At 70.2% G+C, this 41,914-nt stretch carries 41 protein-coding genes, 1 tRNA gene and 4 pseudogenes; 22 read left to right on the plus strand and 24 right to left on the minus strand.

Annotation, left to right across the window (positions count from 1 at the left end):
* Nucleotides 1-911 precede the first annotated feature (911 nt).
* Nucleotides 912-1,189: pseudogene (locus H7965_RS31165) on the minus strand (integrase core domain-containing protein); the annotation flags it as partial.
* 9 nt (nucleotides 1,190-1,198) lie between these two features.
* On the opposite strand from H7965_RS31165, the pseudogene H7965_RS22145 reads away from it, so the two are divergent.
* The 6 genes and pseudogenes from H7965_RS22145 to H7965_RS22170 all read left to right on the plus strand — a co-directional run.
* A pseudogene (locus H7965_RS22145) lies at nucleotides 1,199-1,369 on the plus strand (bifunctional ornithine acetyltransferase/N-acetylglutamate synthase); the annotation flags it as partial.
* 18 nt (nucleotides 1,370-1,387) lie between these two features.
* Complete coding sequence (locus H7965_RS22150) at nucleotides 1,388-2,548, plus strand: glycosyltransferase (protein ID WP_186772763.1); 1,161 nt, start codon at nucleotides 1,388-1,390, stop codon at nucleotides 2,546-2,548.
* A complete protein-coding gene (locus tag H7965_RS22155; RefSeq protein WP_186772764.1) occupies nucleotides 2,538-3,485 on the plus strand; it encodes a class I SAM-dependent methyltransferase in 948 nt (315 codons plus the stop codon). The genes H7965_RS22150 and H7965_RS22155 overlap by 11 nt, the downstream gene beginning before the upstream one ends.
* 80 nt (nucleotides 3,486-3,565) lie before the next feature.
* Nucleotides 3,566-4,546 (plus strand): bifunctional GNAT family N-acetyltransferase/(deoxy)nucleoside triphosphate pyrophosphohydrolase, encoded by a 981-nt coding sequence (locus H7965_RS22160; protein ID WP_186772765.1) that lies wholly within the window; start codon nucleotides 3,566-3,568, stop codon nucleotides 4,544-4,546.
* A 404-nt stretch (nucleotides 4,547-4,950) separates the two neighbouring features.
* Nucleotides 4,951-5,229, plus strand: a complete 279-nt coding sequence (locus H7965_RS22165) for a type II toxin-antitoxin system VapC family toxin (RefSeq protein ID WP_186772766.1) — start codon at nucleotides 4,951-4,953, stop codon at nucleotides 5,227-5,229.
* Nucleotides 5,226-6,011, plus strand: coding sequence for a competence/damage-inducible protein A (locus tag H7965_RS22170; RefSeq protein ID WP_186772767.1), 786 nt, complete (start codon nucleotides 5,226-5,228; stop codon nucleotides 6,009-6,011). Before H7965_RS22165 ends, H7965_RS22170 begins: the two co-directional genes overlap by 4 nt.
* 16 nt (nucleotides 6,012-6,027) lie before the next feature.
* Here H7965_RS22170 and H7965_RS22175 read toward each other — a convergent pair whose 3' ends face one another.
* Both H7965_RS22175 and argE read right to left on the minus strand, forming a co-directional pair.
* On the minus strand, nucleotides 6,028-7,041 hold the full coding sequence (locus H7965_RS22175; RefSeq protein WP_186772768.1) for a M14 family metallopeptidase: 1,014 nt from the start codon (nucleotides 7,039-7,041) through the stop codon (nucleotides 6,028-6,030).
* 2 nt (nucleotides 7,042-7,043) lie between these two features.
* On the minus strand, nucleotides 7,044-8,216 hold the full coding sequence (gene argE / locus H7965_RS22180) for an acetylornithine deacetylase (RefSeq protein WP_186772769.1): 1,173 nt from the start codon (nucleotides 8,214-8,216) through the stop codon (nucleotides 7,044-7,046).
* A 63-nt stretch (nucleotides 8,217-8,279) separates the two neighbouring features.
* Here argE and H7965_RS22185 point away from each other — a divergent pair, with 63 nt between their 5' ends.
* Entirely contained in the window at nucleotides 8,280-9,806 is a 1,527-nt protein-coding gene (locus H7965_RS22185; protein ID WP_186772770.1) for a M81 family metallopeptidase, read from the plus strand.
* A 23-nt stretch (nucleotides 9,807-9,829) separates the two neighbouring features.
* On the opposite strand, the gene H7965_RS22190 is transcribed toward H7965_RS22185, so the two are convergent.
* From H7965_RS22190 to H7965_RS22200, 3 genes are all read right to left on the minus strand, one after another.
* Nucleotides 9,830-10,648 carry an MBL fold metallo-hydrolase gene (locus tag H7965_RS22190; RefSeq protein ID WP_186772771.1) on the minus strand — a complete coding sequence of 273 codons (819 nt, stop codon included), beginning with the start codon at nucleotides 10,646-10,648 and terminating at the stop codon, nucleotides 9,830-9,832.
* A gap of 63 nt (nucleotides 10,649-10,711) precedes the next feature.
* The gene (locus tag H7965_RS22195; protein WP_186772772.1) at nucleotides 10,712-11,464 is read right to left on the minus strand and encodes a DsbA family protein; all 753 of its coding nucleotides are present in this window, start codon (nucleotides 11,462-11,464) and stop codon (nucleotides 10,712-10,714) included.
* Nucleotides 11,461-12,846, minus strand: a complete 1,386-nt coding sequence (locus H7965_RS22200; protein ID WP_186772773.1) for a M48 family metalloprotease — start codon at nucleotides 12,844-12,846, stop codon at nucleotides 11,461-11,463. The genes H7965_RS22195 and H7965_RS22200 overlap by 4 nt, the downstream gene beginning before the upstream one ends.
* Nucleotides 12,847-12,961: 115 nt before the next feature.
* Here H7965_RS22200 and H7965_RS22205 point away from each other — a divergent pair, with 115 nt between their 5' ends.
* Both H7965_RS22205 and H7965_RS22210 read left to right on the plus strand, forming a co-directional pair.
* Nucleotides 12,962-14,422 carry a gamma-glutamyltransferase gene (locus H7965_RS22205; protein WP_186772774.1) on the plus strand — a complete coding sequence of 487 codons (1,461 nt, stop codon included), beginning with the start codon at nucleotides 12,962-12,964 and terminating at the stop codon, nucleotides 14,420-14,422.
* Between the two features lie 25 nt (nucleotides 14,423-14,447).
* Complete coding sequence (locus H7965_RS22210; protein ID WP_186772775.1) at nucleotides 14,448-15,614, plus strand: pyridoxal phosphate-dependent aminotransferase; 1,167 nt, start codon at nucleotides 14,448-14,450, stop codon at nucleotides 15,612-15,614.
* Nucleotides 15,615-15,762: 148 nt separating this feature from the next.
* Here H7965_RS22210 and H7965_RS22215 read toward each other — a convergent pair whose 3' ends face one another.
* On the minus strand, nucleotides 15,763-16,116 hold the full coding sequence (locus H7965_RS22215; RefSeq protein ID WP_186772776.1) for an antibiotic biosynthesis monooxygenase family protein: 354 nt from the start codon (nucleotides 16,114-16,116) through the stop codon (nucleotides 15,763-15,765).
* A gap of 98 nt (nucleotides 16,117-16,214) precedes the next feature.
* On the opposite strand from H7965_RS22215, the gene H7965_RS22220 reads away from it, so the two are divergent.
* The 5 genes from H7965_RS22220 to H7965_RS22240 all read left to right on the plus strand — a co-directional run bounded on the left by H7965_RS22220 (nucleotide 16,215) and on the right by H7965_RS22240 (nucleotide 20,690).
* Nucleotides 16,215-16,922, plus strand: coding sequence for an ArsR/SmtB family transcription factor (locus H7965_RS22220; RefSeq protein WP_186772777.1), 708 nt, complete (start codon nucleotides 16,215-16,217; stop codon nucleotides 16,920-16,922).
* The gene (locus H7965_RS22225) at nucleotides 16,922-18,163 is read left to right on the plus strand and encodes an MFS transporter (RefSeq protein WP_186772778.1); all 1,242 of its coding nucleotides are present in this window, start codon (nucleotides 16,922-16,924) and stop codon (nucleotides 18,161-18,163) included. The genes H7965_RS22220 and H7965_RS22225 overlap by 1 nt, the downstream gene beginning before the upstream one ends.
* 110 nt (nucleotides 18,164-18,273) lie before the next feature.
* Nucleotides 18,274-18,486 carry a hypothetical protein gene (locus H7965_RS22230; RefSeq protein ID WP_186772779.1) on the plus strand — a complete coding sequence of 71 codons (213 nt, stop codon included), beginning with the start codon at nucleotides 18,274-18,276 and terminating at the stop codon, nucleotides 18,484-18,486.
* A 60-nt stretch (nucleotides 18,487-18,546) separates the two neighbouring features.
* Nucleotides 18,547-19,338: a trehalose-phosphatase gene (otsB, locus tag H7965_RS22235; protein ID WP_186772780.1), complete on the plus strand. Its 792-nt coding sequence runs from the start codon at nucleotides 18,547-18,549 to the stop codon at nucleotides 19,336-19,338.
* Complete coding sequence (locus H7965_RS22240) at nucleotides 19,335-20,690, plus strand: alpha,alpha-trehalose-phosphate synthase (UDP-forming) (protein WP_186772781.1); 1,356 nt, start codon at nucleotides 19,335-19,337, stop codon at nucleotides 20,688-20,690. The genes otsB and H7965_RS22240 overlap by 4 nt, the downstream gene beginning before the upstream one ends.
* A 108-nt stretch (nucleotides 20,691-20,798) precedes the next feature.
* Here the strand turns inward: H7965_RS22240 and H7965_RS22245 are convergent, their stop codons facing one another.
* Nucleotides 20,799-21,440 carry a glutathione S-transferase family protein gene (locus H7965_RS22245; RefSeq protein ID WP_186772782.1) on the minus strand — a complete coding sequence of 214 codons (642 nt, stop codon included), beginning with the start codon at nucleotides 21,438-21,440 and terminating at the stop codon, nucleotides 20,799-20,801.
* Entirely contained in the window at nucleotides 21,437-22,063 is a 627-nt protein-coding gene (locus tag H7965_RS22250) for a glutathione S-transferase family protein (RefSeq protein ID WP_186772783.1), read from the minus strand. Before H7965_RS22250 ends, H7965_RS22245 begins: the two co-directional genes overlap by 4 nt.
* A gap of 202 nt (nucleotides 22,064-22,265) precedes the next feature.
* Here H7965_RS22250 and H7965_RS22255 point away from each other — a divergent pair, with 202 nt between their 5' ends.
* The 3 genes from H7965_RS22255 (at nucleotide 22,266) to H7965_RS22265 (ending at nucleotide 23,896) form a co-directional block, all read left to right on the plus strand.
* Nucleotides 22,266-22,733, plus strand: a complete 468-nt coding sequence (locus H7965_RS22255) for a disulfide bond formation protein B (RefSeq protein WP_229682738.1) — start codon at nucleotides 22,266-22,268, stop codon at nucleotides 22,731-22,733.
* Entirely contained in the window at nucleotides 22,730-23,284 is a 555-nt protein-coding gene (locus H7965_RS22260; protein WP_186772785.1) for a demethoxyubiquinone hydroxylase family protein, read from the plus strand. The genes H7965_RS22255 and H7965_RS22260 overlap by 4 nt, the downstream gene beginning before the upstream one ends.
* Nucleotides 23,285-23,428: 144 nt before the next feature.
* Entirely contained in the window at nucleotides 23,429-23,896 is a 468-nt protein-coding gene (locus H7965_RS22265) for a YybH family protein (RefSeq protein WP_186772786.1), read from the plus strand.
* A 377-nt stretch (nucleotides 23,897-24,273) separates the two neighbouring features.
* On the opposite strand, the gene H7965_RS22270 is transcribed toward H7965_RS22265, so the two are convergent.
* Both H7965_RS22270 and H7965_RS22275 read right to left on the minus strand, forming a co-directional pair.
* Nucleotides 24,274-24,849, minus strand: a complete 576-nt coding sequence (locus H7965_RS22270; protein WP_186772787.1) for an HNH endonuclease — start codon at nucleotides 24,847-24,849, stop codon at nucleotides 24,274-24,276.
* A 141-nt stretch (nucleotides 24,850-24,990) separates the two neighbouring features.
* The gene (locus H7965_RS22275) at nucleotides 24,991-25,653 is read right to left on the minus strand and encodes an alpha/beta hydrolase (RefSeq protein ID WP_186772788.1); all 663 of its coding nucleotides are present in this window, start codon (nucleotides 25,651-25,653) and stop codon (nucleotides 24,991-24,993) included.
* Between the two features lie 43 nt (nucleotides 25,654-25,696).
* Between H7965_RS22275 and gluQRS the strand changes: the two genes are divergently transcribed.
* The gene (gene gluQRS, locus H7965_RS22280) at nucleotides 25,697-26,638 is read left to right on the plus strand and encodes a tRNA glutamyl-Q(34) synthetase GluQRS (RefSeq protein WP_186772789.1); all 942 of its coding nucleotides are present in this window, start codon (nucleotides 25,697-25,699) and stop codon (nucleotides 26,636-26,638) included.
* 8 nt (nucleotides 26,639-26,646) lie between these two features.
* On the opposite strand, the gene H7965_RS22285 is transcribed toward gluQRS, so the two are convergent.
* The 3 genes from H7965_RS22285 to H7965_RS22295 form a co-directional block, all read right to left on the minus strand.
* Nucleotides 26,647-27,255, minus strand: coding sequence for a cysteine hydrolase family protein (locus H7965_RS22285; protein WP_186772790.1), 609 nt, complete (start codon nucleotides 27,253-27,255; stop codon nucleotides 26,647-26,649).
* A 139-nt stretch (nucleotides 27,256-27,394) separates the two neighbouring features.
* Entirely contained in the window at nucleotides 27,395-29,437 is a 2,043-nt protein-coding gene (locus tag H7965_RS22290; RefSeq protein WP_186772802.1) for an NAD(+) synthase, read from the minus strand.
* Between the two features lie 578 nt (nucleotides 29,438-30,015).
* Nucleotides 30,016-31,074 (minus strand): alpha/beta hydrolase family protein, encoded by a 1,059-nt coding sequence (locus H7965_RS22295; protein ID WP_186772791.1) that lies wholly within the window; start codon nucleotides 31,072-31,074, stop codon nucleotides 30,016-30,018.
* 235 nt (nucleotides 31,075-31,309) lie between these two features.
* On the opposite strand from H7965_RS22295, the gene H7965_RS22300 reads away from it, so the two are divergent.
* Together H7965_RS22300 and H7965_RS22305 are read left to right on the plus strand one after the other, a co-directional pair.
* Nucleotides 31,310-31,864, plus strand: a complete 555-nt coding sequence (locus H7965_RS22300) for a fasciclin domain-containing protein (RefSeq protein ID WP_186772792.1) — start codon at nucleotides 31,310-31,312, stop codon at nucleotides 31,862-31,864.
* A gap of 1 nt (nucleotide 31,865) precedes the next feature.
* Nucleotides 31,866-32,285 carry a DoxX family protein gene (locus H7965_RS22305; RefSeq protein WP_186772793.1) on the plus strand — a complete coding sequence of 140 codons (420 nt, stop codon included), beginning with the start codon at nucleotides 31,866-31,868 and terminating at the stop codon, nucleotides 32,283-32,285.
* A 112-nt stretch (nucleotides 32,286-32,397) separates the two neighbouring features.
* On the opposite strand, the gene H7965_RS22310 is transcribed toward H7965_RS22305, so the two are convergent.
* The 4 genes from H7965_RS22310 to H7965_RS22325 all read right to left on the minus strand — a co-directional run bounded on the left by H7965_RS22310 (nucleotide 32,398) and on the right by H7965_RS22325 (nucleotide 36,973).
* The gene (locus H7965_RS22310) at nucleotides 32,398-34,029 is read right to left on the minus strand and encodes a peptide chain release factor 3 (protein WP_186772794.1); all 1,632 of its coding nucleotides are present in this window, start codon (nucleotides 34,027-34,029) and stop codon (nucleotides 32,398-32,400) included.
* 144 nt (nucleotides 34,030-34,173) lie between these two features.
* On the minus strand, nucleotides 34,174-34,692 hold the full coding sequence (locus H7965_RS22315; RefSeq protein ID WP_186772795.1) for a VOC family protein: 519 nt from the start codon (nucleotides 34,690-34,692) through the stop codon (nucleotides 34,174-34,176).
* 150 nt (nucleotides 34,693-34,842) lie between these two features.
* Nucleotides 34,843-35,724, minus strand: coding sequence for an RNA polymerase sigma factor RpoH (rpoH, locus tag H7965_RS22320; RefSeq protein ID WP_186772796.1), 882 nt, complete (start codon nucleotides 35,722-35,724; stop codon nucleotides 34,843-34,845).
* A 232-nt stretch (nucleotides 35,725-35,956) separates the two neighbouring features.
* Nucleotides 35,957-36,973, minus strand: a complete 1,017-nt coding sequence (locus tag H7965_RS22325; protein WP_186772797.1) for an RluA family pseudouridine synthase — start codon at nucleotides 36,971-36,973, stop codon at nucleotides 35,957-35,959.
* On the opposite strand from H7965_RS22325, the gene H7965_RS22330 reads away from it, so the two are divergent.
* On the plus strand, nucleotides 36,948-37,226 hold the full coding sequence (locus H7965_RS22330; RefSeq protein ID WP_229682739.1) for a DUF6476 family protein: 279 nt from the start codon (nucleotides 36,948-36,950) through the stop codon (nucleotides 37,224-37,226). The genes H7965_RS22325 and H7965_RS22330 overlap by 26 nt on opposite strands.
* A gap of 87 nt (nucleotides 37,227-37,313) precedes the next feature.
* Nucleotides 37,314-37,389: transfer RNA gene (locus H7965_RS22335), tRNA-Glu, on the plus strand.
* Between the two features lie 298 nt (nucleotides 37,390-37,687).
* Here the strand turns inward: H7965_RS22335 and H7965_RS22340 are convergent.
* From H7965_RS22340 to H7965_RS22365, 6 genes and pseudogenes are all read right to left on the minus strand, one after another.
* Nucleotides 37,688-38,092 (minus strand): annotated as a pseudogene (locus H7965_RS22340) (IS5 family transposase); the annotation flags it as partial.
* 485 nt (nucleotides 38,093-38,577) lie between these two features.
* On the minus strand, nucleotides 38,578-40,182 hold the full coding sequence (gene tnpC, locus H7965_RS22345) for an IS66 family transposase (protein WP_186772799.1): 1,605 nt from the start codon (nucleotides 40,180-40,182) through the stop codon (nucleotides 38,578-38,580).
* Nucleotides 40,183-40,195: 13 nt separating this feature from the next.
* Complete coding sequence (tnpB, locus tag H7965_RS22350) at nucleotides 40,196-40,552, minus strand: IS66 family insertion sequence element accessory protein TnpB (protein ID WP_186772800.1); 357 nt, start codon at nucleotides 40,550-40,552, stop codon at nucleotides 40,196-40,198.
* The gene (tnpA, locus tag H7965_RS22355; RefSeq protein WP_186772801.1) at nucleotides 40,549-40,956 is read right to left on the minus strand and encodes an IS66-like element accessory protein TnpA; all 408 of its coding nucleotides are present in this window, start codon (nucleotides 40,954-40,956) and stop codon (nucleotides 40,549-40,551) included. Before tnpA ends, tnpB begins: the two co-directional genes overlap by 4 nt.
* 227 nt (nucleotides 40,957-41,183) lie before the next feature.
* The gene (locus H7965_RS22360; RefSeq protein WP_186772805.1) at nucleotides 41,184-41,498 is read right to left on the minus strand and encodes a hypothetical protein; all 315 of its coding nucleotides are present in this window, start codon (nucleotides 41,496-41,498) and stop codon (nucleotides 41,184-41,186) included.
* 31 nt (nucleotides 41,499-41,529) lie between these two features.
* Nucleotides 41,530-41,646, minus strand: a pseudogene (locus tag H7965_RS22365) (transposase); the annotation flags it as partial.
* Nucleotides 41,647-41,914: the final 268 nt, after the last annotated feature.

A 41,914-nucleotide genomic window follows, 5' to 3' on the forward strand; every position in this document is an offset into this window, starting at 1 on the left:
CGCTGACCAGCGCCTTCAGCTCGGCCGGCGACAGCGCGTCAGGATCGGCGGGCGGGACCATGCGCCCGAGCGAATCAGACCAGCCGCCACCTGGGAAGGGCAAACTGCACCCTCGCCACAGGTTTTGCCCCTCTTACCCGCACCATAAGTAAGCCTCTGGTTTTCCAGAAAGATCTTTGGGGCCGTGGAAGACCCGGTCCTCTCCGCCTCGGGCTGCCCGAGGGCGCCCAGCGGACGTCCCTGAGCCGCTAGGCCATGCGGCCAAGCCGAAGACCTTGGCCGATGCTCTCGGCCTTAAGGGCCGAGATCCCAAAGTAGGCCGCTACAAGGACTAAACCGACAAGGCCTTGAAGCTATTCCACGGCACCGTGGGAAGAAACCGCTTGCCGAATTGAGAACGGTCAATCTCCGGAACTCGAAACGGCGGTTCGGCGCATGCCCACCGGCACGGACAAGACGCAAGCGCTTTCCAGCGTCACCTTGGCAAAGCACGTCAGCTTCATGCGCAGCCTGCCGGCGCTGGCATGCGGAATGGGACTTGCGGGCGGTAAGCCGGACCCCTTCGCCAATTTCCGCGACGGCCGCGTGAAGAGGACCAGGGTGCGAAAGCACTTTACGCCCGATGACCTCGACAGGCTGTTTGCCGGGATGGAGAAGCGTTGGCTCAAGGATACCTCCCTGACGGCGTCTGGATATCGCTCCTGGCGCCGTTCCACGGCCTGCGCCGTGAGGACGTCTGCCAGCTTCTCAAGTCCGACGTGCGCCAGACCGATGGGATTTGGCGCCTTCATATCACCACGCCTCCCGACAGCGACGACCTTGAGGACGCAGCGGAGATGAAACGGCTAAAGACCGAAAGCGCGGACTTGCATCCCGATACACCAACACATCCTCGATGCGGGCTTCCTGGCTTATGTCCCGTGTGACTGTTGGTTCGGCGTTGGTCCAGGCGCCACGACTTGTGTGGTTGGCGAGGCTGGGCTGCGTAGTGTTGCGGGCCAGGCCACGAAGGTGGGAGCGACCGCTTCCGGCGCTGGCGGCCTGAAGCGAGGGAGGCATGCGGGCGTATGGTGTTGTAGTGCCGATGCCAGCTTTCGATCACCACCTCGGCTTCACGCGGGCTGTAGAAGCTCTCTCCATCCAGCAGCACGTCACGCCGACGGGCCTTGAACGACTCAACATAGCTATCAGCACCTGAATGGCGAAGGAGGGCGGCGGCGTGCCTGGCTATGACAAGGCGCCGGTCGTAATCCATCTGAAGGGGCGCGAAGTGGGGATCATCATTGATGTCGGCCTCGGCAAGGCCTGCGTCTGGACCTGCGGTCTGACGCACGGCTACATCGACATCAATGGGTCGCATCGCAGTTAATAATATATACTACAATCTGTGATCGAATTTCTCCTCCCGGCACTGCTGCCGGCGCTGACCTTCACCGGCCTGGCGATCTGGCGCTGGCGGTGGCTCCGGCTGCCCGTGGTGCGGGCGGAGGGGCGCGTCACCCTCATCCTGCCGGTCACCGGGCCACAGCCCGGCCTGCCCGCACTGCTCGCCTGCCTTGGTGCCCAGACGCTGCTGCCGCGCCGGCTGGTGGTGGTGATCGAATCGGCGTCTGACCCGGCCTTGGCCCGAATCAACGCCCTGGCCCCCGGCTGCCCCTTCCCGGTGGAGGTGGTGCTGGCCGGCGGTGTCCCCTGGCGCGGCCAGAAGAACACCAACATCATTGCCGGCATTCGCAGGGTGGATGCCGAGGATGACGCGGTGCTGCTGCTGGATGCCGATATCCGGCCACAGCCCTGGTGGCTCTCCGCCGCCGCCTCCCCGGCCATCCTTGGCAGCCATGACGTGATCACCGGCTTCCGCTGGCAGTTGCTGGACGGGCGCGGGCTGGTGGGCCATCTGGTCGCCTGGATCGACCGGATGGGGGCGGTACTTATCCTGCCGCCGCGCTTCGGGGTGATCTGGGGCGGCACCATCGGGCTGTCGCGCAAGGCGCTGGCGGCGCTCGATCTGCCGCGGCTGCTGGACCGGGCATTGGTCGATGACCTCACTATCGGCCGGGCGGCGAAGCAGGCCGGCCTGAAGGTGCTGTCGCGCGGCGCCATCACCGTGCCGACGCCGAATGATGGCGACGCCTTGGCGCAGCTGCGCTTCATGCGCCGGCAGCTGCAGGTGGTGCGGGTCTGCCAGCCCCGGCTGTGGGTGGCGCTGCTGATGGTCTCGCATCTGGCGGTGCTCGGCTGGCTCTACACGCTGCTGCTGGTGCCGGCGCCGGCGTCGGTGCTGCTGCTGGCCCTGCTCTCGGCCTGCGGTCTGGTCCGGGCAGTGGCGCATGCCGGTGTCGCCGCCCGGGTCGGCGTGCCGGATGCGCCGGCTGGGCTCGCGGTGCAGCTGCTGATCGGCGCCATCCCGCCGCTGGCCGATGGGCTGCTGGCGGCGCTGTGCTGGACCATGCTGTGGACCCGTCGGGTGCGCTGGCGGCATGTCGAGTACCGGGTGGATGGGCCAGAGGCGGTGCGGGTCACCGCGCGCTTCCCGCATGCCGGCTGAGACTCCACCGCCCTGCCCGATCACCGGCGAGCCGGCGGCCGAGCTGCTGCAATCCATCCCGGCCAAGCTGCTGTACGACCTCTGGCGCCGCGGCGCGCGGGTGGATCCGGCGCCGCTGCGGCGCGACCAGGGACGGGTGAATCTCTGGCGCTCGCCCTGCGGCCTGGCCTTCTTCGACCCGCCGCTGCCGGGGGGCGAGGGCTTCTACCGCACATTCTACGACAAGGTCCGGGCGCATGAGACCGTCGCGGAGCAGGCGGCGACACGGGGCGACTTCCTGGCCGGCGCGGCGCAGGCTCAGCCCGGCGATGCGGTGCTGGATGTCGGCTGTGGCCATGGCGCCTTCGCCGCGCTGGTCCCCGGATGCCGCTACCAGGGGCTGGAGCCGCATGGCACCCTGCCGGTGGGCGGTCCGCCGATCCTGGCCGAAACCGTCACCGCCCATGCCGAACGCCACCCCGGCGCCTATGACCTGGCCTGTGCCTTCCAGGTGCTGGAGCATGTGGCGGCACCGCTGGCAATGGCCGAGGCCATGGTGCGCTGCCTGAAGCCCGGCGGGACGCTGGTGCTGGTGATGCCGATCTGGCCCTCGCCGCATACCGACTTCCCGAACAACCTGGTGAACCTGCCACCGCACCACCTCAGCTGGTGGAACGCGGGCGCCTGCCGCGCCCTGTGTGACCGTCTGGGGTTGGAGGAGGTGGAGATCCGCCCGCTCGGCACCTACCCGTCGCAGGCCTCGCTGCACTGGGCGCTGCGGCTGATGCCCTTCCGCACCGCGCCGGGCGCCTGGGTGAAGCCCTATTGGCGCTGGCATCTGGCGGGGGCGGCGGCGCTCTGGCTCGGGGTCTGGGCGGCGCGGGTGTTCGGCCTGCCGCGCGGCGCCAGGCCGGTGGATATCCTGCTGGTTGCGCGAAGGCGAGGGCGCCCCGCCTGACTGCGGCATCTTCATGCGCCGGCGCGTTGACATCCACCCGCGCGTGGCGATCCTGACCTGCCACCGCCCCCGAGGTTGCCTTGCCGCCTGATTTCACCCCGCTGCGCACCGCGCGCCTGATCCTGCGCCCGCTGGCCCTTGAGGATGCGGCGCCGCTGCACCGGCTGGTGAATGACTGGGAAGTGGCGAAGACCCTTGCCCGGGTGCCGTTTCCCTACCCGCGCGAACTCGCCGACGAATGGATCGCCTCGACCTGGGTGCAGATGGCGGAGGGCGAGGCCTGGCACCTGGCGATCGAGGCCGCGGGCACGCTGGTCGGCTGCGTCGGGCTGACGCTGGATCGCCCAGGGGGCGGCCAGCCGGGTGGACCGCCGGGCGGCAAGGGGGCGGAACTCGGCTATTGGGTGGGTCGGCCATCCTGGGGCCAGGGGCTGGCGCCGGAAGCGGCCGGGGCGCTCAGCCGCTGGGCGATCGAGTCGCTGGGGCTCTCGACCATCCATGCCAGCGCGCTGCGCGACAACCTCCGGTCGCAGGCGGTGCTGCGGCGGATCGGGCTGCAGCCGGCCGGCGAGGCGATGCAGCCCTTCCTGTCGCGCGGCGGGCCGATGCCGGTGCTGCTGTTCCGTGGCGGCAAGGCGGAGCTGCAGGCCGCGGTGCCGCCGAAGCCGGTGGTGCTGGTGGCGGCGGTCGCGCTGATCGACCCCGATGGTCGGATCCTGCTGGCGCAGCGCCCGCCGGGAAAGCCGATGGCCGGGCTGTGGGAGTTCCCCGGCGGCAAGGTCGACCCGGGCGAGACACCCGAACGCGCGCTGATCCGCGAGCTGAAGGAGGAGCTGGACATCGACGTGACCGAGGCCTGTCTCGGTCCCTTCACCTTCGCCTCCCACGCCTACGAAAAATTCCACCTGCTGATGCCGCTGTACCTGTGCCGCCGCTGGGGTGGTCAGGTGCGCGGGATGGAGGGGCAGACGCTGGCCTGGGTTCGGCCGCAGAAGCTGGCGGAGTACCCGATGCCGCCGGCGGATGTGCCGCTGGTGGCGATGCTCAGGGATTTTCTTTGAGCATTGCGACATGCTACCAGATATTGATGGCGTGGAGACCGGCATGCCCGGGTGCTTGTCCGTCGCTTCCCGAGACGACTGTCGAGCGGCTCAGGCGCCAGGCGGTGGCGCACGGTACGTCGCTGGAAGCGACCTGCGTGACCGCCTGGTCCGTGACGCGGAGAACGACCGCGCCGGCACCCTCGCCGAGATCGATGCTCTGCGGGCTGCCCAGCCGCCGCAGCCTCCCGATTCCACCGCCCTTGTCCGGGCAAGGCGCAATGGTGAGCGCGACGAGGATTGGTGGTTGTCGTCGACGCCAGCTGCGCGGTGAAATGGCTCGTCCCGGAGCCCGAATCCATGGCTGCCCGGCACCTCATTCTGGCCGATCTGCCGCTTGTGGCGCCGGATATCGGTCGCTCGAGGTGACCAGCGCGCTGCTGCGGAAGCAGCATCGCGGCGAAGGGGAAAACGGCATTGCATCGGCCGCGCTCGGGCATCGGGCCGCGTTGCGCGTGATCGTGGTGCCGAATGCAGCGCTCCTCCAGGAGGCGGCTGCCCTGTCGCAGCGAATGCGCCATGCGGTATATGATTGCCTGGTCCTGGCGCGGCGTCGGCAGTTGCGTGTCGCCACCTTCGACCACCGGCTTGCCGGTCTCGCCACCACCCTCGCCATCCCCCTCTGGCACCCCGAGGCACCATGACCGCAAGCCCCACAGCCTGCCTCCTCGTCATCGGCAACGAAGTCCTCTCGGGCCGCACCCGCGACGCTAACCTGCAGTATCTCGCCACCCGCCTCGGCGAGATCGGCATCCCGCTGCGCGAGGCGCGCGTCATCCCGGATGTGCCGGAGACCATCATCGCCACGGTCAATGAGTGCCGGGCGAAGTTCACCCATGTCTTCACCACCGGCGGCATCGGCCCGACGCATGACGACATCACCAGCGAATGCGTGGCGCGCGCCTTCGGCGTGCCATGGGAGGTGCATGAGGAAACCCGCGCCATCATGGCCGCCGACTACGCCCGCCGCAGCCCGCCCGTGGAGTTGAACGCCGCCCGGCTGCGCATGGCGACCCTGCCGCGTGGTGCCGTGCCGATCCGCTGCACGGAGACGACGGCGCCCGGCTTCTCCATGGCGAATGTCCATGTCATGGCCGGGGTGCCGCGCATCATGCGCTCGATGTTCGAGGCGCTGGCGCCGACACTCGAAGGCGGCGCGCCGATCCTGTCGCGCTCGGTGCATGCGGATTTCGTCTATGAGGGCCAGATCGCCGACGGGCTGAGTGCGATCCAGGCGGAATACCCGGCGCTCGACCTCGGCAGCTATCCCTACTACCGGCGGCGGCCCGATGGCGGGATGGGCGGCGGCGTGGCGCTGGTTGCCAAGGGCACCGATCCCACGGCGGTGGCTGCCGCGGCGCAGGCAATGTATGCGCTGCTCGCCCGCTTCGGCGAAGCCGCGGAGGGCGAGCCGGCACCCGAGTAGGCGGGCTCACCGCCGCTCAATCGTCCGCGAATCGCGCCAGCCGCACCGCGGTATGCCCCGGGCTGGTGCGCAGGCCGGGCATCACCAGCACGCAATTGTCGTAGGGCGTGCGGATCTCGGTGTCGCCGTCCAGCGCCAGCAGCGTATTGCGCTCCGGCACCACCTGGCCGCCGCGGAAGGGGCGGACGAAGGCAAAACCCGGCGTGCGCGCCGTGATTGTCCGCGTCACCTCCGCCAGCCGCGCCGGCCCCGGGCCCGGCAGCTCGGGCAGCAGCACCGTATCCGCCGGCCCCACCGTGCCGAGGTGGCGCAGCAGCCGCGCCGCCGTCGCCTCCATGGTGGCGACGGTCGTCGCTTCCCAATGCGAGCCCGCCTCGACCAGCAGCGCGACGCGTTCTGACCCGGCTGCGCTGAACGGCTCGTAGTCGAGCAGCCGCCTGCCGCCGATGTGTCCGTGGTCGGCCACCACCAGCGGCGGCACGCCGAGTGCCAGGCCAAGCGCCGCGGCGTGCGGCGACTGGCCGGTGAGGATCAGCGGCTCCGATGGCCAGAGCATCGAATGCAGGTCGAGCAGCACATCCGCCGTCTCAATCAGCGGCCGCAGCACCCGCGCCCGCCGCAACTCGCAGGAACGCCTGCCACCCTCCAGCGTCTCGATGTCCCAGACCCGGTTCAGGTCCTCGTCGACGAAGCGACTGGCGGTCGGGTCGTCCGGATCGAAGCGGGCGTAGGCGTCAAGGTTGGCGAAGACCAGAGAGAGCCGCCCGCGCGCCGGCCGCAGCCCGGCCCGCAGCCATCGGTCCAGCACCACTGCGCCGGCGATCTCGTTGCCATGCGTCACCGCCAGGACCACCACATGCGGGCCCGGCTCCGGGGCGGTGAAGCTCCAGACGCCGGGCAGCGCATTGCCGCCAAGGAAAGGGCGGATGTCGGGGGCCGTGATCCGCACATCGAGCCGCGGCAGCCCACGCAGCGTCTGGCCGGCAACGATCGCGGCGAGCGCGGGAGGGAGAGGAATGTTGTCCGGCATCGTCAGGCCACGAGCGTCCCGCCCAGCCGGTGCAGCACATCGAGGCAGGCTTCGATCTCGGACACTGCAATCCATTCCTCCGGCTGATGCGCCTGGGCGATGTGCCCGGGGCCGCAAACGATGGTGGCGATGCCGGCGGATTGGTAAAGCCCTGCCTCGGTACCGTAACTGACCCGGCCGGCGCTGTTGCGTCCGGTCAGCCGTTGCATCAGCAGGGTCAGCGGCGAATCCTCCGCCAGGTCGAAGCCGGGCAGCACGGAGCGTGGCGCGATCCGCAGCGTGCAGCGCGGCCCGCCCGGCAGCAACGGGGCGAGTGCCACGCGCTCCATGTGGTCAAGGAAGGCGCGCAGCACCGCCGCCACGTCATCGCCCGGCAGGCTGCGGACCTCGAAGGTGAAGTCGGCGCGGTCGGGCACGGTGTTGAGGATGCTGCCGGCGTTGCAGGTGCCGGCGTGCACGGTGGTGAAGGGCGGGTCGAAGCCTTCGGCGCGGCGGCCCTCCCGGGCGAAGCGGCGTGCCTCGGCGGCCAGCCAGGCGATGCCCTCGGCGGCGGCGTGCAGCGCATTCGCCGTCTCGCCGGCACGGGAGGAATGGCCGGACAGGCCGGTGACGATGGCGTCCCAGCTCGCATAGCCCTTCTGGGCGATGACCGGCGCCATGCCGGTGGGCTCGCCGACGATGCAGAAGCCGGGCGGCGGTTCCTGCGTGCCGAGCATCGGCGCCAGGGCGCGGGCGCCATTGCCCGTGGTCTCCTCGTCATAGGTCAGCAGCAGGTGCACCGGGCGGGCGAGGTCGAGCCTGGCGTAGCGTGGCATCATGGCGATGGCGCAGGCGGCGAAGCCCTTCATGTCGGTGGTGCCGCGGCCGATCAGCCGGCCATCCTGCCGGCGCAGGACGAAGGGGTCGGCAAGCCAGGCCTGGCCATCCACCGGCACGCAATCGACATGCGCCGAAAGCGCCGCACCGCCGGCGACGCGCGGCCCGACCACGGCATGCAGGTTGGCCTTGCGGCCTTCCGCATCGAGGCTGATGCGGCTGTCGATGCCGCGTTCCGCAAGCCATGCCCGCACCGCCTCGATCAGCGCGAGGTTGCTGTTGCGGCTGGTGGTGTCGAAGCCGACCAACCGGTCGAGCAGGTCCACGGCCTCGTCGAATGCCTCGCCGATTTGCGCCATCCCATTGTCTCCCGTCGCCAGTCTATACGGGGCAGCGAGGTGGGCAATCCGGAGGACGGCCGCATGGATTCGACGCGAGTGCCACGGATTGCCATCCTGGGCCTGCATTTGGAGGCCAATGCCTTCGCGCCACCGACGGTGCTGGAGGATTTTCGCCGGCAATGCCTGGAGCGTGGGGCGGCGATCAGCGCTCTGGCGCGAGGCGGAACCAGCCACTTGCCTATGGAGATCCCGGGCTTCTACGCCCGCATGGATGCGACCGGACCCTGGGAAGCCGTGCCGCTGCTGATCGCCGCGGCGCCGCCGGGCGGACCGGTTGCGCAGGTGGTGTTCACCGGCTTCATGGATGAGATGCAACGCGGCCTGGCGGCCGCCCTGCCGCTGGATGGCGTCTACATCGCCAGCCACGGCGCCAGCAGCGCCACCGGCGACGAGGACAGCGACGGCACCATCGCCGCCATGGTGCGGCGCCAGGTCGGCCCGGCAGTGCCGGTGGTGTGCAGCCATGATCTTCACTGCAATGTGAGCGAGGCGCTGGTGCGGGCGGTGGATGCGCTGGTGGTCTACCGCACCAACCCGCATGTCGACATGGCGGCCCGCGCCGCAGAATCGGCCGATCTGCTGCGCGCCATGCTGGGCGGGATGCGTCCCCATCGGGCCTTCATCCGGCTGCCGCTGACGCCGCCGAGCGTCACCCTGCTGACCGCCGAGGGTCCCTATGCCGATCTGATCCACGACGCTGAGGTGCTGATGCGGGACAATCCGGCGGTGCTGAACGCCTCCGTCGCCGGCGGCTTCGTCTTCAGTGACCTGCCGAAATGCGGGATGACAGTGACAATAACTGCCCGCGATGCCGCGACTGCCGAGGCGGCGGCACATCGCCTGGCCCACCGCGCCTGGGCCGAACGCGAACGCTACCGCCGCCCATTGACGCCATTGGCCGAGGCGGTGGCGCATGCCACCGCCGCAGGGCGGGGCGAGGCGCCGCCAGTGCTGCTGGCCGATGTCGCCGACAACCCGGGCGGCGGCGGCCGTGGCTCCACGGCCTATCTGCTGCGGGCACTGCACAAGGCCGGGGCGCAGGGTGTGGTGCTCGGCGTCTTCATCGACCCGGCTCTGGCGGCCGAGGCGCAGGCACTGGGCGAGGGCGCGGCCTTCGAGGCGGTGTTCAACCGGGTTGAAAGCGAATTCTCGGAGCGCTTCGCGGCGCCGGCCCGGGTGCTGGTGCTGCGCGACGGTCGCGGCGTCGGGCGGCGCGGCACCATGGCGGGGCGCCGCTTCGACCTCGGCCCCTCGGCGCTGCTGGAACTGGCGGGGTCGGGGCTGCGGGTGGTGGTGGGTTCGCTGCGCCGGCAACTGCATGAGCCGGCGATGCTGGAACTGCACGACATCGACATCGGTGCGGCGCGCTGCGTGGTGGTGAAGAGCCGCGGCCATTTCCGCGCCGGCTTCGACGAGTACTTCGCCGGGGATCGGATCATCGAGGTGGATGCGCCGGGGCTGACCAGTCCGGTGCTGGGGAATTTCGCCTGGAAGCGCCTGCCGCGGCCGGTCTTTCCGCTGGATGAGGATGCGGTCTGGGCGAGATGAGGCAGCGGCCCCGTACGCTGCCGCTACGGCTCCACCATCCCTGCCACCCATGCGCAGTACCGCGCGGCGGATTTCGCCAGCGCCGCCTGGCCGCCGGCGACGATCTCCCGCTCATGGAAGGCGCCGTAGATCGCGTCGAAGGCCAGGCTGGCGCAATAAGTCGCCATGCGCCGTACCTCGGCCGGCGGCAGCGGGATCAGGCAAGGGTAGCTGCGCATGAAGCCAAGGTGCTTGCGGTCCGGCATCACCTGCAGGATGTCGCCGGAGAGCAGCGCGCCGCGCCCGCCCGCGCCCGCCGCCCAATGGGCGATCGCCCCGCCGGCGAAATGCCCGCCCAGCCGGTGCAGGGTCAGCCCCGGCAGCACCGGCTGCGACTCACCCTCCCAGAACCGCAGGCAGGGGTCGGGGCGGGTAACGTGCTGGCGGTCGGCGGCATGGACCCAGACCGGCACCCCGAAGGCCCGGCCCCATTCCACCATGGTCGAGTAGTAGTGCGGATGGCTCAGCGCCACCCCTGCCAGCCCGCCCATGGCGCGGATGATCGCCATCGTCGCGTCGTCCAGCAGGGCGATGCAGTCCCAGAGGAAATTCCCCTGTGGCGTCCGCACCAGCAGCGCCCGCTGGTCGATGCCCACCGCCGGCACGCTGCGGATCGCCAGCAGTTCCGGCTCCAGCGCCCGCCAGGTGTTGGCGTGGCCGCCGCGCAATTTCTCCAGTGTCGTCCATTGCTGGCCCCGGGCCGGGACGTATTGCCGTTCATCCTCGCAGATCGGGCAGGCGGCGGGCGGCGTGGCGCTTTCGGCGAATTGGATCGAGCAGGTCTGGCAGAGGAAATGCGGCATGGCGCGGCTCCGGCGGCAGGGTGGCAGCCTCGCGCGCCGTGGCGCCGGCTGGAAGAGGGCTGATCAGCCGCCGCGCCGGGTTCGGGCTTCGCCAACCAGCCGTTCCAGGGCCGCCAAATCCACCGCGCCGGGCACCAGCGCCTCGCCGATCACCATGGCCGGGGTGCCCTCGATCCGCAGCGCCACCGCCAGGCGGCCATTCGCCTCGATCCGCCGCTGGATCGCCGGGTCATCCATCTCCCGCCGCAGCCGCGCCCAGTTGAGGCCGACCCGCTCCGCCTCGCGCCGCAGCACCGGCTCGGCGGGCTCCTCGCGCAGCCGCATCAGCGCGTCCTGCAGCGCCGCATACTTGCCCTGGGCCTGCGCCGCCAGCAGGGCGCGGCTGGCCAGCACGCTGTTCGGGCCGAGGATCGGCAGGTCCTTCATCACCAGCCGCACATCCGGCTGCCGCCGCAGCAACTGCTCGACCACCGGATGCAGTTGCTTGCAGTAGCCACAGCGGACGTCGAAGAACTCCACGATGGTGACGGCGCCCTGCGGGTTGCCCTTCACCGGGTCGGCCGGATCGCGCAGCAGCGCCTCGGCATGGGCGGCGATGGCGGTGCGGACGGCGCCTTCCCGGTCACGGGTCTCGGCGGCTTCCAGCGCCATGAGCGCCTCGCGCAGGATGCGCGGGTCCTGCCGAAGCGCCTCGCGCAGGATGTCGATGATGGCGCTGCGCTGCTCCGGCGAGAAGCCGGGCGGGGCGGTGCCTTGTGCCGCCAGCGGTCCTGGCAGCAGCAGGGCGGCCAGGGCAAGAACCCGGAACATCTTCATCGCGGCCTCCGTCGCATGGCGTCGTCCTGGTCGCGCTGTTCCCGGGTCAGGTTGTCCCGTTGCGCCGCATGGCGCAAATCCTGCGCCCGCAGCTTCAGCGGGCCGGGCGGCAGCGCCTCCTCCGCCCGCCGGGCCAGGAAACGGGCCCGGGGGAAATTCCCCTCCAGCATAGCCTCCTCGGCCAGCGCCAGATCGGCCTGCGGCATCTCGCCCAGCCGGCCATGCGCGGTGCCGAGCTGGCGCCAGGCGAAGCTGCTGTCGCGCTCGATGCGCAGGCTCCATTGCAACTCGCCGACGGCCTCGCGCAGCAGCCTGAGATCCCCCACCTCCATCAGCGCCCGGCCGAGCGCGGTCCGGATCAGCGCCTCCGACGGTGCCAGCCGCACCGCCTCGCGCAGCGGCGCCAGCGCCTCGCGCGGCCGCCCGGCCTCGAACAGGATCTGGCCCTGCAGCTCGCGCAGCCAGGGGTTGCCTGGCTCCTCCTTGACCAGCGGCGCCAGGATCTCCAACGCCACATCGGCGCGGCCGGAGCGGTACTGGGCAATGGCGCGCGCATAGCGCGCCGGGGCCGAGGTGTCGCTCTCCGGGTAGCGCCGCCAAGTGGTCATCGGCGCGTCCACGAAGCCGTCCAGCTTGGCCCGCACCATGCGGAAGGCCGGCTCGAACCCTGGCGGCAGACCACCGCCGGACCGCCGTGCAACCACCTCGGTAACGAATTCCATCCGGTCGCGCGATAGCGGATGGGTGCGGAAATAGGGATCCTGGCGGCCGACCGTCAGCAGTTCCTGCTCCTGCATCCGGCCGAGCAGCCGCAGCAGCCCCTCCGCCGGCCAGCCCAGCCGTTCCAGATAGGCCATGCCGGCCTGGTCGGCCGATTGCTCCTGCGCCCGGGTGAAGGCGAGGAGCTCGGCCATCGCCAGCGATTGGCCGCCGAGCATCGCAGCCCCCGCCGCATTGCCGCCAACCTGCCGGCCGCCGGCCGCCACCGCGGCGCCGCCCACCAGCATGCCGGCGATGGAGCGGATCATCGCGTTGCGCATCTCCTCCGGCAGCCGGGTGACATGGCCGCCTGCGATATGCCCGGTCTCATGCGCCAGCACCCCGATCAGCTCGCCGACGCCATCCGCCTGCTGGATCAGGCCGGTGTTGATGAACATGCGGTTGCCGGTGGTGACGAAGGCGTTTATGGGCCGCGCCTGGATCAGCGTGATCCGCACCAGGGCCGGATCGACCCCGGCGACGCGGAACAGGGGGTGGGCGAAGGTGCGGAGCAGGGATTCCGTTTCCGCATCGCGCACGACGACGACCGCGCCCTGCTGGGCGTGGGCGATGCCGGGGCGCACCACGCCGACCAGCAGCGAAGGGGCCAGGGACGTCAGCATGAGGACCAGCGCCGAAACCGCGCGAGCGAAGATGGGCGCGCGCGCGTCCGATGACCGGGGCGCCCATCGGCGCGGAGGTCCTGATCGGCCGCGCCAGGCTGCAAATGCGATCCGCATGGCCGCACATCTAGCGCCTGCCGACCGCCCGCGGCCAGCCGCATGGCGTTGGGGTGCCCTGGTCGCCGCGGTGCTGGCGCTGCCGGGGTGCGAAACCTTGGGGGGCATCGTCGGCAGCGGCCCGCCGCAGGGCAGTCCCGGATTCGTCCGCGGCTTCCTGGGCGGCGTCGCCACCGAGGATCCGGCGGCGGCGCTGGCGGCGCGGCAGGTGCTCTCGGCCGGCGGCTCGGCCACTGATGCGGCGGTGGCCGCCGGCTTCTCCCTGGCGGTGACCCTGCCGTCCCGCGTCGGGGTCGGCGGCGGCGGCGCCTGCCTGGTGTTCGACCCCGCCAAGGCCGCAGTCGAGGCGCTGACCTTCCTGCCCGGCCCCAGGCCCGCGACGGCGGAGGCCGACCGCCCCGCCGCGGTGCCGCTGCTGGCCCGCGGCCTGTTCGCCCTGCACACCCGGAAGCCGGTCCGCCCCTTCGAGGAGCTGATCGCCGCCGCCGAGCAATATGCCCGCTTCGGCACCGAGGTGAGCCGCGGCCTGGCCGCTGACCTCGCCGCCGTCTCCGGGCCGCTGTTCGCCGACCCCTCTGCGCGGGCGGTCTTCGCCCGGGCGGATGGCAGCCCGAGGCAGCCCGGCGATCCGCTGCTGCAGCCGGAGCTCGCGGCGACCCTCGGCCAGCTGCGCCTGGCCGGCGTCGGCGATCTGCACCAGGGCTCCCTGGCGCGGCGGCTGGAACAGGTCTCGCCAAATGCCGGGGCCGGGCTGACCCTCGACCAGCTGCGCGCCGCGCTGCCGGATCTGGCGCAGCCCTTTGACCTGCCGAGCCGCGGCGGCGACCGCATCGCCTTCTTGCCGCCGCCGGCCGATGGCGGCATCGCCGCCGCCGCCGCCTTCGAGGCGATGCGCACCGGGGCCTCCCCGGAAGCCGCGCTGGCCCGTGGGCTGGCGGTGGTCCAGACATTGCGCAGCCAGGGCGGTGACCCGGCGGTGGTGCTGGCCGCGGCCGGGCTGCCGGAAGCACGCCCCGCCGCCCTGCCGGCCTCGGCCGGGCTGGTGGTGTTCGACCGTCAGGGGGTGGCGGTGACCTGCGCCTTCACCCTCAACAACCTGTTCGGCACTGGCCGGATGGCGCCGGGCATGGGCTTCCTGCTGGCGGCGGCGCCTGGGCTCGGCACGGTGCAGCCACCGCTGCTCTCGGCTGCCATCGCCTATAATGCCAATCTGAAGGCGTTCCGCATGGCGCTGGCCGGCTCCGGCCAGCAGGACGCGCCATTGGCGGTGGCCGGGCCGGCGGCCCTGCACCTGCTGCGGGGCAGGCCGCTGGCCGAGGCGATCGGCACCGGGGCACCGGGCATGGCACGGGTGCAGGTGGCGAATTGCCTCAACTACCTGCCGGGCTACCCCGACCGCTGCGTGGTGATGACCGATCCGCGCGGTGCCGGCGTGGCGCTCGGCGCGGTGGACAACTGATGACCCCGGCGAGCGAGGGGTGGCGATGCTGAAGACCGGCCGCGGGGCGGAAGCGCCGCCCTTCCTGGTGATGGATGTGATCAGCGCGGCCAATGCCCGCGCTGCCGCCCTGCCGCCGGGCGCGCCCGGCGTCATCCGCATGGAGGTCGGCCAGCCCGGCACCGGCGCCCCGCGCGGCGCCGCCGAGGCGGCGGTCAAGGCGCTCGAGGCCGGTGACCCGATGGGCTACACCGAAGCCTTCGGCCGGGCATCGCTGCGCGAGCGCATCTCGGCGCATTACGCCGAGCGCTACGGCGCCGTGGTCCCGGCCGAGCGCATCGCGGTGACGGTGGGGGCCTCCGGCGCCTTCCCGCTGGCCTTCCTGGCGGCCTTCGACCCCGGCGATCGCATCGCCATGGCGGCACCCTTCTACCCGCCCTACGCCAATATCGTGACCGCCCTCGGCATGCGGCCGCTGCTGCTGCCCTGTGATGCCAGCACCCGCTGGCAGCCGAATGTGGCAATGCTGGAGGCGCTGGACCCGCCGCCGGACGGGCTGATCCTCGCCAGCCCCTGCAACCCCGCCGGCACCATGCTGCCGCCGGAGGAGTTCTCCGCCATTGCCCGCTGGTGCCATGCGGCGGGCGTGCGGCTGATCTCGGACGAGATCTATCACGGCCTCAGCTACGGCACGCTGCGGGAGGCGACCGCCGCCACCGTCTCGGAAAGCGCCGTGGTGGTGAACAGCTTCTCCAAGTATTTCTCGATGACGGGCTGGCGGATCGGCTGGCTGGTATTGCCGCCGGATCTGGTGCGGCCGGTGGAGTGCCTGGCGCAGAACCTGTTCATCTCGGCGCCGCATGTCGCCCAGGTGGCGGCCGAGGCAGCCTTCGACTGCCGGCCGGAGCTGGAGGCCAATATCGCCCGCTACCGCCGGTCCCGCGCCCTGCTGCTGGAGGCGCTGCCGAAGGCGGGGCTCGACCGGCTCTCGCCGGCGGATGGCGCCTTCTACCTCTGGGCCGACATCGGCCATCTGACCAATGACAGCGTCGCCTTCTGCGCCCGGCTGCTGGCCGAGGCCGGCATCGCCGCGACGCCTGGGGTGGATTTCGACCGCGACCGGGGCAGCCGCTACCTGCGGCTGTCCTATTGCGGGCCGGAGGCGGATATGGCTGCGGCGCCAGCGCGGATTGCGGCCTTCCTCAAGCGGTAGAACTTCCCGCAGGACCGCTTCGTGGTTTTACGGAGGGCGATGATCCCTCCCCCCGATAAGGGTTTCGCCACGCCTTCCGCGGCAAAGCCGCGGAAGGGCACCAGCATCCGCTTGACTGCCCTTCGAAAAAAATCCGAAACGGCCAGTGTCACCAGGCCGGGAATGCCGCCTGGCTGTCCGCCGGCGCCTGCTCCCGCCGCTCCGCCATGCCGTAGTCGCGCAGCACCGCCGCGACGCGCAGCCGGTAGCCGGCGAAGATGCCCTCCCGGCCCGCCTGCTGGCTGGCGCGGTGGGTGTCCTGGGTGCGCCAGCGGGCGACCGCCGCCTCATCCTCCCAGAAGGACAGGCTGAGCAGCTTCGCGGGGTTGGTCAGGCTGCGGAAGCGCTCCACCGAGATGAAGCCAGGTATCGTCTCCAGCTCGGTGCGCAGCCGGGCGGCATGGGCCAGGTAGTCGTCGAAGCGGCCCTCGGCCGGCTCCACCTCAAAGATCACGGCAATCATCGGCGATTCTCCCTGTTGCCCAACCTGCCACGCTAATGTCCGCCCGTCCTTCGTCCGGCGGCGAAGTCAGGGCCGCAATGGACTGCTAGGGTGCCGCCATGCCGACCCCCACCGCCTTCGCCGGCCTCGCCGCCCTGATGGGCGACCCCGCCCGCGCCGCCATGCTCCAGGCCCTGCTGAGTGGCGAGGCGCTCACCGCCGGCGAACTTGCCCGCATCGCCGGCATCGGCGCCCCCACCGCCAGCGCGCATCTGGCGCGGCTGGTCGAGGGCGGGCTGGTGGCCGTCCACCCGCAGGGCCGCCATCGCTACCACCGCTTGGCCTCGGAGGAGGTGGCGGCGGCGATCGAAATGCTGGGCGGCCTCACCGTCTCGGTCGGGCCGCCGCGGCGATGGCCGCATGGCGAGGAATTCCGCGCTGCCCGGCTCTGCTACGACCATCTGGCCGGGCGGCTCGGCGTCGCCCTGCATGCGGCGCTGGTCGGGCAGGGCTGGATCGCCCCGGCGGCCGGCGGCTGGTCCTCGACTGCGGTGGGGGAGGCGGGGCTGGGTCGCCTCGGTGTCGATCTCTCCGCTGCCCGCACCGCCCGGCGCTTCGCCTGCGACTGCATGGACTGGTCGGAACGCCGGGCGCATCTGGCCGGTGGCCTTGGGCGGGAGATCGCCGCCTGCTGTCTGCGCCAGCACTGGCTGGCCCGGCTGCCACCGGCGCGGGAGGGCGATGCGCTGGCCCGCCGCCGGTTGCGGCTGACACCGGAGGGGGCGCGGCGGCTGGATGCGGCGCTGGGCGTGAGGCTGGCGGCGTGATGGATGGCACGCTGGCGCAGCGCCGCGAGGCGCGGCTCTCCCCGACGCTGCGGCTGTTCCTGGCGCTGGCGCTGATGACCGGTGCCAGCCAGTTCCACCGCGCCGCGCTGGGAGTGGTGGGGCCGGAGCTGGCGGCCGACCTTGGCGCCGGGCCGGGGCTGCTCGGCGCCGCCAATGGCGCCTTCTTCCTGGCGTTGCTGCTGCTGCAGATCCCGGTCGGGCTGGCGCTGGACCGGCTGGGGCCGCGGCTGACGGTGATGCTGCTGTCCGTTCCGGCGGCGCTCGGCGCGGCGCTGCAGGGGCTGGCGCCGGACGCCGGCTGGTTCCTCGCCGCGCGCTTCCTGCTGGGCCTCGGCTGCGCCGCCTCCTTCATGGCCTCGGTCGTGCTGTGCGCCCGCTGGCATGCCGGGGCGGGTCTGACCACCGCCTTGGCGCGGGTGTTCGCCAGCAGCCAGCTCGGCGTGCTGCTCGCCGGGGCGCCCTTCGCCTGGCTGGCGGAGGCGATCGGCTGGCGCGGCGCCTATGCTGCCTCCGGCCTGCTGACCCTGTTGCTGGCCTGGGGCTGGTGGGTCTGGGTGCGCGACGACCCGCCGGATCGGCCGCCCCCGCTCCGCCCGGCCGAGGGGCTGCTGGGCGCCCTGCGCGGCCAGTTGGTGGTCTGGCGGACACCGGGGCTGCTGCCGGTGCTGGCAATGCATCTGGTCGGCTATGCCGCCATGGCGACGGTGCTGGCGGTCTGGGCCGGACCCTACCTGGCCGAGGCGCATGGGCTGGCACCGGGGCCGCGCGGGATGGTGCTGGGTGCAATGGGGGTGGCGCTGGTGTTCGGCCTGCTCGGCGTCGGCCCGGTGGAGCGCCGGCTGAACACCCGGAAATGGCTGGTGGCGGCACTTGGCCTGGCCTCGGCGCTGGTGCTGGCGGCGCTGGCGCTGTGGCCGGCGCCGCCGCTGCCGGCGGCGGCGGGGCTGCTGGTGCTGCTCTGCCTGTTCAGCTGCTACCCGGTGGTGGTGGTGGCACATGGCCGCAGCCTGTTCCCCGACCATCTGGTCGGGCGCGGCGCGACCACGGTCAATCTGGCGCAGACCTTGGGGTGCGCGGCGCTGCCGGCGCTGACCGGTTGGGCGGTCGCCTGGGCCCCGCCCGGGCAGGCCTGGCCGATGGCCTTCGGCCTGCTGGCGGTGGTTCTGCTGCTGGGGCTGGCGGGATACCTGACCGGCCGAGATTCGCCGCCGCGAGGGTAGGGCCGGCTTCTCATTTTCCTGTGAATTCTGACACGGTTTCGTGTATCGGATACGAAGCCGCGCCGGCACCATGCGTGCCGGCCCAATCCGAGCTTCAGGAAATAGGTTGGATGCAGAAGCCACAGAGCCGGCCAGAACAGATGGAAATCCGCGCATTGACGGCAGCCGTGGCCTGGATGCTGCTGGTTCAGCTCGGTTGCGTGCTGCTGTGGGACGGCGGTTGGTTGACCCGGCAGGCTGCGCTGCTCCACTGGCTGGTGGTGGGGGTCCTGCCGCCGGCCCTCGCGCTCTGGGGAATGCAGCCGCCCGCCGAGGCAAACTGATGCAAAATAATTTCTTTCCGGTAGGAAACTCCGGTGCTGCTGCCGCTTTATTAGAGGGGCATGCCTGACTCCCTATCCCTCCCGCCGCCTCCCCTGGTGCCGGGCCTCGGTCCTATTGCGCGCGCAGCGCTGTTCCTTGATTTCGACGGCACATTGGTGGAGATCGCCGAGCGGCCGGATGCGATCCGGGTTGCGCCGGCGCTGCCTGGCCTGTTGAAACGCCTCGGCGAAGGCCTCGCCGGGGCGCTTGCCGTTGTCAGCGGCCGACCGCTGCGGGATCTCGACCATTATCTGCCAGTGCCGATCGCCAAGGCCGGCGACCATGGTGCCAGCCTGCGCCCGGACCCCCTCGGGCCGCCCGAACTGCCCGACCTGCCGCACCCACCTGCTGCCTGGCGCGTCCAGGCCAATGCGCTGGTCGCCCGCCACCCCGGTGCACTGATCGAGGACAAGGCGCATGGCTTCGTCCTGCATTACCGCCAGGCGCCGGATGCCGGGCCCGAGGCGGCGGCGCTGCTCGCCCGGCTGGTGGCCGAGGATCCCGCCGGATTCGGCCTGCTGGAGGCCCGCATGGCCTGGGAGATACGCCCCCGTGGCCCATCCAAGGCCACCGCGGTGCGGGCGCTGATGGCCCGCCCACCCTTCAATGGCCGCGTCCCGGTCTTCATCGGCGACGACGTCACCGATGAGGAGGGCATGGAGGCCTGCCGCAGCCTTGGCGGGCATGGCTGGCAGCTGGAGGAGGCCTTCGGCTCGCCGGCGGTGCTGCGAGACTGGCTGGCCCGGGCGGTCGCGCCGGATGACCCGGATGCGGTGCTGCCGCCGCTCGTGACCGAGCCGCACTCCCCATGAGTCGGCTCGTCATCGTCGCCAACCGGGTGCCCAACCCGCGGGACCGTGGCGCCACCGCCGGCGGGCTGGCGGTGGCGCTGAAGGATGCCTTGGCCCGGCGCGAGGCCATGTGGTTCGGCTGGAGCGGCCATACCGCGGAGGCGACCGCCACCACCCCGACCCTCGCCACCCGCGGCCGGCTGACCTATGCGACCCTCGACCTGGGGCGGGAGGATTACCGCCGCTACTACCAGGGCTTCGCCAATGCCTCGCTGTGGCCGACCCTGCACTACCGGCTCGGCCTGTCGCAGTTCAGCCGGGAGGATTACGCCGGCTACCGCACCGTGAACGCCGCCTTCGCGGTTGCCCTGGCGCCGCTGCTGCGGCCAGACGACATGGTCTGGGCCCATGATTTCCATGTGATTCCGCTGGGCGCCGAGCTGCGCCGGCAGGGGGTTCGGCATCGGCTCGGCTTCTTCCTGCATGTGCCCTTTCCGCCGCATGCCCTGTTCTGCGCCCTGCCACGTGGCGAGGAGCTGATCGCCGACCTCGCGGCCTATGACGTGATCGGTGTGCAGACCGAGGATGACGCCACCCATCTGCGTGCCGGCCTCGTTGCCGCCGGCCACGCGGAAGCCGCGGCCCGGGTCGCGGCCTTCCCCATCGGCATCGAGGCGGAGAGCTTCACCCGCGCCGCGGAGAAGGCCGCGGCAGGGGCGGAGACCGCGCGCTTCCGTCAGAGCCTGGTCGGCCGCACTCTGGTCATGGGCGTGGACCGGCTGGACTACACCAAGGGCCTGCCGCACCGGTTCGCCGGCTATGCCAAGCTGCTGGCGCGGTTCAAGAGCCACCACCAGCAGGTCACCTATCTGCAGGTGGCGCCGGTCTCGCGCGGCGATGTGGCGCAATACCGCAGCCTGCGGCGTGAGCTGGACGAATGGGCCGGGCGGATCAACGGGCAATACGCCGACCCGGACTGGATGCCGTTGCGCTATATGACCCGCGCTGTCGCCCGCAACACCCTGGCCGGGTTCATGCGGCTGGCACGGGTCGGGCTGGTGACGCCGCTGCGCGACGGGATGAACCTGGTCGCCAAGGAATATGTCGCGGCGCAGAATCCGGAGGATCCCGGGGTGCTGGTGCTGTCGCGTTTTGCCGGCGCCGCGCCGCAGCTCGACGGCGCGCTGCTGCTCAACCCGCTCGACCCTGATGAAATCGCCGAGGCGCTGGACGCCGCGCTGACCATGCCGCTGGAGGAGCGGGTGGCACGCTGGCGCAGCATGGAAGGGCCGGTGCGGGAGGCCGGAGCGAAGGCGTGGTGCCGGGATTTCCTGAGCACGCTGGAGGGCAGCCCGGCGGCGATCGCAGCGTGAGGCAGCGCGGGTGAGCACACTGCCGCTGCGATTGTCCGCAGCGGCGCTGGTCAGTTGGCCGCACCGGCGGCGATGCGAGGTCCGTTGCCGTGGCTGGCCGAGCCTCCCTCAGCTCAACGGTACCGCCACATGCGTCAGGTACGGCGTCCGCGCCTGCAGCCGCTCGTACCAGGCCTGCAGCCGCGGCAGCTTCGGCCGCTCCACCGGCAACGCGAACCAGCGGTGCAGGAAGCCGCCCATCGCCATGTCGGCGATGCTGAAGGGGCCGGCGATGTAGTCCCGGCCTTCGAGCTGCGCCTCGACGATCCGCCACAGCCGCTCGGCATTGTCGCGTGCCCTGGCCGCCGCCGGCAGGTTACGCTCGGCCTCCGGGGTGCGGACGAAGGTCCAGAAGATCACCCGCATCGGCTCGTTCAGCGAGGCCAGCGTCCAATCCATCCAGCGCTCGACATCGGCGCGGGCCTCCGGCGCTTCCGGGTAGAATGCGTTGCCGCCCGGCTGGACGCGGCAGAGGTAGCGCAGGATGGCGTGGCTCTCCCACAGCGTATAGCCATGCGGCATGACCAGCGTCGGCACCGAGGCGTTGGGGTTCATCGCCGCGTAATCCGCATCGCGGGTCCGGCCGAAGGCGCCGCCGGCCTCGATGCGGTCGAAGGGGATGGCCAGCTCATCCAGCAGCCACAGCACCTTCATGACATTCACCGAGCTGGCGCGTCCCCAGATGGTGATGATCCTTGGAGAGGCGATCATGCCAGCGGCACCGCGACATGCTTGCCGAAGCCCGGATGCTCGGCCAGCAGCCTGGCGTACCAGCCTTCCAGATTGGGCATCGGCGGTCGTTCGATCGGCAGCGCGAACCAGCGATGGATGTACGGGCCGAGCACGATATCGGCGAGTGAGAAGCCGCCGGCGACGTATTGCCGGCCCTGCAGCTGCCGGTCGACGATTGCCCACAGCGTCTCCGCCTCGCCACGCGCCTTCGCGGTGGCCACCATGTCGCGCTGGGCTTCCGGTGTGCGGACATAGGCGAAGTAGATCGCCGTCATCGGCCCGCTGAGCGTCGCCAGCTGCCAGTCCATCCAGCGTTCGACATCGGCGCGGAGCTTCGGCGCGGCGGGGTGCACCGGGTCGCCCGGGGCGCGCGTCGCCACCAGGTAGCGCAGGATGGAGTTGCTCTCCCACAGGCTGTAGCCGTCCGGCTCCTCGATGGTGGGAACCCGGCTGTTCGGGTTCATCGCCAGGTAGAAAGGCTCCTCGGTGCGGCCGTATTCGCCGCCGGCGTCGATCCGCTCATGGGGGATCGACAGCTCCTCGCAGAGCCACAGGACCTTCATCACATTGCTTGAACTGGCTCGGCCCCAGAGTTTCAGCATGGTTCGACCCTCCTCTGTTGTCGGCCAGCCTAGAGCAGATCGCCGAAGGGCGGAAATGCCCCGAGGCGTGAAACGCTCTCCAATCAATGGAATAGAGCGTCTCCACGATGCAGCGTCGGCGCGGAGACGCCCAGTGGCTGGGCTGCGGGCCGGTCCGGTTGCGTCCCGCCGCCGGCCGCGCGACACAGGGCGGATGACGCGCATGTTCCTGTTCGCATTGCTCGCCGCGGCGGCACCGCTCTTCGCCCGCGCCAGCGAGGGGCTGTGGGGGATCGCTCCCTGCGAGCTCTGCCTCTGGCAGCGCTGGCCCTATTGGGTGGCGGCGGGGCTGGCGGTGCTGGCGGCGCTGCTGCCGGGCTGGCGGCGGCCGCTGGGCCTGCTGGCGGTGGTGGCGGTGCTGGCCTCGGGCGCCATCGCCGGCTTCCATGTCGGGGTGGAGCAGGGCTGGTGGCCCTCGCCGCTGCCGGGCTGCCAGGTGCCGCGGGCCGCCGGCGGCACCAGCATCAACGAGATGATGCGGGCGCTGGCGCCGGCCCCCTCCAAGCCTTGCGACGCGCCGACCTACCTGGTGCCCGGCCTGCCGCTCTCGATGGCGGCGATGAACCTGCTCTACGCGCTTGGCCTTTCGGCCGCCATGCTCATCTGGATGCGCAGAGGAGTCCGCGCATGACTGATACCAATACCACTCGCCGGTTGCCCGGCGACCTCACCCCGCGCCAGCAGGTGGCGCGCGCCATCCGTGTCGATCACGCCGGCGAGTATGGCGCGAAGCGCATCTACCAGGGGCAGCTCGCGGTGCTGCGCGGCACGAAATGGGAGCCGCTGGTCCGGCATATGCAGGCGCAGGAGCAGGCGCATCTCGACACCTTCTCCCGGCTGATCGCCGAGCGCCGGGTGCGGCCGACCGCGTTGCTGCCCTTGTGGCATGTGGCGGGCTTCGCGCTGGGCGCGGCGACGGCGCTGCTCGGGTACCGCGGCGCCATGGCCTGCACCGTGGCGGTGGAGGAGGCGATCGACGAGCATTACCAGGCGCAGGAGGCGGCGCTCGGCGAGGATGAGGCGGCGCTGAAGGACCACATCGGGAAGTTCCGCGCCGAGGAGCTGGAGCATCGCGACATAGGCCTGGAACATGGGGCGGAGCAGGCGCCGGCCTACCGGCTGCTCAGCGCGGCGATCAAGGCCGGCTGCAAGGTGGCGATCAAGGTGAGCGAGCGGGTGTAGAGCAGACCCACCGAGTTGGCCCCGCCTGAACGGGGCAGCCGGCATGCAGGGACATATTGCCGTGGCGGTTTCCGTGGGTCACGTCGGATGGAAATCGCTCCAGCGGTCCGTTGTGCGGCGGATCGGCATCGAAGGAGACAGATGATGGAAAACCTGCCGTTGCCCGAGGCCGATGCGATCACCACGGCTGCGGTGAAGGACTGGTTGTCCCGCTTTGCCGCCTGCGTGCGGGAGGTCGATTACGCCAGCGCCTATCCCTTCTGGCACGATGGCATCGTCATCTTCGGCACCTATCAGGAACTCGTTCGCAGCCGCCGGGCCTGGACCGACACGCAATGGGACAATGTCTGGCCGCGTACCGCTGACTTCGCCTTCGACCTGGCGAACACCCTGGTGCTCGCCTCTCCGGATGGGGTGATGGCGGTGGCGGTGACGCCCTGGACCAGCACCGGCTTTCACCCGGACGGCACCGCCTTTCCACGACCAGGGCGCGCGACCATCGTGCTGGCGAAGCAGCCCGACGGGCGCTGGGTCGGGGTGCACAGCCATATGTCGCTGCAGCGTGGCGTGCCGCAGGACAGCCACGGCCGGCGCCCCGTCAAGGCGCGGTAAGCCGTGCCGCCAAAACCTTCGTCATGACCCGCCGCGCCGGCATTGCCTGCGCGAGCAGGCGCCGGCGACCCCAGGGCGGATGGCGAGGAGGATGCGCTGCGGGCGGCCAGCCTGGAAACCGTGCGGGAAATGGCGGCGGCTGGGGCCCGGGGGTCACAGCCTGGGGCCGCTGCTGGCGGTGCGGGCGGTGGATGCCCGGCTCGTGCTGCGGCATTTTGCCCCGGGGTACCGGCGCGCCGCATCGGCATGGCCGGGCGGAAGGTCTTGCCGCGGGTGGCCGCGATCCGGCGGCTGGGTGGTCTGGTGCGGGACAGCCTGCCAGAGGGGATGCGGCCGGTCGCGGCGCCTCCGCGCGGGCGGCCGGCGCCGGCCCTGGTTCAGCTCTCCAGCTCGGAATCCCAGTACAGGTAGTCGCGCCAGCTCTGATGCAAGTAGTTCGGTGGGAACGACCGTCCGTTCTCCTGCAGCTCCCAGCTCGTCGGCTGCCGTGGCACATGGCGCGGATGCATGTGGCACTCACGCGGCAGGCGATTCCCCTTGCGCAGGTTGCAGGGGCCGCAGGCGGTGCAGACGTTTTCCCAGGTGGTACGGCCGCCGCGGCTGCGCGGGATCACATGGTCGAAGGTCAGGTCGTGGGTCGGCCGCCCCTCGCCGCAGTACTGGCATTCGAAATGGTCGCGCAGGAAGACATTGAAGCGGGTGAAGGCCGGGCGGCGGGCCGAGGGAATATATTCCTTCAGCGCGATGACGCTCGGCAGCCGCATCGACAGGGTCGGCGAATGCACCTCCGTCTCGTACTCATTGAGAACCGAGACACGATCGAGGAACACCGCCTTCACCGCATCCTGCCAGCACCAGATGGAGAGCGGGAAATAGGATAGGGGTCGGAAATCCGCGTTCAGGACGAGCGCCGGAAAGCCCTGGCCACCGATGAACGTACTGCCGTCAGGCAAGCGCCGCTCCCTGTCAGGGGCGGGGCCGACCAGTGCTGGGGCCTGCCTCGGCGGAAAGGCCCCAAATACTGTGGCGCCGCCGATTCCTCACGCCATTCTTGCCAGCCCCCATGCCGCGGCGCAACAGGCGCCAGGATTGTTTCACCCGGCCGTCACACCGAAGCCTCGCGCCAGTGCCGCGGCGCCGGCCGCCAGCCCTACCTCGTCGATGCCATGCGCGAGGCCGGGGCGGTACAACGCCTCCACCGGCACCCCGGCCGCCCGCAGCGCCTGTTCGGCCATGCGGCCCGCCGTTACCGGAACGATATCGTCGGCCTCGCCATGCACCAGCAGCACCGGCGGGCGCACGGTAATCTCCTCGGCCAGCCGCTCGCCTCCCAGCAGCGCGCCGGAATAGCCGAGCAGCGCGGCCGGGGCGACGCGGCGCCGCAGCCCGGTGAACAGGGTCATCATGCAGCCCTGGCTGAAGCCCGCCAGGGCCATGGCCGAGTCCGGCAGGCCGAGTCGTGCCAGCTCGGCATCCAGGAAGGCATCCAGCACCGGCGCCACCGCGCGCACCTCGGCCTCGATCCGCGCCGTGCTCCGGTCCTGCAGGCTGAACCATTGCCGGCCATACGGCGCCATGTCGCAGGGCGCCGGCGCATCGGGCGCGACGAAGGCGGCATGCGGCACCGCCGCGGCCCAGTTCGGGGCAAGGCCGATCAGGTCCGCACCATCGGCGCCGAGTCCGTGCAGCACCACGACCAGCTGCCGCGGCGCGCCGCCCGCCAGGGGGCCGAAGCGGGGTCCATCCAGTCCGGCCATGCGGCTTGCTCCTGCTGTCGGCCCTCGCTACCGGGGTGGAGCGATGCCCGCAACCGATCCAACAGCCGGCCCCGCTTCGGGTTCGCCACCCGCGCCGGGGCCGACGACCCGCTTCGCGCCGAGCCCGACCGGGCTGCTCCACCTTGGCCATGCCCATGGCGCGATCTTCGCCTGGCGCCGGGCGCGCGAGGCCGGCGGGCGCTTCCTGCTGCGCCTGGAGGATATCGACGCCACCCGCTGCCGCCCCGAGTACGCCGTCGCCATTGAGGCTGACCTGGCCTGGCTCGGCCTCGACTGGGATGGACCGGTGCGGGTGCAATCGGCCCATTGGCCGGAGTATCGCGTAGCGCTCGACCTTCTGGCGGCGCGCGGACTGCTCTACCCCTGCTTCTGCACGCGGGCGGAGATCCAGCGGGAGGTGGCGGCGGCCGGCCATGCCCCGCATGGGCCGGACGGCCCGCTCTACCCCGGCACCTGCCGGCGGCTGAGTACGGCCGAGCGACAGGCGCGGATCGCCGCCGGCACGCCCTATGCGCTCCGCCTCGACATGGCGGCGGCGCTGGAGGAGGTGCCGCGGGACCTGTCCTTCCATGAGCTGGGCGAGGGCCGGCTGCGCTGCGACCCGGGACAGTTCGGCGATGCGGTGCTGGCGCGGAAGGAAGTGCCCGGCAGCTACCACCTCTGCGTCACCCATGACGACGCGGCGCAGGGCGTGACCCTGGTGACCCGCGGCGCGGATCTGAAGCCGGCCACGCATCTGCACCGGCTGCTGCAGGCGCTGCTCGGCTGGCCGGAGCCGGCCTATGCCCACCATAAGCTGCTTACCGATGCCAGCGGCCGGCGCCTCGCCAAGCGCGACGGGGCGCCCACCCTGCGCGCCCTGCGCGAGGCCGGCCGCAGCCCGGAGGAGGTGCGCGCCCTGGCCGGGTTTCCCGGGCCGGTCCACAGTGGCGCAGCGTCCGGACATGAACGCACTCCGTTGTAGGCCCCTGGCTATCGCCAGACGCCCAGGATGTCCTCGGCCTTCGCGGTTTCCACCTGCTGCCCGAAGCGCTCGCTGTAGAGCGTCATCAGCGCATCATGCGTGCGATCGGAGGAGCTGCAGATGGCGTCGGTCGGGATGACGACGCGATAGCCCAGATCCACCGCGCCGAGCACGGTTGCCAGTACGCAGACATCGGTCTCCGCCCCGCTCACCACCAGCGTGTCGATCCCGCGCGCCCGCAGCCGGGAATGGAGCGTCCCGTCCTGCCAGGCTGAATAGGTCCCCTTGTCGAAGACCTCGGCGGGCGGCGTCAGGCGCGCAAGCGGCGCCACCAGATCCACCATCCCCGGCGCCAGCGCCTCCAGCGTCATCGAGGACCAGCGCTCATAGTAGCGGCGCCAGGCGCCTTCCGCCTGGTCCGGGCGGAGGGCCGGGATGAATCGGGTGAAGAGGGTCTGTCCCGGCCGTGCCTCGGCGAGGCGGGTCACCACCGGCAGCACGCGCTCCATCCAGGGCGTATGCCACTCGGTTTTCTCGGCGAAGATCCGCTGCATGTCGACGCAGAGATGCAGGCAACTCGCCGTCAATGGCCCGTGCGGAAGTCCACTCCTGGCCATGCCTTCTCCTCTCGTCCCCGCCGCCGATTAACCACTCTTCAATCGCCGGGCGGCTTGCTCCGCGAACCTTGGCTACGCGCCATGCGGCGCGGCGCCCCTTCGGGCGCTCGGCGCGAAGGGAAAATTCATGCCGCTGGCATTACTCCTCCGGCAACGCGCGACGCAGCTCCGCGATCCAGGCATTGGCATTGCCGTCGGAAGGCGCCCGCCAGTCGCCGCGCGGCGAGAGAGAGCCGCCGGCCGACACCTTCGGGCCATTCGGCATGGCGGACCGCTTGAATTGGGCAAAGCCGAAGAACCGCCAGAGGAACACCTCCATCCAGCGGCGGATCTCCGGCAGCCCATAGGCGATGCGCTTCTCCGGCGGCAGGCCGGCCGGCCAGTCGCCGCGCCCGGCATCGCCCCAGGCTTGCAGGGCGAGGAAGGCGATCTTCGACGGGCGGAAGCCGTGGCGCAGCGTGTAGAACAGGGTGAAATCCTGCAGCGCATAGGGGCCGACCTTGGCCTCCGTGCTTTGCGGCGCGGCATCCTCGCCGGCCGGGATCAGCTCGGGCGAGATCTCGGTGGCGAGGATCGCTTCCAGCGTCTCCGACACCTCGGCGCTGAACTCGCCGGTGGCCGCGACCCAGCGGATCAGGTGCTGGATCAGCGTCTTCGGCACGCCGCCATTGACGTTGTAGTGCGACATCTGGTCGCCGACGCCGTAGGTGCACCAGCCGAGCGCCAGCTCCGAGAGGTCGCCGGTGCCAAGCACCATGCCGCCCTCGTGGTTGGCGGCACGGAACAGGTAGTCGGTGCGCAGCCCGGCCTGCACATTCTCGAAGGTCACGTCATAGACCGGCTCGCCCCGGGCGAAGGGATGGCCGAGATCGCCCAGCATCTGCCGCGCGGCCGGGCGGATATCCAGTTCGCGCGCGGTGACACCAAGCGCCTGCATCAGCCGGTGGGCGTTGGTCCTGGTGCCCTCGCTGGTGCCGAAGCCGGGCAGGGTATAGGCGATGATGTCGGTGCGCGGCCGGCCCATCAGGTCCATGGCCTTCGCCGCCACAATCAGCGCCTGGGTGGAATCGAGGCCGCCGGAGACGCCGATCACCAGCTTGCCGCCACCGGTTGCCGCCTGGCGCTGCACCAGGCCGGAGACCTGGATGTTGTATGCCTCGTAGCAATCCTGGGAGAGCCGGGACGGGTCGCTCGGGACGAAGGGGAAACGCTCGACCGCGCGTTCGAAGCCGATGTCGGTCTGCGGCGGGTCGAGCCGGAAGCCGATGCGCCTGAATCGCTCCGCTCCCGGCTGGCGGCGCCGGTTGTCGTCGAAGGTGCCCTGGCGCGCGCGTTCCTGGCGCAGCAGGTCGAGGTCCACATCGGCGACCACCATCTGGTCGCCGGACGGGAAGCGCTCGCTCTCGGCCAGGGTCGCGCCATTCTCGAAGATCGAGACCTGACCGTCCCAGGCGAGGTCGGTGGTGGATTCCCCCGCCCCGGCGGCGGCGTAGAGATAGGCGGCGAGGCAGCGGGCGGATTGCGACTGGCAGAGCAGCCGTCGCGTCTCCGCCTTGCCGATGGTGATGTTGCTGGCCGAGAGGTTGGCGAGGATCGTGGCCCCGGCCAGCGCCGCCTCGGCGCTCGGCGGGACGGGCACCCAGAGGTCTTCGCAGATCTCGGCATGCACGGTGAGGCCCGCCACATCCTCCGCGACGAACAGCAGATCAGGCCCGAAGGGGGCGCGCAGGGCGCCAATGGCGATCTCCCCGCCCTCCGTGCCGAGGCCCGAGGCGAAGTGCCGGCGTTCGTAGAATTCGCGGTAATTCGGCAGATGGACCTTGGGCACCACGCCCAGCAGCCGGCCGCCCTGCACCGCGACCGCGGTGTTGTAGACCCGGCCGGCGTGGCGCAGCGGCGCGCCCACCAGCAGCAGCGGCCGCAGCATGGCCGAGGCGGCGACCAGCTCCGCCACCGCCTGCTCCACCGCATCCAGCAGCGTGTCCTGCAGCAGCAGATCGTCGATCGCGTAACCGGACAGGGCAAGCTCGGGGAATACCGCGAGCGCCGCCGAGCGGGCATCGCAATCCCGCGCGACCTTCAGGATGCGTGCCAGATTCGCCGCAGGATCAGCCGGGGTGCAACGGGTGGTGCAGGCGGCGACGCGGGCGAAGCCGTGCTGGTAGATCGAGTGGAAATTCATCGCGCTGGCAGGGCCGAGGGCATTGCGGAGATAAGGCGGCGGCGGGCGGGCGGTTCCGTCGCCGGCAGGGGGCGGCATCGCGGTCCGGTTGCTGTTCGAGGCATGTGCCTGATTTCCTCTCTCATCATCGGCCTTCGGCCTGAACCTCGTCCCTGGGCGCGTCCGGGCGCCTGACGACTCCGAACGCCGGCATCCGTGTCGTGCCCGTAGGATTCGCCGAAGCGGGCGTTCGGACAAGGCGGGACGCCTTCAGGCCGCGGGTTCGGGCAAAACGCCGCCATTCGCCGGCGGCCACCTGGGTGGCGCTGATTATTCATGCATGTTCATTCATCTTGCGATGTCGCGGCCGGTCAGGCTTCTGTCCGATGCGGGGCGGCCTCGCGCCGTTCCGGCAGAGGCATGAGCCATGACATTGACCGAGGCGGACCCAACTCCGAAAGGCCGGCTTCGCCGCCTGCCACCTTCCGGCTGTTGGGAGGTCCACTAGGCCGTGGCGCCGCCGGCGGCGGCCCGCCCCCGCCACCGGCCCGGGAGGGCAACCGGACCAGCAGGGCTGCGCCTCAGCCGGCCCGGCAGGATCAGATCAGGCCAAGGTCGTTGCCTATCCCCGCAAACTCATCGCGGACTGAAGTGAAGGCATCGTTCAGCCCGGCCACGGCACCGCCGCCGAGGTCCTGCGCCCAGCCCTCCAGCACCTGCTCCAGCACGCGCAGCCCGGCATCGCCGCTGGCGGGCGGGTCGCTGTTGTAGACATCCCGCAGGAAGGCCAGGCCCTCATTCCCCTGCGGTGCCGTCGGGATGAAGATATGCCCGCCACCGGCCGCCGCATCGGCCAGCTCCTGCACATAAAGCTCAGGTTCATGCCGCGCGGGATCGAGCTGCGACAGTGCCGCGACATCCGCCTCCGGCGCCAGCTGCCCGTCCCTGGTCGGCAACAGGATGATGTCGCCGCGGTTCTCGTAATTCACCGTCAGCGAGCCGAGCGAGGCCAGCGCCTGTTCCTGGGTCAGGCCCGGCAGCTCCTCGGCCGCGCGCTGGGCGGCGAGTTCCGCGAGCTCGTCATTGGCCCGCAGCACCTCACCGATCTCGGCCCGGTGCGCCCCGAGGTAGACAGCCGGATCATCGGCGATGACGTAATTGGTTGGCCGCGCATCTCCGCCCGGCGGCAGGATGGCGCCTGGTGAACCGAAGGTCGCCGCGTCATAGGTCAGCCCGCCCGGCTGGTCCGGGTGCGCCTGCATGTAGAGCTGGGCAAAGGCGCCGCCGAGGCTGTGGCCGGTAACCACCACCTGCTGGTAATTGCCCGACGCCGCTGCCGCGTCCACCGCCTGCACCAGATTGGCGAATAGCGGGAAGTCGCGGTTGATGCCGTTGAGGTCGGACTGGCTGTCGAGGCCATCGTCGCTGCCGCGGAAGGCGACGACGAGCGAGGTCTTGCCATCCAGCACCGCCTCGGTCACCGCCGCCGCGGCGTTCTGGTTGCGGTAGACGCCGCCGGCAAAGCTCTCGCCGGCCCCGAGGGTGATCGGCAGCTCCTGTGCCGAGAGCGGCGTGAAACCCGGCGGCAGGCCGGCGAGGGTGTCGGAATAGGCGGCAAGGGAAAGCTGCGCCAGGATGGCGTCGGTGGCGATGGTCACTGGGGATCTCCTGCCGGCCGGCGTGGCCGGCGCTGGGGCGGGGGCCTCTGCGGCCCGGATGAGTGGAGCAAACACCGCGCCGCGGGAGCGGTTCCGTTCGCGCCGCGGCTCGTCCTTGCAACGCCGAAATCGCGCCGGATTGAGCGTGGCGCGCCACCCGTGCCGGCGTTGGCGCGGTAGCGTTGGCCTGCTGGCGGCGGCCAACATGCCGCACCTGGATCCAAGGAGCAGCGCCATGGGACACCTCCGAACGATCGCCACGCTGGCCGTCCTGGCACTCGCCGCAGGTCTGCCCGGCGTTGCCCGGGCGCAGCCCCAGAACTGTGCCGACGTCATCGCCCGCGACCGGCAGCTCAGCCGCGCCACCCAGGCGCTGAGCCGTACCGGCATCCTCGACAACCTTCGTGGTGTCGGCCCCTTCACCATCTTCGCGGCTACCGACCAGGGCATTGCTCGCCAGCCGGAGAATCTCGGGGCGCTGCTGTTCCCACAGGAAGGCTCGGCCCGCGGCGGCCCCTCGATGGATCCGGTGCTGGCGCCGAGCGTGGTCAATGCGCATATCGTCGATGGCCGCTACCCGGCGGCATCGCTGCGCCTTGGCCAGGTTCTCCGCAGCCGCAGCGGCGGCTCGATCGAGGTGGTGAGTAGCGGCAACGAGCCGGTGGTCCTGCGCGCCGGGCCCGGTGGCTTCTCGGTTGGCGCCACGCCGGGCGATGCGCGCATCACCGAGGCTGATATTCCCTGCACCAGTGGCGTGATCCACAAGATCGACCACCTGCTGGTCCGCTGACATGGTCTGGCCTGTCATCGCTGACCGCCTGCTTGCCGTGCTGCGCATCGTCGCGGCGCTGCTGTTCATGGAACATGGCACGCAGAAGCTGTTCGGCTTCCCAACGCCGATGGGCGGAGCGGGGCCGGCGATGTTCTCGCTGCTGTGGTTCGCGGCGGTGCTGGAGCTTGTCCTTGGCCTGCTGCTGCTGCTCGGCCTGTTCACCCGGCAGGCGGCCTTCCTCGCCTCCGGCGAGATGGCCTTCGCCTATTGGATTGCGCATGCGCCCCGGAGCTTCTTCCCGGCGCTGAACGGTGGCGATGCCGCCATCCTGTTCTGCTTCGTCTTCCTCTATCTGATGGCAGCGGGCCCAGGAGCCTGGGCGCTGGACAATCTCCTCGGCTCCAGGTTCGAGCACGCTGACCGTACACACTCGGCCTGACGCGCTGCGGTGGCTTGTCAGCAGCAGCTATGGCAGGATTGCGCTGCCGCCTGCACGCCAATCCGCCGTAGCCTGTTGTCTACAGGGCGAGTTCAGCGCCTCAGCGGCCACTCTAACGCTTCATTTGCTCCAGCCCATGCTGTTCCCTGACGGCGTGGAAACGCAGCATCGGCCATTCCTCCTCGGCCCGCTTGCGCCGCCAATCGGAACCGAAGAAGGCAACCAGGGCGCCGTCATGGTCCTCTCCGGCATCGCGCCGGTTGGTCTGGGCGAAGCGGTCGAGCGCGGTGCGGTCGTCGCTCGTCACCCAGCGCATCATCGACCAGATGGTGTCCTGGAAGCCGGCAGGCACGCCGTATTCCACCTTCAGCCGTGACTGCAGCACATCGAGCTGCAGCTGACCGACCACGCCGACCACCGGCAATGAGCCGTCCAGTGGCCGGAACAGCTGCACCACGCCTTCCTCGGCGAGTTGGTCGAGCGCGGTCTTCAGCTTCTTCGCCAGCATCGGATCCTCCAGCCGCACATGGCGGAGGATTTCCGGCGCGAAGCTCGGCACGCCGCGGAAGTTGAGCTGCTCGCCCTCGGTCAGGGTATCGCCGATGCGCAAGGTGCCGTGGTTGGCGACGCCGACGACATCGCCCGGCCAGGCCTCCTCGGCCACCTGGCGGTCCTTGGCGAAGAAGAACAGGGGCGCATTCACCGGCACCTGCTTGCCGGTGCGCACCTGCTTCAGCCGCATGCCCTTGACCAGCCGACCGGAGCAGAGCCGGACGAAGGCGACGCGGTCGCGGTGGTTGGGATCCATGTTGGCCTGGATCTTGAAAACGAAGCCGGTGAGCTTCTCCTCCGCCGGCAGCACCTCGCGCGGGTCGCCGGCCCGGGCGCCCGGCGGCGGGGCGTAGCGGGCGAGGCCGTCCAGCAGGTGGCCGATGCCGAAATCGCGCAGTGCGCTGCCGAAGAACACCGGGGTCAGCGTGCCCTGGCGGAAGGCCTCCAGGTCGAATTCGGGGCAGGCCGCCTCGGCCAGCGCGGCCTCCTCGCGCAGCGCCGCGGCGCGGGCGGCGCCGACCAGGGCATCCAGCTTCGGGTCGTCCAGCCCGGCCAGCTGGATCGCCCCGCTGTCATCCGCATCGACCGGCAGGAAATGCTTCTCCAGCAGGTCCCAGGTGCCGGCGAATTCGCTGGCCCGGCCGACCGGCCAAGCGACCGGTGCGGCGTCGAGCGCGAGGGTCGTCTCGATTTCGTCGATCAGCTCGAAGGGGTCACGCGCCTCGCGGTCCATCTTGTTGACGAAGGTGATGATCGGGATGTCGCGCAGCCGGCAGACCTCGAACAACTTCCTGGTTTGGCTCTCGATGCCTTTCGCCGCGTCGAGCACCATCACCGCGGCATCCACCGCGGTCAGGGTGCGGTAGGTGTCTTCGGAGAAATCCTCGTGGCCTGGGGTGTCGAGCAGGTTGAACACCAGCCCATCCCGTTCGAAGGTCATGACCGAGGTGGCGACCGAGATGCCGCGGTCCTGTTCGATCTTCATCCAGTCGGAACGGGTGCGGCGGGCATTGCCCTTGGCGCGCACCGCGCCGGCGAGCTGGATGGCGCCGCCGCGCAGCAGCAGCTTCTCGGTCAGGGTGGTCTTGCCGGCATCAGGGTGGGCGATGATGGCGAAGGTGCGCCGCCGGGCCGCCTCGGCGGCGACCTGCTCGCGCGCGCCGTCGGCGACGGCAGGGGTGAGGGCGTCCAAACTAGGATCTCTTTCTGAGGGGGTTCGCCCCCGATCTAGGCGCGGCAGGGCCGAAAGACCAGAAGCGAACGCGGCGGGAGCCGCTTCGGCGCTGGCCGACGGGCAGGAAATCCCCTGAAATCAGACACTTTCAGGGTAGGAGATTCAGCCCGCCTCGGCCAGCAGCGCCTGCAGGTCGAACCGGCGGTTGGTCATCGCCAGCTTGCCGGCGGCATCGCGCGGCCATTCGATGGGCGGCCGATCGCGGTAGAGCTCCACCCCATTGCCGTCCGGGTCACGCAGGTAGATCGCTTCCGAGACGCCATGGTCGGAGGCGCCTTCCAGCGGCACCCCGGCCTTGAGCACCCGCAGCAGGGCAGTGCCGAGCGCGGCCCGGTCCGGGTAGACCAGGGCGACGTGATAGAGGCCGGTGCTGCCAGGCGGGGGCGGGGCGCCGCCCTCGCTCTCCCAGGTGTTGAGGGCAATGTGGTGGTGATAGCCGCCGGCCGAAAGGAAGACGGCCCGGTCCCCCATGCGCGCCTGAACCTCCAGGCCGATGACGTCGCGCCAGAAGGCCAGAGCGCGGTCAATGTCGGCGACCTTCAGATGGACATGGCCGATCCGGGCCTGCGGATGGATCGGGGCTGCGAGGGGTGCGGCTGATTGCGGCAGCGTGTCTGGCATGGGGCTCTCCTGTCTTGCCCGTCAGGCTGGAGACGGGCGGGCGGGGACGCCAATCACCACCGGGGATGCTGCCGATGGATGGTGGAAATGACTGCGGCGGCGGGGTGTCCCCCGCCGCCGCGTGTTCATTCCACGAGCCTGCGCCCTACCTCAAACCGCGAGCCTGCGCTCGACGATCTGGGTCTTCATGCTCTTCTGCAGCTTCTCGAAGGCACGGACCTCGATCTGGCGGACGCGCTCACGGCTGATATTGTACTGCTGGCTGAGCTCCTCCAGCGTGGTCGGCTCATCCTTCAGCCGGCGCTCGATCAGGATGTGCCGCTCCCGCTCGTTCAGCGTCTTCAGCGCCTCGCCGAGCAGCATGCGGCGGTTGGACAAATCCTCGCGGTCAGCGAGTTCGGATTCCTGGGTCTCCTGCTCATCGACCAGCCAATCCTGCCACTCGCCTTCGCTGTCGGCGCGCACCGGCGCGTTCAGCGAATGATCCGGGCTGGCGAGGCGGCGGTTCATCGAGACCACATCCTGCTCCGGCACCTGAAGGACCCGGGCGATCTTCTCAACCTGTTCCGACTTCAGGTCGCCGTCCTCGAGTGCAGACATCTGCGCCTTCAGCCGTCGCAAGTTGAAGAACAGCTTCTTCTGCGACGCGGTGGTGCCCATCTTCACGAGCGACCAGCTGTGCAGAATGTATTCTTGAATGGCGGCGCGGATCCACCACATGGCATACGTCGCCAAGCGGAACCCACGATCCGGATCGAAGCGCTTTACCGCCTGCATCATGCCGACGTTGCCTTCGGAGATCAGTTCGCCGACGGGCAGGCCATAGCCGCGATAACCCATCGCAATCTTGGCGACGAGCCGAAGATGCGAGGTCACCAGCTTGTGGGCCGCGCGTTCGTCGCTTTGTTCCTTCCAGCGCTTGGCGAGCTGGAGTTCTTCCTCCGGGGAGAGCATCGGGAATTTCCGAATCTCCTGGAGATAGCGCGAAAGATTGCCCTCAGGGGCAATGGGGATAATGGAGCTGGAAGCCATTTGGAACATCTGCCTCCTGCACCGGCAAGCCTCCCCGTGACGGCGGGGCCCAAACCGGCGAGCGATCCTGGCAGTTCGAACGTCCCTCAAGCCCACCCGAACCCGCATGCCCCGGTCACGACAGGGCGAGCAAACGGCGGGCGCGAGCCTCAGCGGCACCTGGAGACGCTGCCACGACCTCTTGTACCAATTCCGGTGCTGGCTGTCCAGAAAAACCGAGTATCAGGGTTGGTTACTCGCCGTTACTCTCCAGCAACTTGATCAGCGCAACGAAATCCGCCGGCAACGGACTGCTGAAGCTGAGCGGCTGGCTGGTGACCGGGTGGCGGAAGCCGAGCGTCGCGGCGTGCAGCGCCTGGCGGGGAAAGGCAAGCAACACGTTCCGGACCACCGCGGGCAGCAGCCGGGCGGCGGCGGGGGTACGACGAAGGTAGACCGGGTCCCCTATCAAAGGGTGTCCGGCCTCCGCCAGATGCACACGGATCTGGTGGGTGCGGCCGGTTGCCAGGCGGCAGCGCAGCAGGGCGCAGGCGGCACCCCAGGCGCGTTCGGTAGCGTAGCGGGTCAGCGCCGGCTTGCCGTTGCGGGTCACCACCGCCATGCGCTTGCGGTCGGCCGGATGGCGGCCGATCGCGCCCTCGATCTCGCCCGCCGACGGCAGCGGCAGGCCCCAGGCGAGGGCCAGGTAGTCACGCTCCAGGTCGCGGGTGGCGAAGGCGTCGGACAGCGCCCGGTGCGCCTGCTCGGTCTTCGCCACCACCATGACGCCGGAGGTATCCTTGTCCAGCCGATGGACGATGCCCGGGCGCTTCTCCCCACCGATGCCCGGCAGATCCTCGCCAGCATGCGCCAGCAGCGCGTTCACCAGCGTACCGTCGAGATTGCCCGGGGCGGGATGGACGACGAGACCGGCGGGCTTGTCGAGGACGATCAGGTCGCGATCTTCGAACAGGATGGTCAGTGGGATATCCTGTGGCTGCGGCAGCGCCGGCGTGGCAGCCGGGATGGCGAGGCTGTAGGCGCTGCCGGCACGGACCGCTTCCGCCGCGTCGCTCAGCGGCCGGCCATCGCGGCTGGCGGCGCCGGCGATGATCAGCGCCTTGACGCGCGAGCGCGAGAGCGAGCCTATCGCCTCCGCGAGGAAACGGTCGGCCCGGCTGCCCGCGGCCTCCGGGCCGGCGGTGACGGTGATGGTCTCGACGGCGGAAGGGAGGGTGGAGTCGGTGCGTGCGCTCAAGGGCCTGGTCATTGGAATGGGGGTGCTGATCGTGGTCGGCACCCTGACGTTGGTCGTGCTGCTCGTCCAGCGCGGCGGCGGCGGTACGGGCGGTGGCACGCGCTGGGAGGCTGCGCTGGGGCAGCCGGAGGATGCGCGTATCGCGGGTGTGGCGGCGGCGGAGAGCGGCATCGCCGTCTGGGTGCAGCGGCCGGATGGCGACCGGGTGGTGGTGGTGGAGCCAAAGCACGGGCGGGTACTGGGTGAGATCCGGGCCGGGCGATGATATCCGCAAGCCGCGAACTCCGGAAAAGGCGGGCAGGGTGCTTGATCCGTACGGCGGGGGCGGCTAGAAGGCGCGCCTCGCCACCGGGTCCCCTTCGTCTAGAGGCCTAGGACACCGCCCTCTCACGGCGGTAACAGGGGTTCGAATCCCCTAGGGGACGCCAATGTAATCAAGGCGTTGGAAGCCACTTCGCGTAGCTTCTCCAATCCCATCTCCCATATGCTTAAAAGCTTCCTTGCTGAGTATTCGGGCGTGGGCAGACGTAGTGCCCCACCGCGTGGTGTAGGAACGGTGTTCCGTTGCGGGCTAGGCCGCCCGGTCAGGCGGCCACGGCTGGCAGGCTGACGGCGGCAGTTTCGCTAAGAGGGCCGATGGTTTCCAATGTCATTTAGCGCGAGCGCTGGGTCACCCATTCATGGGACTGCTCGAGGAGGATGGCGCCAGTTAGCCTGATGGCAGCGGCCTCCTTCGGCTGCCTGCACCTTCCGGATTTGCGCCCCCTTGGTACTCTGGCTGTCGATGATGCCCGGCGTCGGACTGGCCTCCCGCCCTGCCTTCTGCCGCACCTCGAGGTAGAGCGCATGATGGATGCGCGTCAGCGTGCCGTCCCACTCCCAGCGGTCCAGGTAGTCCCACACCGTGCTCCGCGGCGGCAGGTCCTTCGGCAGCGCCTTCCATTGGCAGCCGGTCCAGAGCACGTAGAGGATGGCGTTGAGCGCCTCGCGCACATCCACCGTCCGTGGCCGACCGCCGCGCTTCGCCGGCCGGATCAGCGGTGCCACCAGTGCCCATTCCGCATCCGTCAGGTCGCTCTCGTGGCGCAAGCCGCGCCGCATCGCGGCGCGACGATGTTCCGGCTTCCACATGCGCCATCCCCCAGCACGGTCGCCGCCCGGGAAATCACAACCGCTTCCAAAGACTCAGTCTCTTTCCGGAAGGGATCTAAGTCGGCGCCATGAAGGTCAAATAGGCACCGACCGCTTCCGACGCTGCCAGTAGGGTCTTCCAGACCGATGGGCTATAGGCTCGCCTTCGATGGCTCATCGCCACCGCTATTTGCCCTTATTGCCTCCATTGGGCTACTGCCCGTCACAACGTCGCAGCTTTTGGTTTCTGCGAGTTTGAGCGAGTAAGATCCTGCACATAAAGGTCGCAGGTGACGGCTCATCTTCTACGGGGAGCCGCAGAAAACCCGGGCTGTGACGGTGTTGCGACTCTAAAGCAAGCTACAGGCGAAGAAGGAAACATCGGGCCCAGGATGAGGAGCTGAACTGAGGTTCCCGGTCCCGTCCCATCGTGGGCGCGCCGCAGCATCAACCAAATCGCGCGGTCGCCGTAGGGTAAGCGAGGCCTACGGGCCCTTGCGGCCTTCGCTTGACGCGCGGCGGCTTTCGTCGGGCGCCCAGTGCCACGGCATGAGTTCGTTGATGCGGCTGTTGGGCCAGCCGTTGACGAGGCGGGTCAGCACCTCGGTGAAGTAGCGCTGCGGGTCGACGCCGTTGAGCTTGCACGTTTCCACCAGAGAGGCCACGGCCGCCCAGCGGGCCCCGCCATCGTCGCCGGAGGCGAACAGCGCATTCTTGCGGCTGAGGCAGATCGGACGGATGGCGCGCTCCACCGTGTTGGTATCGAGCTCGATCATGCCGTCCTCGAGGAACTGCACCAGGCCCTCGCGGTGGTTCAGGGCGTAGCGGATGGCCTCCGCAGTGGGACTGCTGCTCGGCAGCCGCGCCAGCTGCGCCGTCAGCCAGGCGAACAGATCCTCGACGAGAGGTCGGCTCTTCTCCTGGCGGGCGGCGCAGCGGATGTCGGGCGGTTTGCCGCGTACCTCCGCCTCGATCGCGTAGAGGGCGGCGATCCTCTGCAGCGTCTCGGCGGCGATGGGCGCGGTCTTGCCCCTGGCGAGCTCAATGAACTGCCGACGGACATGCGACCAGCAGAATGCCAGGGTGATGCGCTCGCTCGCCGCGGCGAGCGTCTTGCAGGCACCATAGCCATCGCACTGCAGGACCCCGCGGTAGCCGCCCAGCAGCGCCTTGGCGTGCTCGGCGCTGCGGCCCGGCGCGTATTGGAACACCACCGCCGGCGGGTCGGCCCCGCCCCAGGGGCGGTCGTCGCGCGCCATCGCCCAGGCGTAGCCCTTCTTCGTCTTGCCGCGGCCGGGATCCAGCACCGGCATGGTGGTCTCGTCGGCGAACAGCCGTGGCGAGGCGAGCAGGATCTCCCGCATGCGCCGGACCACGGGGACGATCTCCGTCGCACCCGTGCCAGCCCAATCGGCCAGCACTTCGCGGCCGATCTCGATGCCTTGGCGCGCCAGGATCTGCGACTGCCGATACAGTGGCAGGTGGTCGGCATATCGGGAGACGAGCACGTGCGCGACCGTCGCCTCGGTCGGCACCCCGCCCTCGATCAGGCGGGCCGGCGCGGGCGCCTGCAGGACCACGCCGGAGCAGGCGCGGCAGGCCAGCTTCGGCCGCTTCATGACGACAACACGGAACTGGGCAGGGATCACGTCGAGCCGCTCCGCGGTATCGGCGCCGATCTCGACCAGCGGGCCCGCGCAGCAGGGGCAGGCCGCCGCCTCGGGCGCCAGCAGCACCTCTACCCGCGACAGGTGCGTCGGCAACCGGCCCCGGCCGGCCCGGCGCCGCTTCGCCTGACCCTCCCGCAGGGTGGCAGACGCCTTACCCGCCTCAGCCGCGTTCCCGGCCAGCGTCGCCTCGATCTCTTCGAACGCGAACAGCAGTTGCTCCTCGGGCAGCCGCTCGGATTTCTGCCCAAACTGCCGGCGCTTCAGCTTCAGCAGCAGGTGCTGGAGGCGCTCATTCTGGCTCGCTAGCGCGTCACGTTCGGCGACCAGGGTGTCGACCAACGCCCGCGTCTCGAGCAGCAGCGCCCGCAGCGCTGCGGCGTCCTCCGGCAGTATCGGCGTGTCGTCTCCCGCGGCGCGCATCGTGCCGCGGATTCTACGCAGGTGCGCTAGGCGTGGGAATCTCTCGCACCGCCTGAACTCGACGCCAATCAATCCCGTCGAACAGCGCGGCGAACTCCACCGGCGTCAGACGCACCATGCCGTCCACCACCGCCGGCCAGCGGAACGCGCCGCCCTCCAACTGCTTCCAAACAAGGACCAGGCCGCTGCCGTCCCAGATCAGGATCTTGATCCGATCGGCGCGGCGCGAGCGGAACACCAGGACCGCGCCCGAGAAGGGATTGGCGCCCAGCACATCGGCTGCCAGCGCAGCCAAGCTGTGCGCGCCCTTGCGGAAGTCGACCGGCTTCGTCGCCAGCAGGATCCGCGCGCCGGCCGGTGGCGCGATCATGCCGCCGACGCCCGGATCGCCCGCAGCACCGTCGTCAGCAGCTCCGTGTCGGTCCCGGGCGCCACACGCAGCACCGCGTCGGCAAGCCTCACCTCGATTGCGGGTGCCGCGCGGGCCGCCGCAGCTATCGGCTCGGGTGTCGGCACCGGCGCCTCCGCCACGATCGGTATGAAGCTCTGCCGCACGGCGGCGCCGGCACGCATCTCCCGCCGCCAAGTGAACACCTGCTGCGAACAGACCTGCCAGCGCCGCGCCACCTCGGCCACGACAGCGCCCGGCTCCAGCGTCTCCGCCACGATCCGCGCCTTGTCGTCGTCCGACCACTTCCGCCGGCGTCCAGGCCTGGTCAGGACCTCTACCCGCCGATAGCCGCCATCCTTCGCGTCATCGCTAATGTCGACCATAATGTCGGCCCGAAGCTCCATGCTCCAGGCCGACCCAGCACATTCACCGCCCGGGCGGGAAGACGGGCCTCGTCGCCGCGCTTACGCCGTAGGCGCTCTACGCGGTGTTCATGGCCTAGCTGAACTGGGCTGCCGAAGATCTTGCTGCACGCGCAACCTGCCGCTGGTCCGGTCCTCGCGCCGGCGGGCGAGTGAGTGTCCGTCCCAGGCTCACCACCCCTCCTGCATCACCTTGAGGATGTCCTGGCGCGCCAGCACTCTGGTGCAGGTTTCCCAACCCTGCTGCCATGCCTTCTGGTCCATCTGCAGTGTTGCACCCGTGGCGGTGCTACCCAGCGGATGTCGAAGGCGTTAGCTTGCCGCTTGCGGTCGGCGTACTTGCGCAGTTCCTCCTCGAGCCGCGCCTCGTCCCCGATCCACTCGTCTTCGAGCGTGTCCGGGAGCTGGCCGAAGATGTCGAAGCGGTGCTTCATGCGGGACGATAGGCGATCGTAGATGACCTGATCTCGGCTGCCCTCGTAGACGAGGTTCAGCATGTCCACGACTTTGCGCGCCTGCCCGAACCGCTTGATGGTAGAATGTCGGCTCCGACACGCCGAGCTTGCGGCAGATCTCGGCCACCGCCGTGCCACTCTCCGCCTGCCTTAGGGCGAAGGCGATCTGTTTGTCGGTGTATCGCTTCTGCTTCATGGCACCACCCCTCCCCGGGGTTCACAGTGCCCGAAAAACCTGCGGCCCAAATGGAGCAGTTTCGAGGGTCAAGACCAATCTCTCTGACCTTTCCCAGATCCAGTTCAAGGGTGCGGGTCACCTCCCATGTGGCCTGCTGTCACAGATCCTTCATGACCTTGACGACAGCCGGTCCAGCCATCACCAAAATTATGCAAGGCAATATGAAGATAATCAGGGGAACCGTGAGCTTGACTGGCAGACGCGCTGCGCGTGCCTCAAACTCCGT

It is taken from the genome of Siccirubricoccus deserti, from assembly GCF_014283215.1.
Lineage (GTDB): Bacteria > Pseudomonadota > Alphaproteobacteria > Acetobacterales > Acetobacteraceae > Siccirubricoccus > Siccirubricoccus deserti.

Coding starts and splice junctions, on each gene's coding strand:
- H7965_RS22275 (WP_186772788.1), bottom strand. CDS start 25,653: ATGGCCGGACTGGATGGACCCCGCTTCGGCCCCCTGGCGGGCGGCGCG.
- H7965_RS22285 (WP_186772790.1), bottom strand. CDS start 27,255: ATGGCCAGGAGTGGACTTCCGCACGGGCCATTGACGGCGAGTTGCCTG.
- H7965_RS22265 (WP_186772786.1), top strand. CDS start 23,429: ATGGAAAACCTGCCGTTGCCCGAGGCCGATGCGATCACCACGGCTGCG.
- H7965_RS22200 (WP_186772773.1), bottom strand. CDS start 12,846: ATGCTGACGTCCCTGGCCCCTTCGCTGCTGGTCGGCGTGGTGCGCCCC.
- H7965_RS22225 (WP_186772778.1), top strand. CDS start 16,922: ATGGATGGCACGCTGGCGCAGCGCCGCGAGGCGCGGCTCTCCCCGACG.
- H7965_RS22240 (WP_186772781.1), top strand. CDS start 19,335: ATGAGTCGGCTCGTCATCGTCGCCAACCGGGTGCCCAACCCGCGGGAC.
- H7965_RS22170 (WP_186772767.1), top strand. CDS start 5,226: ATGACCGCAAGCCCCACAGCCTGCCTCCTCGTCATCGGCAACGAAGTC.
- H7965_RS22220 (WP_186772777.1), top strand. CDS start 16,215: ATGCCGACCCCCACCGCCTTCGCCGGCCTCGCCGCCCTGATGGGCGAC.
- H7965_RS22325 (WP_186772797.1), bottom strand. CDS start 36,973: ATGACCAGGCCCTTGAGCGCACGCACCGACTCCACCCTCCCTTCCGCC.
- gluQRS (WP_186772789.1), top strand. CDS start 25,697: ATGCCCGCAACCGATCCAACAGCCGGCCCCGCTTCGGGTTCGCCACCC.
- H7965_RS22245 (WP_186772782.1), bottom strand. CDS start 21,440: ATGATCGCCTCTCCAAGGATCATCACCATCTGGGGACGCGCCAGCTCG.
- H7965_RS22195 (WP_186772772.1), bottom strand. CDS start 11,464: ATGAAGATGTTCCGGGTTCTTGCCCTGGCCGCCCTGCTGCTGCCAGGA.
- H7965_RS22210 (WP_186772775.1), top strand. CDS start 14,448: ATGCTGAAGACCGGCCGCGGGGCGGAAGCGCCGCCCTTCCTGGTGATG.
- H7965_RS22315 (WP_186772795.1), bottom strand. CDS start 34,692: ATGCCAGACACGCTGCCGCAATCAGCCGCACCCCTCGCAGCCCCGATC.
- H7965_RS22300 (WP_186772792.1), top strand. CDS start 31,310: ATGGGACACCTCCGAACGATCGCCACGCTGGCCGTCCTGGCACTCGCC.
- rpoH (WP_186772796.1), bottom strand. CDS start 35,724: ATGGCTTCCAGCTCCATTATCCCCATTGCCCCTGAGGGCAATCTTTCG.
- H7965_RS22155 (WP_186772764.1), top strand. CDS start 2,538: ATGCCGGCTGAGACTCCACCGCCCTGCCCGATCACCGGCGAGCCGGCG.
- H7965_RS22250 (WP_186772783.1), bottom strand. CDS start 22,063: ATGCTGAAACTCTGGGGCCGAGCCAGTTCAAGCAATGTGATGAAGGTC.
- H7965_RS22305 (WP_186772793.1), top strand. CDS start 31,866: ATGGTCTGGCCTGTCATCGCTGACCGCCTGCTTGCCGTGCTGCGCATC.
- H7965_RS22205 (WP_186772774.1), top strand. CDS start 12,962: ATGGCCGCACATCTAGCGCCTGCCGACCGCCCGCGGCCAGCCGCATGG.
- H7965_RS22230 (WP_186772779.1), top strand. CDS start 18,274: ATGCAGAAGCCACAGAGCCGGCCAGAACAGATGGAAATCCGCGCATTG.
- H7965_RS22190 (WP_186772771.1), bottom strand. CDS start 10,648: ATGCCGCATTTCCTCTGCCAGACCTGCTCGATCCAATTCGCCGAAAGC.
- H7965_RS22290 (WP_186772802.1), bottom strand. CDS start 29,437: ATGAATTTCCACTCGATCTACCAGCACGGCTTCGCCCGCGTCGCCGCC.
- H7965_RS22260 (WP_186772785.1), top strand. CDS start 22,730: ATGACTGATACCAATACCACTCGCCGGTTGCCCGGCGACCTCACCCCG.
- H7965_RS22255 (WP_229682738.1), top strand. CDS start 22,266: ATGTTCCTGTTCGCATTGCTCGCCGCGGCGGCACCGCTCTTCGCCCGC.
- otsB (WP_186772780.1), top strand. CDS start 18,547: ATGCCTGACTCCCTATCCCTCCCGCCGCCTCCCCTGGTGCCGGGCCTC.
- tnpA (WP_186772801.1), bottom strand. CDS start 40,956: ATGGTCGACATTAGCGATGACGCGAAGGATGGCGGCTATCGGCGGGTA.
- tnpB (WP_186772800.1), bottom strand. CDS start 40,552: ATGATCGCGCCACCGGCCGGCGCGCGGATCCTGCTGGCGACGAAGCCG.
- argE (WP_186772769.1), bottom strand. CDS start 8,216: ATGGCGCAAATCGGCGAGGCATTCGACGAGGCCGTGGACCTGCTCGAC.
- H7965_RS22215 (WP_186772776.1), bottom strand. CDS start 16,116: ATGATTGCCGTGATCTTTGAGGTGGAGCCGGCCGAGGGCCGCTTCGAC.
- H7965_RS22185 (WP_186772770.1), top strand. CDS start 8,280: ATGGATTCGACGCGAGTGCCACGGATTGCCATCCTGGGCCTGCATTTG.
- tnpC (WP_186772799.1), bottom strand. CDS start 40,182: ATGCGCGCCGCGGGAGACGACACGCCGATACTGCCGGAGGACGCCGCA.
- H7965_RS22175 (WP_186772768.1), bottom strand. CDS start 7,041: ATGCCGGACAACATTCCTCTCCCTCCCGCGCTCGCCGCGATCGTTGCC.